The following is a 43,649-nucleotide window of genomic DNA, read 5'->3' as shown; positions in this document are numbered from 1 at the left end:
CGGATGTGAACGGCAAGTGTGGCACTGGAAACATCGATGCCGACAGAGGAAGACATGGCCAAACCCTCTTAAACTCAAGGAGTGAGAGCGCTTTGGCTTGGCCCACGCTTGTGATTCGAGATTACGGCCCTCATCCAACTGTTCGGGCTCTCGCCAAAGTGGAACGGTGAATGGCAGCTTTTGCTCCCACACGTGCTCAAGGCACCTCGGGCTATCAGCTTGCCATTCACCGCTCTCACTTCAGATTCTATCCCCTCGCCAAGACACAAGCGGGTTTACCCGCGAAGAGGCTGGGACAGGCCGCAACGATCGCAGTACTGTTAACGCTTGAACCGGCCATTCCACGGAAGGAAACCCGCTGATGAAACTTCTCGACCGCTGCCTGCTCACCTGCGGCCTGCTCACCCCATTCTGGCTGTTGTTGGGCGTCTGGCTCACCGCCCGCGCCTACCCCGGCTACGACCACCTGCAGCAGGCCATGAGCCAGCTTGGCGCGGTCGGTGCGCCCACCCAGCACTGGTCGCCCCTGCTCAATAACTTCCCGCTCGCGGTGCTGTTCGCCTTGTTCGCCTGGGGCCTTGCGCGGCGTTGGCAGGGTTCAAAACTCTCGATAGCGAGTGCGGCATTGATACTGCTGCATGGCGTGGGCAGCCTGGGTACCGGCTGGTTTCCCTGCGACCAAGGCTGCACGCCTGCCCAACCTTCGCTTTCGCAGCAGCTGCATAACCTGTCGGGGCTGCTGATGTTCCTCTCGTTGACACTGGCCAGCGCGCTTTGGGTGTGGCTTGGCAGGCGCCTGGCCGGTTCGCCGGGCTTGGGCTGGTTTTCGCTAGTGTGCCTGGTTGCTGCGGTGGTGACCGTCGTGCTCATGGCCCAAGCCGCACAAAGCGGCCAGCTGTTCGGCCTGTACCAGAGGCTGAATTACGGCGTGTCGGTGGTATGGGTCGCGGGCTTGGCATTCGGTAGCCTGCGCCCCGCACTGGCAAATCGCAGCTGCATCGCCACTACCTGATGGGAAAATGCTGGCCCCCAGGCATCTGAAGCCAAGGCAAACTCCTTTCATCTTCAGATGCTTAGGACAGCAACATGCGAACAATTCTAGCTACGATGGCCGGCTGCCTGCTGGCCACTGTCGCCTTCGGTGCCCAGGCCAAGGCGCTGAACCAGAACGATCGCAACGTCTGTGGCTGGGGTTCGCAAATCGCCGCCGAAGCCCAGCAAGCCAAACTTTCCGGGGTCACCCTGTACGCAACGCGCAAGAAGCTGCAGGTACGCCGCTTCCCCAAGCCATGGATGCGCATGACCGCCTTCGGCATCACCGAACAGACCTATAACAGCCGGTCCAGGTTGCAGCCGGCGGCGATCAAGCAGACGTACTACGAACAGTGCGTACAGCACGCGGTAGCAAAGCGATAACTAACTAAAATCAACAAGTTAGATAATAAAGCTGATCTAACTTGTTTAAGATTTCAGATGAGGTAAACGGGCTCGCAACGCACCTCGGTCTTCACCGAATTGGCGATGAAGCATTCCTCGTGGGCGAGGTGGTGAAGGTGCTCAAGCTGCTGCGCCGTAGGCTGGCGCTCGCCGGAGAATTCGACCCGTGGACGCAGGGTAACCACGGCCATGGCCATGCGCCCTGCCTCATTGCGCGCCATCACCCCCTCTGCGTCGTCGGCATAGTGCTCGACGCAAAAGCGCTGCTTGGCTGCCAGCGACAGGAACCACAGCATGTGGCAGCTGGACAGCGCAGCGATGAAAGCCTCTTCAGGGTCTACCGCGGTGGCATCAGACATCGGCAGTGGCACCACATGTGGCGATGACGACCCAGGCACTTCAATACCACCGTCGAAGCGCCACAAGTGCCGGCGGCTGTATTGGTTGCCGAGAAAGTCCTGGCCTTCTCGAGCCCAGGCCACGTGTGCGGTGTATTGCGCCATGCCAACCTCTTCAGTCAATTGATCGGGTGATTTCAGCTCAGCAGCCGTTGAGCGCCACCGGGCGGCGTTCGCCAGCGAAGAACAGCGGGCGCAGGCGCACACCGATCATGTTGCCGGCGTAAGCCGCGACCAGCCACAGCCAGCCGTGCACGCTACCCGATGCGATACCGCTGAAGTAGGCGCCGATGTTACAGCCATAGGCCAGGCGCGAACCATAGCCCAGCAGCAGGCCACCTATCACCGCGGCAATCAGCGAAGCCAGTGGGATCTTCAGGCTGGGCGCGAAGCGGCCCGCCAGGCCTGCCGCCAAAAGGGCGCCGAGGACGATGCCGATATCCATCACCGTGGTGATGTCCTGCCACAGCGGAGCAGCCAGTGCCTTGGCATTGGCTGGAGCCTGCCAGAACACCCAGCTGCCGACGTCCACACCGAAGCTGGACAGCGTCTTGGCACCCCACAGCGCAAACGCCGAAGTGATACCCCAAGGGCGGCCGGCCAGGGCCAGAGTGGCGTAGTTCAGCAAAGCCAGGGCGACGGCGCCCCACAGCAGGGGCCACGGGCCACGCAGGAAACGGCGCAGGCCTTGGTGCTCGCTGGTGACCGGGGCTTCCAGGGCACCGTGGCGGCGCTTTTCCAGAACCACGGTGGCCCAGGCGATCAACGCGAATAGCGCCACGCTCACTGCCAGCGCCGGCCCAACACCCCACGCCTGCACGATTGAAGTGGCAGGGAACGACGGCAACGCAAACCACCAGTCAGCATGGTGCGTGGCCGTGACCGAGCCGATGATGAAGAACAGCAGGGTCACCAGCATCCGCGCATTACCGCCCCCTACGGTGAACAGCGTGCCCGAGGCACAGCCGCCGCCCAGTTGCATGCCAATGCCGAAGATGAAGGCACCGAACACTACCGACACGCCAGCCGGCGCGACCAGGCCGGTGACCGGGGTGCCGAACAGGCTACCGGCCGACAGTGCCGGGAAGAACAACAGCACGGCCAGGGTCAGCATGACCATCTGCGCGCGCAGGCCGGCGCCACGGCGTTCGTTGATGAATACACGCCAGGCCGAGGTGAACCCGAAAGCGGCGTGATAAAGCGTCAGGCCCAAGGCAGCGCCGACCATCAGCAGCAGCACCTGCTTGAAGCCGGCGTTGAGATTGAGGAACCAGGCGCCGGCCAGCAGTAGGACCAGGGCGATCAAGGGCGCACCGATGCGGCGCGGTTCGGGTGTGGCGGTTGCGGAAAGACCCATTGGAGTACTCGGATTACAGTGAAACGGGGGGCGAGTATACCCTGCGCGTGCTTTGTATTGCCTGCACTGGCGCCTTCGCGGGCAAGGCCGCTCCCTCTGATACTGCATAGACCTTGAAGCCAGAGGTAGTCCTGTGGGAGCGGGTTGCCCGCGAAGAGGCCGTTGCATCTGTTAGGCTGATAATCTTCTATTAAAGCCAGCCGAAGCATTCGCCCCATGGATGAACTGCGCAAGATCGACCTCAACCTGCTGCTGACCCTGCACGCCCTGCTCAGCGAAAAGCACGTGACCCGCGCCGCCCTGCGTCTGCACCGCAGCCAACCCGCGGTCAGCCACGCGCTGGCCCAACTGCGGGCACACTTCGACGACCCGTTGTTGATTCGCCAACACGGCCAGATGGCCCTCACCGCCCGCGCCCAGTCCCTCGCCAAACCCCTGCAGGACGCCCTTGGCAGCCTCAACGGCTTGCTCGCCGCTCCACAATTCGAGCCTGCCCAAGCCCGGCGCCGCTTCCGCCTGTCGCTGTCCGACTACGCCTCGCGCATCATCCTGCCGCCACTGGTCCGCCACCTGCGCCAGGTCGCCCCCGGCGTCGACCTGGCCATCAGCCAGGCCAGCCGCGAAACCATGCTCGCCCAGTTGGTTGACGGCGAACTCGACCTGGCCCTGGGCATCTTCCCGGACCTGCCAGCCGACATCACCGCCCAGACCTTGTTCGAAGACAGTTTCATCAGCGTCGCCGACCGCCAGGTGTTGCCGGCCAAGGGTGGGCTCACTCTGGATGACTGGCTGACGCGGGCGCATGTGCTCATGGCCATGCACCCGGATGCCCACGACGAGATCGAGCGCGCCTTGGCCGCACAAGGCCAACGCCGCCACATCGCCCTGGCGCTGCCGCACTGGAGCGCTGCCGTCGACGTGCTCGCCGGTACCGACCTGATCCTTACCGTGGCCCGGCGTGCAGTAGGCTCGATGCGCCAGCACCCCTCATTGCGCCAGTTCACTCCGCCGCTGCCGATCCCCGCCCTGGCCTATCAGCAGGCCTGGCATGCACGAAAGGACAGCGACCCCGGCCACCGCTGGCTGCGTGAAGCGGTCTGGGCCTGCAGCCAGCCCGGTCACTGATCAGCGCTCGACACAGCCTGGCCTGGCGCCGGGGTCGAGTTCCAGCCGCCCTGGACCAGCAACACGCCGCCAAGGATCAACAGCACGCCGGCAACCCTGGCCAGGTTCACCGGTTTGCTGGCAACCCCCATCAGCCCGAAATGGTCCACGATCACCGAGGTCAGGATCTGCCCTGCCACCACCAGCACCAGGAAGCCCGCCGTGCCCAGCTTGGGGGTCAGCGCTGCAGCGCCGGCCACATAGAGGGCGCCCAGCACGCCACCGATCCACAACCACCAAGGGCCCTGCACCGCCTTGCTCAGGTCTGGCATGGGTACGCGCAGGATCAGCAACGCCGTGATGACCACCACCGAGCTGACTGCCAACGAGGTGAAGGCACCCCACAGCCAGTGCCCCAGCGCACGACCGACGGCGGCGTTGCTGGCGGCTTGGTAGGGCAACACGAAGCCCGCAAGCAGGGCCATCGCCACGGGAAAGCATGCAAGCAGAAGGGTCTTGTAGGACATGGATGCACTCATCTGAAGACAGGATGAGCCCATGATGGTAAATCGACAGTGATTATGGAAATTGAAAAGTTGCACGCAGGGTATTCGTCACATGCATGTTGTTGCGTTGTCTGCACCGGCCTTTTCGCGGCTAAAGCCGCTCCTACAAGGATCGGCGCTTACCTGTAGGAGCGGCTTTAGCCGCTAGGAGGCCAGCCCTGTAGGCTATATCAGCGCCAGGTATCGACTCGTAGCACTTCGGTATAGATCGCATCGACGGTCTGGCCGACCTTGAGGTTCTTCATCCGCTTTTGCAGGTCAGGGTCTTCGACCTTGACCACCTGCAGCTTGCCTTCCGGCGGCAGCAGGCTGACTTCATGCTTTTTCAAGTCGATCTTCTTGATCTGCGAGGTCACCCGGACTTGGCGGAAGGCTTCGCCGCCAGGGTTGGGGTTGTCCTTGGTGGCACGGATTTCCCCGGATTCTTCAGTGGCCTTCGGCGCGCCACCCACGTCGCTGTTGAGCACATAGGCGATGGCCCGGGTGACGTAGATATCAACGTTGTCACCGACCTTCAGATTGGGCAGCGCCTTGGCCTTTTCCGTCAGTTGCAGGGTCACATCCTTGTCGTTCGGCCCCTTCACCGTGACTTGGCGGTTGGCCAGGTCGATGGCAGTGACCTGGGTTTTGACATGGCTTTCAAATGCCTTGCTGCCAATCGGAATCTCGGCAGCCTGCACCGTGAAGGTGGCAGCAGACATCAAGGTGGCGAGGGCAACAGCGCGAGCGAGCGTGCAAATAGGGTTCATAGGCCTGCTTCCATGTGATCAAGACCGGGTTGTGGGTGACATGTTCATGCGCAGACAAGCATAGCCATAACCCGCCACTCTGCTGGGCAGCGCCCCGCCCGCGATGCCTTTCAACCCATTTGCGTCAAGGCCGGGCTTGTTTTGGCAAACATGAACCTGACGGTAAGGTGCTCTGCTTCGGCGCACGGTGCGTTGGCCCTGATCACCTTGGAACGCTTGCACGTTACCGCTGTAGGAGCGGCCTTGCCGGGGCGCCGGACCGGCAAGGCCGCTCCTACACTCAGTTACGCGTCACACGCCAGACGGTGTTGGCCAGGTCGTCGGCGATGATCAACGCGCCACGCGGGTCGACCGTCACCCCTACTGGCCGGCCTCGGGTCTTGCCATCCTCCCCGCGGAACCCTGTGGCAAAATCGATCGGCTGACCGGCCGGCTTGCCCTCCTTGAACGGCACGAAGATCACCTTGTAACCCACAGGATTCGGGCGATTCCAGCTACCGTGCTCCCCCACGAATACCCCGTCGGCGAAGCGTTCGCCCATGGCCTGGCTGGAGAAATCCACCCCCAGCGCGGCAACGTGCGAACCCAGGCTGTAATCGGGCTTGAGCGCGGCGGCCACCTTGTCCGGGTTCTGCGGCCTGACCCGCTCATCAACGTTCTGCCCCCAGTAACTGTAGGGCCAGCCATAGAAGCCGCCCTCTCGTACCGAGGTGAGGTAGTCCGGCACCAGGTCCGGGCCCAGCTCGTCACGCTCGTTGACCACTGCCCACAGCTGCCCGCTGCCCGGTTGAATGGTCAGCGCCGTCGGGTTGCGCAAGCCGGTGGCGTAAGGCCGGTGCGCGCCGGTCACAGCGTCGATCTGCCAGACCATGGCGCGGTCCATCTCGACTTCCATGCCACGCTCGGTGATGTTGCTGTTCGAGCCGATGCCCACGTACAGGTAGCGGCCATCAGGGCTGATGGTCAGCGCCTTGGTCCAGTGGTGATTGATCTCGGCCGGCAAGTCGGTGACCTTGGTTGGCGGGCCGCCGGCCTTGGTCTGGCCGTCCTGGTAATCGAAACGCACCAGCGCATCCTGGTTGGCGACGTACAGCTTGCCGTCGGCAAACGCCAGGCCGTAAGGCGCGTTGAGGCCCTCGGCGAACACCGTCTGCAGCTCGTACGCGCCATCGCCATCGGCATCGCGCAGCAGGGTCAGGCGGTTGCCGCCCTTGACCTGGGTATTGCCCTTGGCCTTGATCTGGCTGGCGATCACGTCCTTGGGCTTGAGCTTGGCGGCACTGCCACCCCGCCCTTCGGCGACCAGAATATCGCCATTGGGCAGCACCAGGCTCTGACGCGGGATCTTCAGGCCAGTGGCGATGGCAGTGATACTGAAGCCCTCGGGCACGGTGGGTTTGCGCTCACCCCACTGCGCCGGTTGCGCGATTTTCATGCTCGGCAGCAGGCCGCGCTCGGGCGCAGGCAATTTCGGGTCGGGGCCCAGGGCCTGGGTCGGCTCGCCGTCACCGCCACAGGCGGCCAGCAGCAGTGCCACGCTCAACAGCGACCCTCCATACAACGGCTTCATGCCTCACCTCCCGAACGCAGATTGCTCATGCCCAGCCATGCGGCCACACAGGCCAGTACGCTGACGATCAGCGACAGCACCAGGCCCGCCGGCATCACTGCCCAGGCGTCCTTGGCATGTTCGAAGGCATTGATCAGCCCCAGCCCCCAGGTCACCAGCAACAGCAGGAAGTACAGCGTCGGCCGCCCGCCCTTGCGTGGGGCGCGGATCAGGTTGGCCAGGGCAAATAACAACGCCAGGCCACAGAACAACAAGCCACCGGCAATCAGCCACGCGGCGAAGTTGCTCCACTGGATCTGGTAGCTCTTCAAATAGGCAATGTCGCTCAGCAGCGCGCCGAGAAACAGCGGGACCGTGCCGGCCAGCAGGATCGCGTGCAGCGGGCTGGGCGTGCATCGGTAGAGGGTTTGCTCTGTAGCGGTCACGGCGCCTCCTTATCAGTCGGTGACCCGGGGCTGACAGACTGGCGCGGGGCCTGGTCCATCAGGCGTGCGCAGGGTGCGCTTAAGAAAGGATCACCTTGACGTTCGGATAGTTCACCGCTTGGCTTGATAGAAATATCCTGAAAGACTCTGCGCGTCGGAACGAGGGATACCATGAGAACTTGCAGCACACGACCTTATGCGTACTGGACCGCGCACGCCTTTCTGGCCATCAGCCTGGTGCTCAATGCCGGCTGTTCGAGCAAAAACAGCATGGCGCGCCACTACGCCGCCGCGCCGGGCTCCAACTGTTATGCCAAGGCGCTGCCGAGCACAGGCGAAGGCGGCCTGGCTTGGGGCAACACCCTGGGCATTGCCAAGCAGAAGTCACTGAACAACTGCATCCGCTATGCCGGCCGCTCCGGTGGCACGCCAGACACGTGCCAGGTGGTGCTGGCCAAGTGCAAGAACTGACGGCTACGTCGGTTCTATGCTGTCGAGCAGCGCGTCGAGAACGCCTTCGAGTTCTGCCAGCTCGATTTCAGCCAACGCCCCCGCTTGCGCGTAGCGTTGGTCACAGTCGATGACTGCCTGCACGCTCCGGCGTGCCTGGTTTCCCGGGTATTTGCGCAACGTCAGCTCGACCGTCCCTGCGCTGAGCCAGGTGTCGCTGTCCACCGACCAGCGATTGTCATGGAATGCCAACAGGCAGGTCCCCTGCCTTGTATCGATGATCCGCGGCTGGTAGACCCAGTGCGTGTTACCTGCCTCCCAAGGGGTGAGCAACAGACGGTAGCGACCATCTGCCGAGCGCGATTGAATCTCCATCTCGTCAGCGGGCACGCCGTTGGCAGCAACGTAGCGTTCGAACGCCACGACCTGGGCACCGATGCGCCCCGTCCCTCGGTAGTAGTCGACATGCTTTCTGTATCCCGCGAATGCCGCAGACTCCGGGCCGTCGGCATGCAGCGAGACAATGGCGGCACACTGCACCAGCCAGTAGATTTCATCGGACAGTTCGTGGGCCTTGCTACTGCCCAGGTCGATCGCCTTTGACAGCAGCTCCCCGGCCAGTTGCTGGCCGAGCTCACGCAACCCAGCTTCATTCACCGACGGCCGTGTTTTCACAGCCTGAGCGACAAATGCCGCATAGCGCTGTTGCAGTGAATCGCCTGCCAGGCTCAGCACAGGGCATTGCGGCGGTGGCAGGTCGAGTGGTTCGAGCATGCTGTTGCGCGGCAGGTGGGAAAGGCTGATCACCGGTGACTTCCTTGTGAGGTACTGGACACCCGTCATGCTACCTCAAGCACCGCGAAGGGGGCGCAACGCGCCCCCGGGGGGGGCTGTCAGGCAAACTTGGCCCGGGCAGCATGCAGCTTCTTGTAGCTCTCGATCAGGCGCAGATGGCGGTCCAGCCCTTCAAGCTTCATGCTGGTCGGGGTCAACCCATGGAAGCGCACGCTGCCGTCCACCGAGCCCAGCACCGCGTCCATCCGCGGGTTGCCGAACATGCGGCGGAAGTTGGCCTCGTAGTCGGCCATTTCCAGCTCTTCATCCAGCTGCACTTCCAGCACCACGTTCAGCGCCTGGTAGAACAGGCCGCGCTCGACCGTGTTGTCGTTGAACTGCAGGAACGCCTCGACCAGCTCCTTGGCGTCCTCGAAGCGCTTGAGCGCCAGGCAGATCAGCAGTTTCAGCTCAAGAATGGTCAGCTGGCCCCACACCGTGTTCTCGTCGAACTCGACGCCGATCAGGGTGGTGATGGTGGTGTAGTCATCCACCTCGCAGTTGTCCAGGCGCCGGCGCAGGGCGCGCAGGGCGCGGTCGTCGAGGCTGTGCAGGTTGAGGATGTCGGCACGGAAGTCCAGGGCGCGGTTGGTGTTGTCCCAGATCAGGTCCTCGACCGGGTAGATCTCGGAATAACCTGGCACCAGGATGCGGCAGGCGGTGGCGCCGAGATTGTCGTACACAGCCATGTACACCTCTTTGCCGAGGTCTTCGAGGATGCCGAACAGGGTCGCGGCTTCCTGGGTGTTGGAGTCCTCGCCATGCCCGGAGAAGTCCCACTCGACGAATTCAAAATCGGCCTTGGCGCTGAAGAAGCGCCACGACACCACACCGCTGGAGTCGATGAAGTGCTCGACGAAGTTGTTTGGCTCGGTCAGCGCATGGCTCTCGAAGGTCGGCTGCGGCAGGTCGTTGAGGCCCTCGAAGCTGCGCCCTTGCAGCAGCTCGGTGAGGCTGCGCTCCAGCGCCACCTCAAAGCTTGGGTGGGCGCCGAACGAGGCGAACACGCCGCCGGTGCGCGGGTTCATCAAGGTCACGCACATCACCGGGAATTCACCGCCCAGCGAGGCATCCTTGACCAGCACCGGGAAGCCCTGCTCTTCCAGGCCCTGGATGCCAGCGAGGATGGCTGGGTACTTGGCCAGCACCTCCTGCGGGACATCCGGCAGGGCCAGCTCACCTTCGAGGATTTCGCGCTTGACCGCGCGCTCGAAGATTTCCGACAGGCACTGCACCTGGGCTTCGGCCAAGGTGTTGCCGGCGCTCATGCCGTTGCTTAGGAACAGGTTTTCGATCAGGTTGGACGGGAAGTACACCACCTGTTCGTCGGACTGGCGCACGAACGGCAGCGAGCAGATGCCGCGCTCGGTGTTGCCCGAGTTGGTGTCGTACAGGTGCGAACCGCGCAGTTCGCCGTCCGCGTTGTAGATTTCCAGGCAGTTTTCGTCGAGGATTTCCGCCGGCAGCGCGTCTTTCGGGCCTGGCTTGAACCACTGCTCGTTCGGGTAATGCACGAACGGCGCATTGGCGATGTCCTCGCCCCAGAACTGGTCGTTGTAGAAGAAGTTGCAGTTCAAGCGCTCGATGAACTCGCCCAGTGCCGAGGCCAGTGCGGCCTCCTTGGTCGAACCCTTGCCGTTGGTGAAGCACATCGGCGACTGCGCGTCGCGCACATGCAGCGACCAGACGTTGGGCACGATGTTGCGCCACGAGGCGATTTCGATCTTCATGCCCAGCCCGGCGAGGATGCCGGACATGTTGGCGATTGTCTGCTCCAGTGGCAGGTCCTTGCCGGGGATGTAGGTGGTGGTGTCGGCCACCGGCATCAGCAGGCCCTGGGCATCGGCGTCGAGGTTGTCGACTTCTTCGATGATGAACTCGGGGCCGGTCTGCACCACCTTTTTCACGGTGCAACGGTCGATGGAGCGCAGGATGCCCTGGCGGTCCTTCTCGGAAATATCCTCGGGCAGCTCGACCTGGATCTTGAAGATCTGGTTGTAGCGGTTCTCCGGGTCGACGATGTTGTTCTGCGACAGGCGGATATTTTCGGTGGGGATATCGCGCGTCTGGCAGTACAGCTTGACGAAATACGCCGCGCACAGGGCCGACGAGGCGAGGAAATAGTCGAACGGGCCCGGGGCCGAGCCATCACCTTTGTAGCGGATCGGCTGGTCGGCGATCACCGTGAAGTCGTCGAACTTGGCTTCAAGACGAAGGTTGTCGAGAAAATTGACCTTGATTTCCATGCGGGGATTACCGTGATTTAAGCGTGCAAAACGAAATTGGCCGGCATTATCCGGGTTTTCGCCCCGGAAGTCCTCTGCGTATCTCTGTGGGAGCGGGTTTACCCGCGAACACGGGCAAGGCCCGTGCCATCCACCGCGGCGCTTGCTTCGCAGGTGAACCCGCTCCCACAGAGACTGGGTCAGCAACGCTTGCGCATTTCAACGAATTGCTTGCCTGATCCTCTGAACCTGCACCCGCCACCAGACCAGTGGTCGTACCACTGTGCTAGCGTTTCTGGATTGGGGAACAACGTATTCCTCAGCAGACAGCAAACGCCATCAACCGATGATCAGCAGGTGAACCATGGAACTTCTTATCAACCAGAAGACCTATCAGGTCGATGCCGATGCCGACACACCCCTGCTGTGGGTGCTGCGTGACGACCTGGGCATGACCGGCACCAAATACGGTTGCGGCCTGGCCCAGTGCGGCGCCTGCTCGGTGCTGGTGGACGGCAACGTCGTGCGTGCCTGTGTCACCCCCGTGGCCGGCGTGGTCGGGCGCGAGGTGACCACCATCGAAGCCGTCGAGGCCGACGCAGTAGGCAAGCGCGTGGTGGCGGCCTGGGTCGAGCACCAGGTGGCACAGTGCGGCTACTGCCAGTCCGGCCAGGTGATGGCGGCCACGGCGCTGCTCAAGCATACCCCCAAACCCAGCGATGAGCAGATCAGCGCGGCGATGGTAAACCTCTGCCGCTGCGGCACCTACAACGCCATTCATGCCGCCGTGCATGCACTCGCCCAAGGGGAGCAGGCCTGATGAATACGCCCGTCGATACCCCCGCAGAACTGCTCAGGCTGCAGCTGGGCGAAACCGTCAACCTGTCGCGTCGGCGCTTCCTGGCCAGCACTGCAGTGGGTGCCCTGGTGCTGGGTTTCGGCCTGCCAATGGGCTCGGCCCGGGTGCAGGCAGCGGCGGCAGCCACGCCCGAGCGCGGCACCCAGGTGCCGGCGTTTCTGGAGATCCGCCCGGACGGCAAGGTGCGCCTGCTCAGCCCGTTCATGGAAGGCGGCCAAGGCCCGTTCACCGCCATGGCGCAGATCGTCGGTGAAGAACTGGACGTCGACCCGGCCAACTTCCTGGTCGACAGCGCACCGCCCGGTGAAGCCTATGTGGTGATGGAGAACGGCATGCGCATTACCGGCGGCAGCATGTCGGTGCGCATGAGCTACCCGACCATGCGCCGCCTCGGTGCACTGGCCCGGGCCATGCTGCTGCAGGCTGCTGCCGAGCAATGGAAGGTACCGGTCAGCGAGCTGACCACCGAGCCTGGCAAGGTCATTCACACTGCCTCTGGCCGTTCCCTGGCCTACGGCGAACTGGCCAGCCGTGCCATGGACCTGCCCGTGCCGGACCCCGCCAGCGTCAAGCTGCGCGACCCCAGCCAGTTCCGCTGGATCGGCAAACCGGTGCGGCGCCTGGACGCCTACGACAAATCCACGGGCAGGGCCCAGTACTGCATCGACATCCAGGTCGACGGCATGCTCCATGCCGCCGTGCAACACGCGCCACGCCTGGGCATGACCGTGGGCAGCCTGCGCAACGAGGAGCAGGTCAAAGCCATGAAGGGCGTGCATTCGGTGCACCCATTGCCGGGCGCAGTGGCGGTGGTCGCGGAACGCTGGTGGCACGCCAAGCGCGCGGTCGAGGCCATTCAGGTGGACTGGCAAGAGCCGGGCGCCGACAGCAAGGTGCGGCCGATGCCAGCGGACTTTTCCAGCGACGGCTGGCGCGAGCACCTGGCCACCGTTGAAGGGCCGGCACGTGACGAGGAAAACGAAGGCGACATTGCCAGCGCCCTGGCCAATGCCAAGACCAAGGTCGAGGCCAGCTACCACAACCAGTACCTCAACCATGCCCAGCTTGAGCCGCCGTCCGCCCTCGCCCGCTTCAACCCCGACGGTACCTTGGACGTCTGGCTGCCCAACCAGGCACCCGACATGTTCCGCGACGACATCGCCAAGCGCACTGGCCTGGACGCAGCGCAGATCACCTTGCACTCGCCGCTGCTGGGTGGGTTCTTCGGCCGCCACTTCCTGTATGACTCGGCCAACCCATACCCGCAAGCCATCGCCCTGGCCAAGGCGGTCGGCCGCCCGGTCAAGCTGATCTGGAGCCGCGAGGAAGAGTTCCTGCGCGACGTATTGCGCCCGGTCGCAGTGGTCAAGTTCCGCGCCGGGCTGGATGCCGACGGGCTGCCGGTAGCCATCGAGGCGGTCAGCGCCACCGAAGGCCCGACCGAAGCCCTCGCCGGCAAGCAAGGCGACAAGATCGACCCCACGGCCCTCGAAGGGCTGTCGGGCAAGTCCTACGCCATCGCCAACAAACGCATCGCCCAGATCTACGTCAAAGGCCCGGCGATGCTCGGCTACTGGCGCTCGGTGGGCAATTCGCTGAACGACTTCTTCTACGAGTCGTTCCTCGACGAACTGGCCGACAAGGGCGGCAAGGACCCTTACGAACTGCGCCTGCACCTGCTGCGCGACAATCAGCGCCTGACCAACCTGCTGCACGCGGTAGCCGAGTTGTCCGGCGGCTGGAAACGCGGCCCGTTCACGGCAGAAGACGGCAGCAAGCGCGCCCGTGGTATCGCCATGGCTTCACCGTTTGGCTCCGAGGCAGCGGCAATCGCCGAAGTGTCGATCGAGAACGGCCAGGTCAAGGTGCATGACATCTGGCAGGCGATCGACCCCGGCAGCATCGTCAACCCGGCGATCATCGAGCACCAGGTCAACGGTGCGGTGGCCCTGGGGTTGTCGCAGACGCTGGTGGAGGAAGCGGTGTTCATCGACGGCAAGCCCCGTGCGCGCAATTACGACCTGTACCCGATCCTGCCGCCCTCGCGCATGGCCCGGGTGCATGTGCGCATTGTCGAGAGCGGCGCGAAGATGGGCGGTATCGGCGAGCCGCCGCTGCCAGCGGTGGCGCCTGCCGTGGCCAACGCCGTGGCGCAACTGACCGGCCAGCGGGTGCGTAGCCTGCCGCTGAGCCGCCATACCTTCAGCTGACCGGACAAGGACTGCCCCATGACCCACAGTCGTTTTGCCAGAACCGCTGGCTGGCTGGCAGTGCCGTGCCTGGTCGCGGCCGGCCTGCTGGCCTGGTATGTGACGCGCGAGCCCGCATCCCCCTTCACCGCAGCAAAGCCCGCAAGCTTCGACCCCGCACTGGTCAGCCGCGGCGAGTATGTCGCCCGGCTGAGCGACTGCGTGGCCTGCCACAGCCTGCCTGACGGCAAGCCATTTGCCGGTGGCCTTGAAATGGCCACGCCACTGGGTGCGATACACGCCACCAACGTCACGCCTGACCGCCAGACCGGCATCGGCAATTACAGCCTGGCCGATTTCGATCGCGCCGTGCGCCATGGCGTGGCGCCGGGTGGCCGGCGGTTGTACCCGGCCATGCCCTACCCGTCTTACGCCAAACTCAGCGATGACGACGTGCAGGCGCTGTACGCTTTCTTCATGAAAGGCGTACAGCCGGCGCAGCAGGCGAACGTCCCCAGCGATATCCCCTGGCCGTTGAACCTGCGTTGGCCCATTGCCCTGTGGAACGGCCTGTTCGCCGCCGATGCGCCTTATGCCAGCAAAACTGGCCAGGACGCACTGTGGAACCGCGGCGCCTACATCGTCCAGGGGCCCGGCCACTGCGGCAGCTGCCATACGCCACGGGGGCTGGCGTTCAACGAGAAGGCCCTGGATGAAGCCGGTGCGCCGTTCCTCGCTGGCGCCCTGCTCGATGGCTGGTACGCACCCAGCCTGCGCAGCGACCACAACACCGGGCTCGGCCGTTGGAGCGAGGCCGAGATCGTGCAGTTCCTCAAGACCGGGCGCAATCAGCATGCCGTGGTATACGGGTCGATGACCGAGGCGTTCAACAACTCCACGCAGTTCATGAGCGATGACGACCTGGGCGCCATCGCCCGCTACCTCAAGTCGCTGCCCGGTGACCCGCAGCGTGACGGTGCGCCCTGGCAATACCAGGCGGTTTCCGCGGCCACGCGCCTGGACAGCCCTGGCGCTCACACCTACGTCACACGCTGCGCCAGCTGCCATGGCCTGGACGGCAAGGGCCAGGCCGAGTGGATGCCACCGCTGGCCGGTGCGACCTCGGCACTGGCGCGGGAAAACGCCTCGGCAATCAACATCACCCTCAACGGCTCGCAGCGTATCGTCGCCGCCGGCATGCCGGATGCCTACCGCATGCCGGCGTTCCGCGAGCAGCTGTCGGACCAGGAGATCGCCGCAGTGCTGAGCTTCGTGCGCAGCACCTGGGGCAACTCTGGTGGAGCGGTGGATGCACAGGCAGTGGGCAAGCTGCGCGGGCACACCGACCCGGCCAGCAGCAGCCCGATCATCCTGCACATGCGCTGAGGAGGTACGGCCCATGGAAAGCATCGACCTGCTGGTCTTGCGCACCGCCCGTGACTGGCTGCTGGCCGGCGAACACGTATTGCTGGCCACCGTCGCCCGCACCTGGGGGTCATCGCCACGGCCAGTGGGTTCGATGATGGCCTTGCGCGGCGATGGCCGGGTGGTCGGCAGCGTCTCCGGCGGCTGCATCGAGGACGACCTCATCCACCGCTACACCACCGCCTACCAGGGCGACGGCATGCCGGCGGGCCGGCCGCAGGTGGTGCAATACGGCGTCAGCGCCGAAGAAGCGCAACGCTTCGGCCTGCCGTGCGGCGGCACCCTCGAACTGGTCCTAGAGTTTGGCCCGGCACTGGCGAGCCTGGAGCAACTCCTGCCGTTGCTGGACAGCGGCAACCTGGTACGCCGCGAACTGGATCTGCAAAGCGGCCAGGTTCAACTGACCACCAGCCGCGCGCCAGAGCAGTTCAGCTTCGATGGCCGACGCATGCTCAACACCCTGGGCCCTGGTTATCGCATGTTGCTGATCGGTGCCGGAGTGCTGGCCGAGTACCTGGCGACCATGGCGTTGTTCAACGGCTTCAAGGTGGCGGTCTGCGATCCGCGCCCCGAGTACATGGGCGGGTGGAATGTGGCTGGCGTGGAAAAGATCGTCGGTATGCCGGATGACGTAGTGCGCACGTTCGCCCCGGACCTGCGCAGCTGCATCGTCGGCCTCAGCCACGACCCCAAGCTGGACGACCTGGCCCTGCTCGAAGCCTTGCACAGCCCGGCGTTCTACATTGGCGTGATCGGTTCGCGGCGTAATAATCAGATGCGCCGTGAGCGCCTGATCGAGCATTTCGGTGAAAGCGAAGCTTCGTTGCAGCGCCTGCACGGGCCAATTGGCATCTATATCGGCAGCAAGACCCCGGCGGAGATCGCCGTCAGCGTCATGGCCGAGATCCTGGCGATCAAGAACGGCGTCGCCTTGCCCGGCGAGGCCAATGTCAGTGCAGCCAAGCGGGCGCTGGAGGTCGGTGCGTAGGCTGGCGGGTGTTCGCCTTGAGGTTTTTGTCGTCTGGGAGATCGAGCGCCGCCCACGCGGCGCATCGCGGATGAATCCGCTCCTACATTTGTTGCAACGTGGCCATGCCTGTGAGGCCATGGTTGCCAGCCTTGTTTGCAAGGCTCAAGACATGCGCCAAGGCTGGCGGCCATGGCGTAACAGGTTCGGCACGTTGCAACAAATGTAGGAGCGGATTCATCCGCGATGCGCCGCGCGGGCGGCGCTCGATCCGACCGGCGCTAAAAATCTCAAGACAAACACCTTCCAACCTACTCTCCCACCTGCTGTTTCCAAAGCTCCAGATTTTTTTCCACCAGTTGCTCCGGCACCGGCCCGGCAACCATCTCTTTCATTTTCTGCGCTAGCCTCTGGCGCAGTTCGGCTCGATTGCACTTCGACTGATGCGACAGCGCCAGGTACAACCCCTCGCTGGACACCGGCGGATCGAGCACTTTCAATTGCCCCTCCCAACCCTGCATCCGCACCAAGGCCATGCCCGGATACTGCTCATAGATCACATAGTCGTTGCGCTTGAGCAACAGCTTCTCGAACGCCTGCCTGGCGCCGGGCACCGCTTCGAGTTGCAAGTTGTCCCTGGCATAGTCGTCGAACTGCTGGCCGTGGCTGTTGCTGACCAGCGTTCCACCTGTGTGGCCCTTGAGGTCCGCCCATTCGCGATAAGCAAAAGCGTCGCCCTGGCGGACCCAGACCACGCTGCGGGTACGCAGGAACGGCGGGCTGATGAAATCCATCTGCTGCTGGCGCTCCTGAGTCATGAAGTACCCCGCCATCAGGTCGATGCGCCCGGTGCGTACCTCCTCCTGTGCCCTTGACCATGGCCCGCCGTACACCACCTTTACCTCCAGCCCAAGCGCCTTGCCCACAGCCTTGAGCAGGTCGGCATTGGCCCCGATCAACTGCTCAGGGTTGTGAAGGTCACGCCAGAGGTAAGGCGGGTATTCCGGATTACCGGTGGCGGTCAGCTGGCCACACAACGCCTCTGCCAGCGCATGCACGGGCAGCAGCATGAAGAGCGACAGCAGCAAACACCGGCAACGACAACGCTCGAACATCTACACCCCTCGCAAGCGGTGGCATTCAGCGCCCAGGCCTGGTCGCAGAGGCTGCCACATCCCGTGGGCGACAGCGGCATCGATGGCCGCGCGCTGCCAACAGTCTGGCCCAGGATTGGCCATGCGCCAGCCTCCCAGGGCTGATCACTGGCCCTGCTGATACACGCATACCCGCCCGCGTTGGCGCTTGGCCTGGTACATCGCCTGATCGGCTGCCTTTACCAGCGCGTCCACCTCACTGGCATGAGCAGGCGCAAGGGCCAGGCCGATGCTTGGCGTGACGAAGTCGATGGTCACCCCGCTGACGCTGACCGGCTCGGCCAGCAGCTTGAGCAAGCGCTCGGCCAGCGCACTGGCTGCCTGAAAGCGGGTGGCCGGAACGATCACGGTGAACTCGTCGCCCCCCAGGCGATAGGCCTTGTCCGGTTGGCGCAAGGCATTGCTCAGGCGCTCAGCCATGCACGTCAGCAAGGCATCGCCGACATCGTGGCCGAAGCGGTCATTGACGTCCTTGAACCGGTCAAGGTCTAGAAAGATCAGCGCCAGTGGCATGGCGCCGCTCTGCAGGTGCCGCGCTAGGTCCTCATGGAACGCCTTGCGATTGGCCAGCCCGGTCAGGGCATCCTGATGGGCCAGGTCAAACAGCTGACGCTGATGCAGCACATGGTCACTGACGTCATGCAGGATGCCGCGAAAACCGATCAGCCGGCCCCCGGCGTTGTGCCGCCTGGAAATCTGCGTCTCAAAATAGCCGATACTGCCGTCGGCACGCCGCAACCGGGCCGAAAGTGGCGCACCGGGCTCGGTTTCGGCAATCACTGGCTCTGCCGTCGTGGGGGCCTCTTGTTCTTCCTGCAGCGAGGCAAAGGTGCGCCCGAGCACCTGCCCCGCCGGGAAGCCGAGCAGCCTGCAGAAAGCCGGGTTGACCGACTCGATCCTGGCCAGCTCGTCCAGTTCGAAGTAGCCGTCCTCCATGGCGTCGAGAATCGCCCGGTCGCGGGCTTCGCTCTGCTCCAGGCGGTCCAGTGCACGGTTCGCTTCGCGCGCCAGCTTGCCCAGCTCATCGCCCCCGTCATCGGTCAGCCGGCGCCCTGCCGCAGCCGGGCCAATGGCCAGAAGCTCACGGTGCAACCGCGCAATGCGCCGTAGCAAGGTGACGTCCAGGGCGAGGTAGATCAGCAGCCAGGCCAGGCCGATGAGTCCTCCCGTCACGCCGAGGAAAATATTGAGCTGTTGCTCACCTTCGAGGTACAGATGGCGCTCGCGGGTCAGTTGCAGGCGCAGCTGTGGCTCGCCCAGGCTGTCCTGAAACAGCAGGTCGATACTCTGATGGCGGGCATCGACCACCTGGCGGTTGCCGATGCTCATCAATTCCGCCTGCAGCGCCGGCCGCTCATGCTCGCCGACCGACGGCAACCAGGTGAGCTCACCGCCCAACTGTTGTTGCAGCATGGCGATGCGCTTGCTGTCCAGAAACGTCCCCGCCAGCAATACCCCGCTGGCACTTTCGCCGCTGCGGGCGGTATCCACTGCCACCAGAATCAGCGGCACACCGAGCACTGCCAGCAGTTGCGCAGGCGGTGCCACATCCTGTGCCTGCAGCAAGTGCGCCAACTGTTGCGCGACGCCCTCATGCAGCGCCTGCAGGCTCAGAGGTTGAGCACCGGCCGGGCGCTCCAGCTTCGCCAGGTCAAGTGGGCGCCAACTCACACGCTGTTCACCTTTGGCGAAATAAAGAATGAAGTCGAAGCCACTGCGGCCCAGCGTGGCGGCATCGAGCGGGAAAGCCGCCGGCACCGAACCTGGAATCGCCTGCGCCCATTGCCGCAGGCGGTTGGCATCACGCTCGATGCTGTTGCCCAGCAAAGCTCGCAGGCGTTCGGCCTCAGCGACCAGCAGGCGCTCGTCCTGCTTGTCCAGCCGCGCCAGCAGCATGCCCTGGGCCGCGAAGTACACCAGCAGCAACACCAGCAACAGCGGTGGTACGAACAGCCAGAGCAATCTCGTGCGTAACTTCATGCGGGCTCCCCGTACCCTTGTTCGGCCGCCTCAGGTGGTTGGGCAAGGCCTGCCTGGCGCCGCTGTTGCCCGCACGGCCTCGGCCAGCTTGCGCAGGTTGGCCTGGTGCGCGTTGACCAGATTGTTGATGCTGTTGTCGGCAGCGGTCTGTACTGACGTGCGGCAGGTGAGTTCAGGCTCGCCCGGGCGCTTCAGGCGCCACAGCGTATCGAGCGAGGCGTACTGGCCGGGCACGCTGTCAAAGCGCTGCACATAGACCCTCAACACACTGCCGGCGCCCGCCACCGGGCCGCCGAGCATGTCCTGCAGGGCACTGCGAAACTCATCCACCAGGTTGGCACCCCACCACTCCGTTTCCAGAATGGCCAGGCCACTGCTGCCTTGGCGCACCACCAGTTGCGGGCGATCCACCTGGGGCGGCAGGCTGACCCGGGTCACCTGCACGTGCTGGCTACCACCTTGCACCGGCTGGGCCGGGACCAGGGTGTGGTAATTGTTCGGGGTACTGCTGCAGCCGCTCAGCCAGATCAGCAGGCTGGCCCCACACAGGTTGCGCACTCGATGCATCAGCTGACACTCCTTTGGCCTTTCACTTTCAAGGTCTCAAGTCTTTCGCCCCGGCCGCTTTCGGCCGGCCTTGAATCAGCGACTCAGGGTGGCGCCCCAGGTAGTCTGTCAGGTCGCGCAACGAGCGCGACATGCGCTCCAGCTCGTCCAGTGTTTCACCCAGCCGTTCACGCTCTGGCGAATCGTCGGCGATGGTCGCATTGGCCGTCTTCAAGGTCTTCTGCAGGTCGTCGAGGGTAGCTTTCACCCCAGGCAATGTCTGGCTGTTGATCTGCTTGAGGTTGGCACGCAGGTCACGCAGGGTGCCATCGAGGTTGCTGGCAATGCTTTCCAGCGGCAACTTGCTGATGCGCTCGACAAAATGCTGCAGCTGTTCCTGCAGCATCTCCAGGCTACCGGGCACGGTAGGAATGACGATCGGCTCTGCAGCCCTGTCGAACACGACCTTGGGCGCTTCCGGGTGGAAGTCCAGGGAGATGAACATCTGCCCGGTGATCAGGTTGCCACTGCGCGCCTGAGCCCGCAGGCCATGCTCGACGAAGGTGCCGATCAACTCCCGTGCACCGTTCAGGTCGCCTTCTGTGTGCTTGAACACCGCCAGCATCTTGCGGTGCACCGGGCCAAGGCGCTGCGGGTAGATCACCGCATCCACCACCACCGGGAAGATCTGCTTCACCGGGTCGTAATCCAGGTAGACCGAGGTGACCTTGCCGAACTCCACCCCCTTGAACTCCACCGGGGCCCCCACCGACAGGCCACGCATGGACTGGTCGAAGCGCAGTTGCAGGTACTGCCCCTGGCCGTGGGGCGGAGCCAGCGCGCTTTCCCGGTCGGCGAACAGCTGGAACTGCGCCTGGTCATCGGCTGCCTGGGCGTCCGGGGCAAAATCGGGGGAGCCAAAAGCCAGCCCGCCGACCAGGATGGACGACAGCGACTCGGTATCGACCTTCAAGCCATTGGCGCCAATCTGCATGTCGACACCGCTGGCGTTCCAGAACCGGGTATCACGGGTGACAAAGGCGTCATAGGGCGACTGCACGAAAATGCCAATGTCCACGCCCTTGCCATTGTCCTGCAAGGCATAGGACACCACTTCACCCACCGGGATCTTGCGGTAGTAGATTGATGCGCCGATATCCAGCGAGCCAAGGTCGCTGGCGTTCAGCACGAATCGCTTGCCCTTTTCGCCATAGGTGATCGCCGGCGGCAGCTCCAGGCCGGTGAAGTTCTTTTCGGCGCTTTTCGATTCACCTGCATCGGCGCCAATGAAGCTGCCAGAGAGCAAGGTATCAACGCCAGACACCCCGCCCGCCCCGATGCGCGGGCGCACCACCCAGAAGCGCGCCCCTTGGGTAGCGAACGAGCGTGCATCATTGGCCAGCTGCACTTTGACGATGACGCTGTCGTGGTCCTCGGCAAGGTCCACGGTGGTCACTTCGCCAATCACCACGCTCCGGTACTTGACCTGGGTCTTGTGTGCCACCAGCCCTTCGCCAGAACGAAAGGAAATCGAAATCACCGGCCCCTGCTGCATCCAGTTGCGTACCACCAGCGAGGCCCCCACCAGAATCGCCAGGATCGGCACGATCCACACCAATGAAACATTCCAGCGCCGGGTGCGTACCTCCGCCTGCCCGGCTCCTTTTCGCGCGTCACTCGCTTGCGCCATCAGTGCGGCCTCCATCGTTGCCAGGGTGATCCCAGATCAAGCGTGGGTCGAAGCTCATTGCCGAAAACATGGTCAGCACCACGACCAGGCCGAAAAACAGAATGCCCGCGCGCGGCTCGATGGTGCCAAGGCCGCGCAACTGCACCAACGCGGCCACCAGCGCCACGACGATCACATCGAGCATCGACCAGTAACCGACCAGCTCGACGCCGCGATACAGTTGCGAGCGCTGCCGGCATGCCCAGCTTGACCGACGCTGGGCGGTGAACAGCAGCAAGCACAGGGAAAAGAACTTGATCGCCGGCACGCCCATGCTGGCGATGAAGATGATCAAGGCGATGTCCCAGGCACCGGCCTCCCAGAACTCCACCACGCCGCCACCGATGGTGCTGTCGCTGCCACTGCCGAGCATTTCGGTGTGCATCACCGGCAGCAGGTTGGCCGGTATGTAGAACACCAGCGCGGCGACCAGAAACGCCCAGCCTCGGGCGATGGCGTTGGTCTTGCGCCGGTGCAGGGGCGCGCCGCAACGATCGCACACATGCACATGGCGGCCCACTTCGCAGGCATGGCCACAGCCGTGGCACAGGCACAGGCCCAGCTCGTCGGCCAGCGCCGGCGTACTCATACCTGCTCCCACAGGTCGCGGATATCGCGCCCGGCAATGTAGATGATCAGCATGCTCAGTGCCGCCAGGGCGACCAGGCCGATGCCGGGGATCACCTCAAGCAGCCCCGCCAGCTTGATCACCGCCACCAATGCGCCCAGCAGGCCGACTTCCAACATGCTCCAGGGCCGCAGGCCTTCCAGGCAGCGCATGCTGGTGGCAAACCCCGGCGCCCGGCGCCCGGCCACGGCAAAGCTGAGGACCCAGCAGAGCAAGGCAATCTGCAGCACCGGGGCAACGATGATGGCCAGGGCCATGACCAGGGCAATGAAGGTAATGCTGCCACTGCTCAGGATCAGTACCGAATCCCATAACGTCGCGGAGTTGCTCAAACCCTGCATGCCAATGGTCATGACCGGGTAAGCATTGGCAAAAATCAGCAATACCGCGCCCGTGACACTCAGTGCCAGGCGTTGCTGGATGGTCAGGCTTTTATGGCGGTACAACACCCCGCCACACCGAACGCATCGTGCCTGTTGATGTTTGTGCACCGGCCGACGCTGATACACCGCGTCGCAATACTCACAGATGATCAGTACCTGGCTCTGGCTCATGGTCTCCCCCAACGGGCTGCGTCACTCCATGGCGTTACTCAAAGCCAATACTCAATGCGCTCGATTCATGAAGAGTTGGCATCAGCGCCTGTCAGTAAAGTCGAGAAACGGCTAATGCGCTCGTCGTTGCGGGGCTGGGCAGGAAAGATTCGAATGGTCAGATTGAAATGTCGGGCAGATAGGCAAAGGGGCGGTTATCACCGCAGGCTCTACATGCCACCGCTGGCACAGGCGTTCGGGAATGGGCAGGTTGCCGCTGCCCATTGCGGGCAGCGGCAGGGTCAATACGTTGTACTTAACGGCACATGCGCGTGATCGCACGTTCGGCCGCGGCCTGGAACACCCGGCGCAGCGCTTCCAGATGCTCCTGCGAGAGTGCCTTGGCGCAGGTCAGCCCCTGCAAGAAGCCGATGCCCCAGCCTTTGGTCTCAGCCAGTTCCTGACGGTTCTCGGCGTCGGCGATGTCACCCAGGTGCAGGGCTGCAGGGTGTTCGTAACGGTCTTCCAGCGCCAGCTTGCGCAGCTCCTCCAGGGCCACCTTGAATTCGGCAGCGGCAACATCGTCCAGGCCCAGGTGCTCGTACTGCAGCAGGCTCAGACGGTCGGTGGCGGTCATCTTCGAATCTCCGTTTCACAGTAAAGGAAGCAGGTGCAAGGAAATCACCAGTCAGCCGCGACGCATCCAAATGCCAGCGAAGGTGATGTGGGTTACCGCGTTGTATACCACAACCAAGGCCTCTCCCCCTAGTGGCGTGCGCCATCCGGTGCAACGCAGCGACACCTTCCGTCGCCGGGCGGCGGTACGCCTTAAATTTAAATTGAATTTAATTTAAAAGTGAATCAGGCTGCCTCTCATCGCACCGATTCGAGCGCCCCATCATGGCCACCACACAGCGCGAACCGCGCAAGGATGGCGAAGCCACCCGCACCCGCATCCTCCAGGCCGCTGGCGAACTGTTCGCCGCCGTGGGCTATGCCGAGGCCAGCAACAAGGCCGTCGCTGCCAAGGCCGAGGTCGACCTGGCCTCGATCAACTACCACTTCGGCAGCCGTAATGGCCTGTACCTGGCCGTGCTCGACGAAGCACGGCGGCGCTTTCTGGACATCAGCGACCTGCAGCGGATCATCCTCGGCGAGCAACCGGCGGCGGAAAAATTGCGGGCGCTGGTCGAACTGGTCGTGCGCAAGGCCACGCAGCGTCGCGACAACTGGCACCTGCGCGTGCTGGCCGCAGAAATCCTCGCGCCCAGCCCGCACGGCCAGGCTCACATGCAGGCCGAAGCACCGTTGAAGCTGTCGCTGCTCAAGGCCCTGTTCAGCGAGATCACCGCCATCCCGCGGGACGACCCGGCACTGACCCGCTGCATCCTCTGTGTCACCGCACCTTGGGCGATGCTGTTGATCGGCCCGCGCGGGTCCACCGGGACCCTGCACGAAATCCTCGGCATGCCGGCCGAAGACGTGTCTGCCCAGCTGTTCAGCTTTGCCCTCGCCGGCCTGCAGGAAGCCGGCCGCCAGCAGGCCCAAGGCATAGGCCGCTGACCGCACATGGACGCTCAATCGCACTCACAGGCTCAAGGCAACCGTATGCAACCGACTTGCGCTGATGCGCCCTCCTCCGTACAGACCGAACCGGGTACCCAGGCCTCCATCCCGCTGCTGCTCGGCGCGTTGATGCTGGTGATGTTCCTCGCGGCACTGGACCAGACCATCGTCTCCACCGCACTGCCGACCATCGTCAGCGACCTCGGCGGGCTGCGCTGGCTGTCCTGGGTAGTCACCGCCTACCTGCTGGCCTCGACCGTGGTCGTGCCGCTGTACGGCAAGTTCGGCGACCTTTACGGGCGCAAGCGCGTCCTGCAGATTGCCATCGCCTTGTTCCTGCTCGGCTCGGCGCTGTGCGGGCTGGCCCAGGACATGACCCAGCTGATCCTGTTCCGCACGCTGCAGGGCCTGGGCGGTGGCGGCCTGATGGTGGTCGCCATGGCGGCCGTCGGCGACGTCATACCGCCTGCCGAACGCGGCCGCTACCAGGGCCTGTTCGGTGGCGTGTTCGGCCTGGCCACTGTGGTTGGCCCGCTGATCGGCGGGTTTCTGGTCGAGCACCTGTCATGGCACTGGATCTTCTTCATCAACCTGCCGCTGGGCCTGCTGGCAGTCGTGGTGATCGGCAGTGTGTTCCGCCCGCACGTGGCCCCGGTCAAGCATGTGGTCGACTACATCGGCGCGTTCTTCCTGACCATCACCCTGGGGGCGCTGGTGCTGATCACCAGCCTGGGCGGCAGCCTGCTACCTTGGGCTTCGCTGGATATCCTGTGCCTGGCACTGTTCGCCGTCATCGGCCTGGTCGGCTTCGTGTTCGAACAACGCCGCGCGGCCGAGCCGATCATGCCGCTGCACCTGTTTCGTCACCGTACCTTCGTGCTCGCCGGGCTGATCGGGCTGATCGTCGGCGTGTCGCTGTTCGGCTCGGTGACATTCCTGCCGCTGTACATGCAGGTGGTGAAGGGCGCGTCGCCCACCAGCGCCGGCCTGCAGATGCTGCCGCTGATGGGGGGATTGCTGGTGGTGTCGGCGATTACCGGGCGACTGATCAGCCGCTGGGGGCGCTACCGGATATTCCCGATTGTCGGCACGCTGCTGCAGGTGGTCGCCCTGGGGCTGCTCAGCCGCCTGGAACTGGATACACCGATGTGGCGCATGAATTTGTACATGGGGCTGCTTGGCGCAGGCCTGGGCATGGTGATGCAGGTGCTGATCCTGGCCGTGCAGAACAGCGTCGAGCGGCGGCACCTGGGTGTGGCGACTTCCGGGGCCACGCTGTTCCGTTCGATTGGCGGCTCGGTGGGGGTGTCGGTGTTCGGGGCGTTGTTTTCCCATGCGCTGCTCGCTGGCCTGCCGAGTGATTTCGCGGCCAGCAGCGGCGGCGCGGCGAGCCTGTCGCCTACGGCGGTGCATGCCTTGGCACCCGCGCAACAACAGGCGTATCTGCAGGCATTTTCCGGCGCCATGCATGGGGTGTTTCTGGTGGCGGCGGTGATTACCTGCGTGGCTTTTGCCTTGTCTTGGTTGTTGCGGGAAGTGCCGTTGCGAACGGCCCATTGAGCCCTGTATTGCCTGTACTGGCCCATTCGCGGGTAAACCCGCTCCCACAGGAACCATGCAGCCTTGAGGACTGTGATTATTCGTGTGGGCGCGGGTTTACCCGCGAATGGGCCGGTACAGGTAAAACATTACTTGATGAAGCGCACCTGGCTGTTGATCTTCTCGATCACCGCCCCCTTGCGCTCGTTGAAGCGGGCCTTGTTCTGCTCGAACAGGTTGTTGCCCTTGGTGTCGATGGAGATGATCAGTGGCCCGAACTCACGCACGCGGTTGACCCACAAGGTCTCCGGCATGCCCAGGTCCTGCCATTCGGCGCGCTCGATTTCCTCGACCTGGGTGGCCGCCAGTACCGCGCAGCCGCCAGGGAACACCGCATGCACCGCTTTGTTCTCCAGGCAGCCGGTGGTGGTCTCCGGCCCCATGCCGCCCTTGCCGACGATCAGCTTCACACCGGTCTGCTCGATGAACTGCTTCTCGAACTTTTCCATGCGCATGCTGGTGGTCGGGCCGATGGAGACCATTTCGAAGCTGCCATCATCTTTCTTCCTGACGATGGGGCCGGCATGGAAGATCGCGCCTCCACGCAGATCCACCGGCAGCTCGCGCCCCAGCTCGATGAGCCGGCGGTGGGCCACATCACGGCAGGTCACCAGCTGGCCGCTGAGGTAGACGACATCGCCGACGTTGAGGCTGGCCAGGTCTTCGTCGCTGATGGGGGTGCTGATGATCTTTTTCACAGGGCTGTTCACAGGGTCACACCTTCGTGGGAGAGGATGTCGTAAGAGAGGTCGGCATTGATGCGGATCTTGCCGCGCCGGTGCGCCCAGCAGCCGGTCGACACGGCGACACCGATGGTCGACGGGTGGCGCGCCGAGGACTCGATGTTTACCCCCATCACGCTGCTGTTGCCGGTCAGGCCCTGGGGGCCGATGCCGATCTCATTGAGGCCGTCTTCCAGCAGTTTCTCCATCATCGCCGCGCTTGCGTTGGGGTGGCTGGAATCCACCTCCCGCAGGATGGCCTTTTTCGACAGGCGTGCAGCAGTCTCCACCGAGGTCGATACCCCCACACCCACCAGCAACGGCGGGCAGGCGTTGACCCCGCGCGAGGTGATCACATCGAAGACGAACTCGGTCACCCCTTCGTAACCCTGCCCGGGCATCAGCACCTTGGCCGACCCCGGCAAGGTGCAGCCGCCACCGGCCATGTACACATCGACGATGGCGTAGTCGGCATCGGGGATGATTTCCCAGTCCAGCCACGGGATCTTCGAGCCGGTGTTGGTGCCGGTGTTCTTCTCGATGAAGGTTTCCACCGCATTGTGGCGCAATGGCCCGTGGACAGTGGCTTCCTTGGTGGCGTTTTCGAGGATGCCTTCCATCTCGCCCAGCAACGGGAAGCGCGCGCCAGCTGAAATGAAGTACTGGATCACCCCGGTGTCCTGGCAGCTGGGGCGGTTCAGTTTGTCGGCATAGTCCTGGTTGTCGGCCATCGAATCGTAGACGGCGATGGCCAGCGGGTTGGTCTCCGCCGCGCGCAGTTTGGCGGTCTTTGCCTTGACGTCCTTGGGCAGGCGCTTGCCGATGTAGGCGGTGAACTTGGCCAAGGTGTCGGTCAGCGATGAGACGGCATTGTCTTTTTCTACGGTATCCACGGTTATCTCCTCAGTGCATCACAAGGCTTTTCTTGTCTGTATGCGGGGTGGCTGGCTCTGCGGCTGGGCTGGCGCTGGCTGGCGCTTCGGGCTGGGTAACGGCCTGGCCGTCGAGCACCTGGTTCATCCGTACGCTGTCCAGGGCGCCGACCCACTTGGCGATGGCCATGGTGCCGACGGCATTGCCAATGGTGTTGGTGATGGCGCGGGCTTCGGACATGAAGCGATCGACGCCGAGCAGCAGGACCATGCCGGCCACCGGGATGTTGTCCATGGTCGCCAGGGTCGCGGCCAGGGTGATGAAGCCCGAGCCGGTCACGCCTGCAGACCCTTTGGAGGTGAGCAGCAGCACGCCGAGCACGATCAGCTGGTCCATCAGGGTCAGCGGTGTATTAGTGGCCTGGGCGATGAAGATCGCCGCCATGGTGTAGTAGATGCACTGGCCATCGGGGTTGAAGGTCAGCCCCGACGGGATTACCAGGCCGACTACCGGCTTGGACACGCCAACCTTCTCGAGCTTGTTCATCAGTTGCGGAACCACCGACTCGGAGGAGCTGGTGCCAAGCACGGTGAACAGCTCTTCGCGCAGGTACTTGAGGAACTTCCAAAGGCTGAGGCCCGACATCCGCGCGATGCTGCCCAGGACCAGGACCACGAACAGGAAGCAGGTCAGGTACATGGTCGCCATCAGCTTGCCCAGCGGCACGATCGAACCCAGGCCGTACTTGCCGACCGTGAATGCCATGGCGCCACAAGCCGCCAGCGGCGCAACCCGCATCACCAGGCCGACGATGTAGAACATGCCGTGGGAAAACGCTTCGAGCACATCGACCATCGGCTTGCCGCGTTCGCCGAGGTTGGCCAGGGCAATGCCCAGCAAGGTCGAGAACAACAGGATCTGCAGGATTTCGTTCCTGACGAAGGCTTCGGCCACGCTGCCGGGGATCACATGCAGGAGGAAGTCGGTGAAACCACCCGAACCACTGGCGGCCGCCGCGGTGTAGGTGGAAATGGCCTGGGTATCGAGGGTGGCAGGGTCTACATTCATGCCCTGCCCCGGCTGCACCAGGTTGACCACCACCAGGCCGAGCACCAGGGCGAAGGTCGACAGCACCTCGAAGTAGATCAGCGCCCGGGCGCCGACCCGGCCCAGTTCTTTCATGTTTTCCATCTTGGCGATGCCCAGCACCACCGTGGCGAAGATGATCGGTGCGAAGACCATCTTGATCAGCTTGATGAAGGCGTCACCCAGCGGCTTCATGTCGCTGCCGACTTCAGGCCAGAACACCCCCAGCACGATGCCCAGGGACACGCCTATCAACACTTGTACGTACAGCTTGCCTAACAATCGCTTGGCCATTGCCGTCTCCGAATTATTGTTGTGAGTCGGATGAATGTGGCGGCTGGGCCAGCTGATGCGTACAGGCAGAACGCGCTTTGGCCCAGATTGCGTGTGGTTATCACGTGGGCTAACGGTAAAGGCTTTTCCAAATTGCAGTAATACAATGAAATTCAACTCATTGTTTACCTTAAGTTACCAATAACCCTTTGTTCGCCGGGCGAAATTCTTCACAGGAAACTGTCCGACCCCATGAAGTGCACGCGCGCAGCGGACGCGGCTGCAGGCAGCTATGCTGTGAGATGCAATCCCCCTTCCAGTGGAGGTGTGCGATGCGTGCGTTCACATGGAGTTACCTGCTGATGCTGCTGTGTGCGGCGTCGGCAGCCCAGGCCCAGTCGGTGGTGCCACTCAAGGGCCAGAGCAGTCAGCAGATGCAGTTGGACATCAACGACTGCAACACCGTGGCGACAAACGCCGCGAACAGCGCCGGCAACAGTACTTCTGGCAGCCATGTCGGCGGCAGGGTCAAGGGCGCGGCGGCCGGTGCCGCAGCGGGTGCGGTAGGCGCCCAGGTGCGGGGTAATCAGCATGACGCGGTGTACGACCGCGCCAGCGACAATGCCAAGCAGGAATACCGGCAGAACCGCGCAGGCCAGGGGGCCGCTGCCGGTGCTGCGGTAGGTGCCTCGCGGCAACGCCAGGAGCGCCGCGAAGACCGGCGCAACCAGGGCCAGGCGCAAAGCTCGGCGCATGCCAGTGCCTATAGCGGTTGCCTGCAGGGGCGTGGATACCAGGTCAACCCTTGAGTGGCCTGGCACTGTCTGCGCAGCAACAGCCGATCAGCAGAAAGTGCCTGCACGCACAGCCCGGCGGCCAGGCACATGACCTGTGGGAGCAGGTTTACCCGCGAATGTGGCAGCGAATTTACAGACGCATTCGCGCGCAAACCCGCTCCCACAGGGTTTGCACCGCTTCGCCGGGCAAGTAGCTGGCCAAATGGCATGCCCCCTGCAATCGAATGAACACACTTCATTCGACTGGATCCTGCAATGCGCCTGCTGCCCCTGAAAACCCTCACCGCCGCCTTGGCCGCCCTCCTCCTCAACCCCGCCGCTCACGCTGAGACCGCGCCAAAGGAAGTGCGCCTGGACTACGCCTATTACTCGCCGGTGAGCTTGGTGCTCAAGCACTTCGGCTGGCTGGAACAAGCCCTGCCCGACTCCAAGGTCAGCTGGGTGTTCAGCCAGGGCAGCAACCGCTCGCTCGAATACCTCAACAGCGGCGGTGCCGACTTCGGCTCCTCTGCCAGCCTCTCCGCGGTGCTGGCCCGCGCCAACGGCAGCCCGATCAAGTCGGTGTATGTGTACAGCCGTGCCGAATGGACCGCGCTGGTGGTGGCCAAGGGCTCGCCGCTGAACAGCATCGCCGACCTCAAGGGCAAGAAGATTGCCGCCACCAAGGGCACCGACCCCTATCTGTTCACCTTGCGCGCCCTGGAAAAAGCCGGCCTGAACAAGGACGACGTCGAACTGCTGCACCTGCAGCACCCAGACGGCCGTACCGCCCTGGAAAAAGGCGATGTCGACGCCTGGGCAGGCCTCGACCCTCACATGGCCGCCAGCGAGCTGCAAGCGGGTTCGCGCCTGCTGTACCGCAACAAGGACTTCAACAGCTACGGCGTGATCAGCGTCACCGAGGGCTTTGCCAAGCAGCACCCGCAGACCATCGCCACAGTCATCAAGGCTTATGAAAAGGCCCGCCACTGGGCGATCGCGCACCCGGACGAATTCGCCCAGCTGCTGGCTGACGCGTCCAAGCTGCCGCTTGATGTGGCCAAGCGGCAGCTGTCGCGCACAGACCTCTCCGCTCCACAGCTGACGGCCGAGGATGCGACCGCCTCCAAGGCCGCAGCACCGATCCTGGTTTCCGAAGAGCTGGTCAAGCGGGGGGCGAACGTCGACCAGGTGATTGACCACCTGATCGATCCGACCTTCGGCAAGGCCAACATCGAATGACCACCAACACCCTGCCCGTGCCTGCACCGCGGCAATGGCCACGCCGACTGAAGGGCCTGGCATTGCCGCTGGCACTGATCGTTCTGCTGGAGGCAGTGGTGCGCCTGGGCTGGATCGCGTCTTACCAGATGCCAGCCCCCAGCGAGGTTGCCCTGACCCTGCTGCAACTGGCAGACGGTGCGTTATGGAAGCACATTGGCGCCAGCCTGGGTCGGGTGCTGGCCGGGTTCGCCATCGGTTCCTTGCTCGGCCTGCTGTTCGCCGCCTGGGTCGGGCTCAGCCGTGAAGCCGAAGCCTGGCTCGAGCCGACCTTCGCCAGCCTGCGCGCGATCCCCAGCCTGGCCTGGGTACCGCTGTTGCTGCTGTGGCTGGGCATCGGCGAAACCTCCAAGGTCACGCTGATCGCCATCGGTGCGTTCTTCCCGGTGTACCTCAACGGCGTGGCGGCAATCCGCAACATCGACCGCAAGCTGGTCGAGGTTGCCCGCATGTACGGCTTCGGCCCGCTGCGCCTGGCCCGGCGGGTGCTGCTGCCTGCCGCAATCCCGGGGGTTTTCACCGGGTTGCGCAGCGCACTGAGCCTGAGCTGGATGTTCCTCGTCGCTGCCGAGCTGATCGCCGCCACCCGCGGCCTGGGCTACCTGCTCAGCGATGGCCGGGATACCTCGCGGCCAGACCTGGTGCTGGCGGCGATTATCGTCCTGGCCTTGCTCGGCAAACTCAGCGATGGGTTGCTGGCCGGGCTGGAAAAGCGCTGGCTGGCCTGGCGCGACACGTTCGATGGCACCGACACAAAGGCTTGAACCGATGAATCAACCCTTACGCACGCAACCCATTGCGCCTCTGCTCGACCTGCAGGTCGAAGCCAAGTCCTTCGGCAGCACCCCTGTACTGGGGCAAATCGACTTGCAGCTGCAACCCGGCGAGATCGTCAGCCTGCTGGGCCCCAGCGGCTGCGGCAAGAGCACCTTGCTGCGGCTGGTGGCACAGCTCGACCCACACTTCAGCGGCCTCCTGCACCGGCGCCCCGAGCACGTTGGCTTGGTGTTCCAGGAGCCCAGGCTGATGCCTTGGCTGAGCGTGGCCGACAATATCGGCTTCAGTGAAGACAACCGCTACGACCGCGTCAGGGTGGCTGCGCTGATCGAAGAGGTCGGGCTCACAGGCTTCGCCGATGCCTTGCCCAAGGCATTGTCCGGCGGTATGGCCCAGCGTGTGGCCATCGCCCGCGGCCTGTATGGCCAGCCACACTTGTTGCTGCTCGACGAGCCGTTCAGTGCAGTGGATGCATTTACCCGTTTCAAGCTGCAGGACTTGCTGCTGCAGCTGGCCCGCCGGCACGGGATTGCCTTGCTGGTGGTGACCCATGATGTGGACGAGGCGCTGTACCTGAGTGATCGAGTGCTGGTGATCGGCAACCGACCCGGGACGGTCCGCCGGGAACTGCGGGTCGGGCTGGGGTATCCGCGGGAGCGGACGGACGAGCGCCTGGCGCGGCTGCGCGGGGAGGCGCTGGAGGCGTTGCACAACGCCCGGGTAATCTGATCGTTGGGGCCGCGCTGCAGCCCCTGATTCAACTCCGGCTCAACCAGGATCGGGTCGCTTCATAGGCGGCCTTCAGCCGCAGATCAGGCGCAAGCAGCGCCGAGGGTGTTTCCACGCTGACCTGCACATCGGCGGGCAACGCATTCAACAGTGCCGCCAGCGGCAACTGCCCGCTCCCTGGCAACAATCGCCCTTCCCGTGCCTCCTGAATGATCAACGCCTCGGCCGGCGCCTGCAGCGGTGCATCGCACAACTGCACAGCCCGCAAAAACCGCGAGTCCAGCTGGGCAAGCGCCTGCTCATCCCCACCCGAACGATACAGGTGCAGCGCATCCACCAGCACCCCGGCATTCCTCTGCCCGGTCGCGGCCACCGCGGCCACGGCTTGCTGCACGTTCGCCACTGCCCGCCAGCGCATGAATTCCAGATCCACACGCAGGCCGTAGCCGCTGGCCAGTTCGCACAAGGCCGCGAGGTTGTGCACGAGGCGTGCGTTATCCAGATCGTCACCCGAAACCGTGAGGCTGCTTGCGCCGAGCTCCGCGCCAGCGGCAAGCAAGCCTTCATGGTCGGCAAGCTGGAATGCAGGCGTCAGCGAAACGAACTCGATATCACTGACCTGCACGCCCTCGCCCGCTATCGCTGCCTTCAGCTCACGTGCAGCCGCGCTGCCCGCCTCCAGAGGGTAGCCTGTGGCACCCGGCTGCACCGGATGCAGCCTGAGCCCCACTGCACTGAAGCCGACCTGCGCTGCCTTGCGCAGCAACTCGACCGGCGCCAAGTCCAGCGCCGTCAGGTGGGCAACCGCCAGCGGCCTCAATAGGTCGCCCTCCCGCCACTGAGGTCGAACACGAAGCCGGTGGTGAAGCTGCATTCCGGCCCGGCGATCCAGGTCACCATGTTGGCAATCTCTTCGACCTTGAGGAAGCGCCCCATGGGGATCTTGGCCTTGCTGGCGGCGATGTGTTCCGGGGTCATTTCGGCCATCAGTGGCGTCTCGACCATGGCCGGGGCGATACAGTTGAGCAGCACGCCGTCCTGGGCCAGCTCCTTGGCCGCCGCTTTGGTGAACGCGATGACGCCGGCCTTGGCCGCCGAGTACGCCGAGATGTACTGCACGCCATCCTTGCCAGCCATCGAGGCGACATTGACGATGCGCCCGTAGCCCCGCTCGCGCATGTGCGGGATGGCAGTGCGGCAGCAATAGAACACGCCGTTGAGGTCGATGGCGATGACCTTGTCCCACGCTTCAGGCGGGTATTCCCACGAAGCCACCACCGGGCCGTTGATACCGGCGTTATTGACCAGGATCTCGATTGGCCCGACCTGGGCCAGCGCCGCAGCGAACGCAGCCTCCACCGATGCCAGCGAAGCCACATCCACCGCTTGGCGCAATACTGGCTCGAAACCGTTTTCAGCACTGTTCCAGCCATCGACCGCAAGGTCCCAGATCACCACCTGGGCGCCGGCCTGGTGCAGGCGCTGGGCGATTGCCAGGCCAATGCCGCGCATGCCGCCGGTGACGATTGCAGTTTGCCCGTGCAGGAGTTGGCTCATTGTCTTGCTCCATTTTCAACAGAAGGAATATCCGGCAGGCGACGCAGGTCGCGCACCATGAACAGGTAACACAGCGCACCGAGCGCGGTGATCGACGACACGAAGACCAGCGCCCATACAAACGAACCAGTGGCGGTGACGATCAGGCCGATGGTCAGCGGGGTGACGATGCCGGCGGCGTTGGCGAACAGGTTGAACAAGCCGCCGCTCAGGCCCAGCAGGCCCTTTGGCGCAATATCGGAAACGATCATCCAGGCCAGGGCCGACATGCCTTGGGCGAAATAGGCGACACACAGGATGGTGATCACCAGCGCGTCGGACTCGACATAGTTGGCCAGCACGATGATCGATGCCGTCAGCAGCCCGGCAATCACCGGCAGCTTGCGCGCCAGGTTCAGCGAATAGCCACGGCGCAGCAGCGCATCGGAAATCCAGCCACCCACCAGCGTGCCCAGCGACGCGGCAATGAACGGCAGCACCGCCACCCAACCTACCTTCAGCCAAGGCATGTGCCGCTCGGTGACCAGGTAAGTGGGGAACCAGGTGAGGAAGAACACATTGGTCGAGTTGCAGGCGAACTGCCCCAGGCAGATGCCAAGCATGTTGCGGTGCTTGAGCAACGCCGGGATCTGCGACCAGCTGAACTTCGTGGCCTTCTGCCCGCCGTCCACCACCCCGCCGCCAGCGGCGATATGGTCGAGCTCTGCCTGGTTGGCGGAGGTCGACTGGTGCGGCTCGTGGTATTTACGCCACCACACCAGGCCATAGACGATGCCCAGCAGGCCCACCGCCATCAGCAGGAAGCGCCAGCCATAAGCATGCAGTACCCAGAACAGCAACGGTGTCAGGAACGCCAGCCCGGTGTACTCGGCAAAGGTGTAGATCCCGGTTGCCCGGGCTCGCTCGCTCTGTGGGAACCAGGTCGCCACCACACGGCTGTTGGTGGGGAAGCACGGCGCCTCGGTCACGCCGACCAGAAAACGCATGCCAAGCAGCGACAAAAAGCCCTGGGCCAGGCCCTGCAGGCCAGTGAACAGCGACCATAGGGTCAGCGCCAGCCAGTAGGTGAGCTTGGTGCCGAGGCGGTCGATGAGGATGCCGCCGGGAATCTGCGCGGCCGCGTAGGTCCAGGAAAATGCCGAGAAGATCACCCCCATCATCGCCGCGTTCAGGCCCAGGTCGGCACTGATGCTCGGGGCGGCGATACCCATCACGCTGCGGTCCAGGTAGTTGATCATGGTGCCACCGGAAATCAGCGCCAGGATCATGAAACGGGTACGGGTGCGTTGTTGCGCGCGCGCGGGGGTGTCGAGGGTATCGAACACCCCGGCGCCGATTGGCTGCTCAGTGCTCATGGCGATTGCTCTCTTGTTATTGGAATGGCAAGTGCAAGGAATCAGGCGAAGCCGAACAACCGCCTCGGGGTGTCCCACATGACCTTGCGGCGCAGGCGGGCGTCGGGCATCAGGCGCTCGGCCAGTTTCAGCAGCGGGCCGTAGTCGACCCGCGCATGCTGGCGGATGAACGGCCAGTCCGAGCCCCACACGCAGGCATCCGGCCCGAACGATTCGAGCAGTACGCGTACGTAGTCGTGGCTTTGCTCATACAGGCCATCGGCCTCGGCGAACTTCTGCATGCCTGACAATTTCACCCAGGCCCGCCCGCTGCGGGCCAGCCGCAGCAGGGCCTGGAAGCCGGCTTGCTGCAGGCCGCCAGCGGCATCCGGGCGGCCGCAGTGGTCGATCAACAGGCGCGCCGAGGCGTTTTCGATCAGCCACTGCAGGTCCAGCAACTGGTCTTCGCAGACCTGCACCTGGGCGAACATGCCCAGTTCCGCCAGCTTGCCGAACAGCGGCTCGGCATCGCGCATGCTCACCACGCCGTACAGCGCCGGGTTGAAGGCCACACCGACCACGCCCTGCTCGCGCAGCGCGGCCAGTGCGTCCAGGCTGATCTGCCGTTCGACCACCGCGATCCCCTTGAAGCGCCCCTGGCCGGCAGCCAGTGCGTGCAACAGCAGGGCATTGTCGGTGTGGTAGCCACTGTTCGGCCCCACCAGCAAGGCGTGGCGCACGCCATAGGCATCCATCACCTGGTTGAACTGGGCCAGGGTGGCGACCTCCTGGCCGGACGGCGCGTAGGGAGCGTCGGGGTGGTAAGCGAAGCGTGCAGGGTCAAACAAATGGTTATGGCAGTCGATCTTGGGTTCGTCGTAGATGTTCAAGCGCGGTTCCTTCAAGCGCCAATGCGCTTGCCTGCAGATCTTGTTATTGTTCGCCGCCAGGGCGATTTGCCTGGGCTCACGATACTGCGGGCGGTTGCACAGCGCTCATACACAGATGGCGAAGACCATAACCGAAGGTAATAGGCATGACCCCCGCTCAGGAAAACCCGGACGGCACGACGATGGTCTTCAAGCTGCGGCACATGGAAGTGTTCCGCGCGGTGATGCTGACTGGCTCGATCAGCGCGGCAGCGAAGATGCTCTACGTGTCCCAGCCGGCCGTGAGCAAGTTGATCGGCTATATCGAGGGGCGCCTGAACTACCGGCTGTTCGAGCGCATCAACAACCGCCTGGTGCCCACGGCCGAGGCGCAGGTGCTGTACCGCGAGGTCGAGCGGGTGTACCAGGCGGCCTTGCAGGTGAACGAGTGCGCCCACTCCCTGGCCGCCGGTACTCACCGCACGCTGCGTATCGCCTGCAGTGCTTCGCTGTCTACCGTGGTGATCCCCGCCGCGCTGGCCCAGCTCAAGCGCGAAGCGCCGTCGCTGCAGATCGAGTGGCAGACCTCGCTGATGCACGCCATGCCCAATCAGATCCTGTCCAAGACCGTCGACCTGTCGATCGCCGCGTTGCCGGTGATCCACGACCATCTGTACTCCCAGGCCTTCATGCGCGGGCGCATGGTGGTGGTGATGCCGGCCGGGCATGCCTTGGCACAGCAACCGTCCTTGGCCCTGCAACAGCTGCAGGGCCATGCGCTGCTGCTGTTCCGCCCGGACATGCCGTTCGGCCAACTGTTGGCCGGCCATATCCAGCGGCGCGGCCTGCAGCTGGATTCGCTGCTGTCATTCACCAATGCCAACGAAGCCGTGGCACTGGTCAAGCAGGGCATGGGCATCAGTGTGATCGACGAGTTCGTCGCGCAGGACAGCGGCCTGCATGTGGTGCCCTTGGCCGACGAGATCCATTTCGATATCAGCTTCGTGTATTCGCGCTTCGAGCCACCCTCGCAGTCGGCGCTGCACCTGATGCGCGTGCTGCATGGCCAGGCGCTCAAGCTCGGGCGGGGGATTGACGGGTTTACGCTGGCACTGGCGTAAATGGAGTGATGGCTTGCGGCGATTGGATCCACACCTGAAATAGCGCTACCCTTGCACGCTGCGCGAGCCACAGCGCTGGCGTGCCTCAACCACATATGGAGTTTCATCGACATGAACGTCTCATTCCGCCCCCATTGGCTGCTTGCCCTCGCCCTGCCGTTGGCCCTCGCCGCCTGTGGCGACAATGAACCCAAGCAGCGGGCCGCCTTCAGCGAATTTCTGCAAACCCGTATCGTCGACAAGCCTGGCGTTCACGTGCCCAAGCTGAGCTCCGATGAATCCAAGGCGTTTGGCCCCTATACCGACCATTACGCGGTGATCACCGACTTCAACGGCGCCATGGATACCGCCGTGAAACCACTGGGCAGCCTGCTGCAGAAAGGCGCGGTGCGTTCGCTGAACGATATCACCCGCCGCCGTGACGACATCAAGGCGGTACAGGCCGGCCTGAATGACATGGGCATCCAGCTGAAGGAGCAGAAAGCCAAGGCCGACAGCGCGCATGCCCAGCTCAAGCAGCCTGATGACCTCAAAGTGGTCTACGACAAGGCCTACGACCGCACCGTCAGCGTCCCGGCCGATACCTTCCTGCAGGTGCTACCGCAGATCAACGGCACCCTCGACAGCAGCCTGAAAGTCGCCGACTACGTGGACGCGCACAAGGCGCAGATCGAGATCAACGGGCCGATCGTCAAGGTCAACGACCCGAAAGTACAGGCTGAACTGAATGGCTTGCTGCAAGACCTGACGACCCAGGCGAAGACCGTGCAGCAGGCTCAGGCGCAGCTGCAGACCGTGATGCTAGGCCGCTGATTGACCGTTGTGGGAGCGGCCTTGTGCCGCGAAAGGGCCGCGCAGCGGCCTCGGCATTATCGCGGCGAAGCAAAAAACCTGGGGCTGCTGCGCAGCCCTTTCGCGACACAAGGCTGCTCCCACAGGCTGTGGCGGGGTCGCCACTTCAACCCAGGCGTGGCAACAGGATTGCCACGCTCAAGCCACCCGCCTCGCTCGCCTTCGCGCTGATACTGCCCTGGTGCAGCCCAATGGCGCGGCGGGCGATCGCCAGCCCCAGGCCGAAGCCATCGGCGCCGATGGGGCCGCTGAGTTTCAGCCTGGCCGCGCCGCTGAAGAAGCCGGACAACGCCGAGACGCAGATCTTCCTGTTCTCCCTGGGGCAGACCTTCTGATTCAACGCCTTTGCGCTTATGTGGGAGCGGCCTTGCGTCGCGAATGGGCTGCGTAGCGGCCCCAGGATCCACGCGCCAACTGGCCGATTGCCGGTGCCGCCCTGTGGCCTTTTCGCGGCACAAGGCCGCTCCCACAAATTACCGGTTTTTACCCTCGCTTAACCCAGGTTCACAGTCGCCTTGGCTAAGCTGAGATCAATATGAGCAAGCCTTTCAGGTCACCCCATGCCCCCCTTCGCCCCCACCGCGCTGGCCACGGCACTGCACGATGACATTCACACCTCGCTGCTCGACCTGGTGCAAAGGCGCCTGGCCGCAACACTCGGCCCGCACTACACCGTCATTCTCGCCGCCAGTGCTGACGCGCCCAGCCATTACCACCTGGCCATCCAGCACAGCCAGAGCGGCGTGTCGCTGGAAGACAGCGGCAGCATCGACCCAGGCTTCGCCGAACGGCTGCTGGCGCTGGGCGCCCAAGCGAAAGCCATGCTCGAGTCGGACACCTTCGCCCGCATGGGCAGCGATGACCCGACACGCCCGCTGGTATGGCTGCGCGAGCGCACGTCTTGACCGCGAAATAACCACCCACCGACCTTGCGAAAATCACTAAACCGCTGAATGGTCAGAACTTTTCCCCATTTACTTGTCTATTGGGACATGCACACGCGTGCACCGGCCGCAGGCCGAAGGTGCCGCGCCGGTGCATGTCCCTATGTCAACCTGGGGTTGTCCTGGCACATGAACATCAAACTCCCGAGACTGCTGCTTACCAGCCTGTTCGCACTGGCCGCCATCGGCTCGGCGCAGGCGAATACGATGCACACCTCGAACCCTGCCCTGGCCCACGAAACGGCTGCCCAGGCACCTGCACGCGCAGCCGAAAGCCCTTGGCCCAGCCTGGCCAGCGTGGCCAATGCGCAACCTGCCACGATGCTGGCCCATGACGACCGCTACTGGCGCGATGGGCGCTGGCACTACCGCAGCGAAGACCGCCGCCGTGAAGAGTGGCGCCGGGCCCAGTGGCGCCGCGAGCAAGCCCGCCGCGAAGCCGAGCGCCGCCGTGACTGGGAGCGTCACCATGATCGCGGCCACCATTACGACCACCGCGACTACCGCCGTTGAGGCCTTGGGCCTCATAACCGATCACACATGACCAACATGCCTGGCGCGCCATGGGCGCGCCGGCAGCGCTTCTCTAGGATGGCCTGGCCATTCGAAAACAAGGAGAAGCGAAATGCCCGATACCGCCCCAGCCTGCCAGAGCGTGACCTGGAACCTGATCACCCAGACCCGTTCCTTCAGCGCCCACGACCGTGAAATCCTCACCCACCACTGGCACCCCGTGGCCGTCAGCGCCGATGTGGCAGACAAACCCTAGGCCGTCACCCGGCTCGATGAGCCCATCGTGCTGTACCGCGCCGGCGGCAAGCTCAACGCTGCCCGCGATATCTGCAGCCACCGTGGCGCCGCACCGCTGAGCCGCGGCTGGGTGCAAGGCGAGAACATCATCTGCCCGTACCACGGGCTGCACTTCGGCACCGACGGCCGCTGCAGGGTTTTGTGCTGATGGGCGCGGCTACTGGCGAGCAAGCCGAACTGCTCAACGCTCTGCCGGACTGGAGGTAGCTGCACGAAACCAAGCATCGATATGGTATTTAGTATATAGCGACAAAATGACCAGAACTGGCCCGGAGCATTGCGCGGATGCCCCGGGCCTGAGCGAGGGCGCCGTGGCCAAAGCCATGCCGAGCCGTTCCCGGTCACCGCGCAACCTTTGCGCTATTACCAGCTGTGGCATGCGCGCAAGCACCGGGCGCAGTCTTCCAAGTGGCTGCGTGGGTTGGTGCTGACGGCAGCCAAGGCGATCACCTGACCGCCAGGGCAATATTCCTGCGCACAATCGCTGTATATTTTTGTATATTGCGATTCTCATTTGTTCAGCGCCCAGGTAACCGCACCGGCGCAGCCAGGAAACGTTGCCGTGTACATCATGCCGTTCGAACTGCCGCGAGGAACCGAGGACACCCTGAGCGCGCCGGTGCGCCGAGTCATTCTCGACGCCGCCGGCGAGGCGTTCGCCCAGCAGGGCTATGCCGCCACCAAGCTATCGGCGATTGCCTCGCTGGCCAGCCTGCCCCGCTCCAACGTGCTCTACTACTTCAAGTCCAAGGCCAACATCTACAGCAAGGTGCTGGAGGATATCGCCCCCTGCTACCTGCAGGCCTGCGCGCCGTTCACTGGCGAAGACGAACCGCTGCAGGCGCTGGGCCGCACGGTCACAGCGCTGATCAGCCTGTTCGAGCACCGGCCGTTCGCCTCGAAAGTGCTGCTGCAGGAGCTCAAGGAGGGAGGCCAGCGTATTCCTGGCAACTTTCTCGAGCACTGGGCTCAGCAGGCACGGGAAAACACCGGGCATGTGCGCCAGTGGATCAGCAGCGGCAAGCTGGCGCCGGTGAACCCGGAGCATGTGTTGCCGTCGGTGTGGGCCATCGCCCAGTCCTGCCTTGGCCTGGGCTGGCACGCCCCCAGCCAGGCCGGGCAACGTATCGACTACCAGGCCGCAGCCGACGCTTCGCTGCGCCTGCTGCTCAATGGCCTGGCGCCGGCCTAGCCCCAGCGGCTACCGAGCACGACGCCCTGGGCTTTCAGGCTGAGCAGCAGTGCAAGGCCTGGCGCCTGGATGGCGGCGGGGGCGACGCCGACAGCCTCGGCCAGCGCTGCCAGGTGTTCACGCCCGCTCAGTGGCTGAGCTTGCAACGACGCCATCAGTGCATGGGCCAACGGCGCAAGGCGCGAGAAGGTCACCTTGTGGTCTGCACCTCGGTGGGCAAGCAACAGTGTCGGCTCGGCGGATGCCGCAGCCGGCAGATGCTGCGGCCCGATGTGGCTGACCGGCCAGGCATAGGCCAGCGGCATAGCGAGACTGGACAACACCGGTACACCCTCAAGCAGATTGCCTTCAGGATCATGCTCAGGTTCAGCGGCATCGCTCAGCAACAACGCCGTCTCGACCCACTCGTAATGAGCAAGTTCGGCGACCCAGCCGGGCTGATCGGTACGCCCTTGCAGGTAGCCGACCCACTCGCCGCCCACTTCGGTGAACAGCGGCGTCTGGCAGCGATGGTTGGCATAGAAGTCTTCGCACAAGGCTTGCCAGTGCGTGGCAGCGAGGCTGGCATGCAGCACCGGAAAGCTACCGGCCAGTAGCGACTGCAGGTTGCCAAAGAACAGTTGCCGGTACACCGCCAGGCGCCGCGCTTCGATACCGGGCGGCGGCGGGTTGGCCTGCGGGTCGCGGATATGGCCGGCCATGCGCAGTTGCTGTTCGCGCAACGCGTCAGCCATGGCGCACCGCCAGGGCCTGCGCCATGGGTTGCAGGCTGCGAATATACTGTACTTCGGCCAGCAGTTCGGCCAGCGGTGGCAGGTTGAAGTCGCGCTCGAGCAAGGTCGGTATCGGCCCAAGGTGCTGGTAGGCACTGGCCAGCAGGCTCCAGACATCCGCCTTGACGCTGGCACCATGGGTATCGATCTTAAGGTCAGGCGCTTCATCGTAGTGCCCGGCCACATGCAGGCAGACCACCCGCTCGGCCGGCACCTGGGCGAGGAACTGGGCGGCGTCGTAGCGATGATTGCAGGCATTGACCACGATATTGTTGATGTCCAGCAGCAGGTCGCAGTCAGCCTCGCTCAACACCGCCTGCAGAAACTCGATCTCGCTCATCGCCTGGTACGGCGCGGCGTAATACGAGATGTTCTCCACGGCAATGCGCCGGCCAAGGGCATCCTGGACTTCAGCAATCCGCTGGGCGGTATGGCGCACTGCTTCGTCAGTGAACGGCATCGGAATGAGATCGTAGAGATGACCGTCATCGGCGCAGTAACTCAAATGTTCACTGAATAGCGGTACCTGATGACGGTCGAGAAATGCGCGGATCTGGCGCAGGAAGCCATGGTCCAGCGGTGCCGGCCCGCCCAGCGATAGCGACAGGCCATGGCAGGCCAGCGGATAGCGCTCGGCCAGTTGCGCCAGGCCTTCGCCGAAGGCACCGCCGACACCGATCCAGTTGTCCGGGGCACATTCGAGAAAATCCACCGCACCGGCGTCCATGTTCAGCAGTTCGGGCAACAGCGCGCGGCGCAAGCCCAGGCCCGCACCCTGCAGGGTAGATGAAGGGTTCATCGGCATGCTCCTTGAGGTACAGCGCCCTCCCCGACCTGCGCCTGGGGAGGATGCTGTCGAGGGTCAGTTCTTCGCCTGGCTCAGCTTGCTGTACAGGTCGGTCGGGAAGGGATTGCCGTTGGCGTCGAACTGGTGCTTGCGGAACTGGTAGACCTCGGCCTCGGAAAGGTAGCCGTCGTGGTTGGCGTCGATCGCATCGAACTCAGCGCCGGCACCCGGGGCGACCGCCAGCAGTTCGGCACGGGAAACGCGGCCGTCATGGTCAGCGTCGGTGCGGGCAAACGAAGCATCGCCACACTTGCCTTCACCGCATTTGCCTTCAGCCTGAGTAACCTTGGCCTTGCCGCTGGCACCACACTTGCCCTCACCGCACTTGCCTTCGGCCTGGGTGGCTTTGGCCTTGGCGCCGCTGGCGCCGCACTTGCCTTCCCCACACTTGCCCTCCCCGGTCTTTTCCGCAGCCGCCAGTTGATAGCCTTGTGGCAATGCCTCGACGGCAAAGGCCGAGGACGCCAGGTTGATACCCCCTACCAGGGCGATGCCGAGCAGGCCGAGACGGGTCTTGTTGGGGAACTGGATACGGGTCATGGT

General features: G+C 64.0%; 46 protein-coding genes and 3 pseudogenes. 23 read left to right on the top strand and 26 right to left on the bottom strand.

Going from position 1 to position 43,649, the window contains the following annotated elements; translation table 11 throughout:
- Positions 1–361 precede the first annotated feature (361 nt).
- A complete protein-coding gene (locus H040_RS23805) occupies positions 362–1,012 on the top strand; it encodes a DUF998 domain-containing protein (protein WP_027918912.1) in 651 nt (216 codons plus the stop codon).
- 74 nt (positions 1,013–1,086) lie between these two features.
- Positions 1,087–1,416 (top strand): hypothetical protein, encoded by a 330-nt coding sequence (locus H040_RS23800; RefSeq protein ID WP_027918911.1) that lies wholly within the window; start codon positions 1,087–1,089, stop codon positions 1,414–1,416.
- 53 nt (positions 1,417–1,469) lie between these two features.
- Here the strand turns inward: H040_RS23800 and H040_RS23795 are convergent, their stop codons facing one another.
- On the bottom strand, positions 1,470–1,940 hold the full coding sequence (locus H040_RS23795; RefSeq protein ID WP_027918910.1) for an OsmC family protein: 471 nt from the start codon (positions 1,938–1,940) through the stop codon (positions 1,470–1,472).
- Between the two features lie 37 nt (positions 1,941–1,977).
- A complete protein-coding gene (locus H040_RS23790; protein WP_027918909.1) occupies positions 1,978–3,192 on the bottom strand; it encodes a YeeE/YedE family protein in 1,215 nt (404 codons plus the stop codon).
- 216 nt (positions 3,193–3,408) lie between these two features.
- On the opposite strand from H040_RS23790, the gene H040_RS23785 reads away from it, so the two are divergent.
- Complete coding sequence (locus H040_RS23785) at positions 3,409–4,317, top strand: LysR family transcriptional regulator (RefSeq protein ID WP_027918908.1); 909 nt, start codon at positions 3,409–3,411, stop codon at positions 4,315–4,317.
- On the opposite strand, the gene H040_RS23780 is transcribed toward H040_RS23785, so the two are convergent.
- From H040_RS23780 to H040_RS23765, 4 genes are all read right to left on the bottom strand, one after another.
- Positions 4,311–4,823: a DMT family transporter gene (locus tag H040_RS23780; protein ID WP_027918907.1), complete on the bottom strand. Its 513-nt coding sequence runs from the start codon at positions 4,821–4,823 to the stop codon at positions 4,311–4,313. The genes H040_RS23785 and H040_RS23780 overlap by 7 nt on opposite strands.
- Positions 4,824–5,032: 209 nt before the next feature.
- The gene (locus H040_RS23775; RefSeq protein ID WP_027918906.1) at positions 5,033–5,611 is read right to left on the bottom strand and encodes a hypothetical protein; all 579 of its coding nucleotides are present in this window, start codon (positions 5,609–5,611) and stop codon (positions 5,033–5,035) included.
- Between the two features lie 280 nt (positions 5,612–5,891).
- Positions 5,892–7,181, bottom strand: coding sequence for a PQQ-dependent sugar dehydrogenase (locus tag H040_RS23770; protein ID WP_027918905.1), 1,290 nt, complete (start codon positions 7,179–7,181; stop codon positions 5,892–5,894).
- Entirely contained in the window at positions 7,178–7,606 is a 429-nt protein-coding gene (locus H040_RS23765) for a DUF2231 domain-containing protein (protein ID WP_027918904.1), read from the bottom strand. Before H040_RS23765 ends, H040_RS23770 begins: the two co-directional genes overlap by 4 nt.
- Positions 7,607–7,777: 171 nt before the next feature.
- On the opposite strand from H040_RS23765, the gene H040_RS23760 reads away from it, so the two are divergent.
- The gene (locus H040_RS23760) at positions 7,778–8,077 is read left to right on the top strand and encodes a hypothetical protein (protein ID WP_027918903.1); all 300 of its coding nucleotides are present in this window, start codon (positions 7,778–7,780) and stop codon (positions 8,075–8,077) included.
- 3 nt (positions 8,078–8,080) lie between these two features.
- On the opposite strand, the gene H040_RS23755 is transcribed toward H040_RS23760, so the two are convergent.
- Positions 8,081–8,863, bottom strand: a complete 783-nt coding sequence (locus tag H040_RS23755; protein WP_050437218.1) for a hypothetical protein — start codon at positions 8,861–8,863, stop codon at positions 8,081–8,083.
- Between the two features lie 86 nt (positions 8,864–8,949).
- On the bottom strand, positions 8,950–11,136 hold the full coding sequence (locus H040_RS23750; RefSeq protein WP_027918902.1) for an OsmC domain/YcaO domain-containing protein: 2,187 nt from the start codon (positions 11,134–11,136) through the stop codon (positions 8,950–8,952).
- 343 nt (positions 11,137–11,479) lie between these two features.
- Between H040_RS23750 and H040_RS23745 the strand changes: the two genes are divergently transcribed.
- The 4 genes from H040_RS23745 to H040_RS23730 are packed head-to-tail and all read left to right on the top strand — an operon-like array spanning position 11,480 to position 16,576.
- A complete protein-coding gene (locus H040_RS23745) occupies positions 11,480–11,935 on the top strand; it encodes a (2Fe-2S)-binding protein (protein ID WP_027918901.1) in 456 nt (151 codons plus the stop codon).
- Complete coding sequence (locus H040_RS23740; RefSeq protein ID WP_027918900.1) at positions 11,935–14,184, top strand: xanthine dehydrogenase family protein molybdopterin-binding subunit; 2,250 nt, start codon at positions 11,935–11,937, stop codon at positions 14,182–14,184. Before H040_RS23745 ends, H040_RS23740 begins: the two co-directional genes overlap by 1 nt.
- A gap of 18 nt (positions 14,185–14,202) precedes the next feature.
- Positions 14,203–15,549, top strand: a complete 1,347-nt coding sequence (locus H040_RS23735; protein WP_027918899.1) for a c-type cytochrome — start codon at positions 14,203–14,205, stop codon at positions 15,547–15,549.
- Between the two features lie 13 nt (positions 15,550–15,562).
- On the top strand, positions 15,563–16,576 hold the full coding sequence (locus H040_RS23730; RefSeq protein WP_027918898.1) for an XdhC family protein: 1,014 nt from the start codon (positions 15,563–15,565) through the stop codon (positions 16,574–16,576).
- A gap of 290 nt (positions 16,577–16,866) precedes the next feature.
- Here the strand turns inward: H040_RS23730 and H040_RS23725 are convergent, their stop codons facing one another.
- The 7 genes from H040_RS23725 to H040_RS23695 form a co-directional block, all read right to left on the bottom strand.
- A complete protein-coding gene (locus H040_RS23725) occupies positions 16,867–17,670 on the bottom strand; it encodes a substrate-binding periplasmic protein (protein WP_027918897.1) in 804 nt (267 codons plus the stop codon).
- Between the two features lie 144 nt (positions 17,671–17,814).
- Positions 17,815–19,689, bottom strand: coding sequence for a diguanylate cyclase domain-containing protein (locus tag H040_RS23720; RefSeq protein WP_027918896.1), 1,875 nt, complete (start codon positions 19,687–19,689; stop codon positions 17,815–17,817).
- 30 nt (positions 19,690–19,719) lie between these two features.
- A complete protein-coding gene (locus H040_RS23715; protein WP_027918895.1) occupies positions 19,720–20,256 on the bottom strand; it encodes a PqiC family protein in 537 nt (178 codons plus the stop codon).
- 28 nt (positions 20,257–20,284) lie between these two features.
- Positions 20,285–21,925 (bottom strand): PqiB family protein, encoded by a 1,641-nt coding sequence (locus tag H040_RS23710; protein ID WP_027918894.1) that lies wholly within the window; start codon positions 21,923–21,925, stop codon positions 20,285–20,287.
- Positions 21,909–22,553, bottom strand: a complete 645-nt coding sequence (locus tag H040_RS23705; protein WP_027918893.1) for a paraquat-inducible protein A — start codon at positions 22,551–22,553, stop codon at positions 21,909–21,911. The genes H040_RS23710 and H040_RS23705 overlap by 17 nt, the downstream gene beginning before the upstream one ends.
- Positions 22,550–23,146, bottom strand: a complete 597-nt coding sequence (locus H040_RS23700; protein ID WP_027918892.1) for a paraquat-inducible protein A — start codon at positions 23,144–23,146, stop codon at positions 22,550–22,552. The genes H040_RS23705 and H040_RS23700 overlap by 4 nt, the downstream gene beginning before the upstream one ends.
- Before the next feature lie 295 nt (positions 23,147–23,441).
- The gene (locus tag H040_RS23695; protein ID WP_027918891.1) at positions 23,442–23,762 is read right to left on the bottom strand and encodes a hypothetical protein; all 321 of its coding nucleotides are present in this window, start codon (positions 23,760–23,762) and stop codon (positions 23,442–23,444) included.
- Between the two features lie 263 nt (positions 23,763–24,025).
- On the opposite strand from H040_RS23695, the gene H040_RS23690 reads away from it, so the two are divergent.
- Both H040_RS23690 and H040_RS23685 read left to right on the top strand, forming a co-directional pair.
- On the top strand, positions 24,026–24,688 hold the full coding sequence (locus H040_RS23690; RefSeq protein WP_027918890.1) for a TetR/AcrR family transcriptional regulator: 663 nt from the start codon (positions 24,026–24,028) through the stop codon (positions 24,686–24,688).
- Between the two features lie 45 nt (positions 24,689–24,733).
- On the top strand, positions 24,734–26,251 hold the full coding sequence (locus H040_RS23685) for an MDR family MFS transporter (protein WP_033696185.1): 1,518 nt from the start codon (positions 24,734–24,736) through the stop codon (positions 26,249–26,251).
- 128 nt (positions 26,252–26,379) lie between these two features.
- Here H040_RS23685 and ttdB read toward each other — a convergent pair whose 3' ends face one another.
- The 3 genes from ttdB to H040_RS23670 are packed head-to-tail and all read right to left on the bottom strand — an operon-like array spanning position 26,380 to position 29,265.
- Positions 26,380–26,988, bottom strand: coding sequence for a L(+)-tartrate dehydratase subunit beta (gene ttdB, locus H040_RS23680; protein WP_027918888.1), 609 nt, complete (start codon positions 26,986–26,988; stop codon positions 26,380–26,382).
- Between the two features lie 8 nt (positions 26,989–26,996).
- Complete coding sequence (gene ttdA, locus H040_RS23675; RefSeq protein WP_027918887.1) at positions 26,997–27,905, bottom strand: L(+)-tartrate dehydratase subunit alpha; 909 nt, start codon at positions 27,903–27,905, stop codon at positions 26,997–26,999.
- A gap of 10 nt (positions 27,906–27,915) precedes the next feature.
- Positions 27,916–29,265, bottom strand: a complete 1,350-nt coding sequence (locus tag H040_RS23670; RefSeq protein ID WP_027918886.1) for a dicarboxylate/amino acid:cation symporter — start codon at positions 29,263–29,265, stop codon at positions 27,916–27,918.
- A gap of 311 nt (positions 29,266–29,576) precedes the next feature.
- Here H040_RS23670 and H040_RS23665 point away from each other — a divergent pair, with 311 nt between their 5' ends.
- From H040_RS23665 to H040_RS23645, 4 genes are all read left to right on the top strand, one after another.
- Positions 29,577–30,053 carry a YMGG-like glycine zipper-containing protein gene (locus H040_RS23665; protein WP_027918885.1) on the top strand — a complete coding sequence of 159 codons (477 nt, stop codon included), beginning with the start codon at positions 29,577–29,579 and terminating at the stop codon, positions 30,051–30,053.
- A gap of 243 nt (positions 30,054–30,296) precedes the next feature.
- Positions 30,297–31,262, top strand: coding sequence for an aliphatic sulfonate ABC transporter substrate-binding protein (locus H040_RS23655; RefSeq protein WP_027918884.1), 966 nt, complete (start codon positions 30,297–30,299; stop codon positions 31,260–31,262).
- Positions 31,259–32,065 carry an ABC transporter permease gene (locus H040_RS23650; protein ID WP_027918883.1) on the top strand — a complete coding sequence of 269 codons (807 nt, stop codon included), beginning with the start codon at positions 31,259–31,261 and terminating at the stop codon, positions 32,063–32,065. The genes H040_RS23655 and H040_RS23650 overlap by 4 nt, the downstream gene beginning before the upstream one ends.
- Positions 32,066–32,069: 4 nt before the next feature.
- Positions 32,070–32,807: an ABC transporter ATP-binding protein gene (locus tag H040_RS23645; RefSeq protein ID WP_050437216.1), complete on the top strand. Its 738-nt coding sequence runs from the start codon at positions 32,070–32,072 to the stop codon at positions 32,805–32,807.
- A gap of 28 nt (positions 32,808–32,835) precedes the next feature.
- On the opposite strand, the gene H040_RS23640 is transcribed toward H040_RS23645, so the two are convergent.
- From H040_RS23640 to H040_RS23625, 4 genes are read right to left on the bottom strand one after another with little or no spacing between them, the layout of a single operon-like run.
- Entirely contained in the window at positions 32,836–33,627 is a 792-nt protein-coding gene (locus H040_RS23640; RefSeq protein WP_027918881.1) for a sugar phosphate isomerase/epimerase family protein, read from the bottom strand.
- Complete coding sequence (locus H040_RS23635) at positions 33,624–34,364, bottom strand: SDR family NAD(P)-dependent oxidoreductase (RefSeq protein ID WP_027918880.1); 741 nt, start codon at positions 34,362–34,364, stop codon at positions 33,624–33,626. Before H040_RS23635 ends, H040_RS23640 begins: the two co-directional genes overlap by 4 nt.
- The gene (locus H040_RS23630; RefSeq protein ID WP_027918879.1) at positions 34,361–35,719 is read right to left on the bottom strand and encodes an MFS transporter; all 1,359 of its coding nucleotides are present in this window, start codon (positions 35,717–35,719) and stop codon (positions 34,361–34,363) included. Before H040_RS23630 ends, H040_RS23635 begins: the two co-directional genes overlap by 4 nt.
- Positions 35,720–35,760: 41 nt before the next feature.
- Positions 35,761–36,588: an amidohydrolase family protein gene (locus H040_RS23625; RefSeq protein WP_027918878.1), complete on the bottom strand. Its 828-nt coding sequence runs from the start codon at positions 36,586–36,588 to the stop codon at positions 35,761–35,763.
- Between the two features lie 146 nt (positions 36,589–36,734).
- Between H040_RS23625 and H040_RS23620 the strand changes: the two genes are divergently transcribed.
- Entirely contained in the window at positions 36,735–37,688 is a 954-nt protein-coding gene (locus tag H040_RS23620) for a LysR family transcriptional regulator (RefSeq protein ID WP_027918877.1), read from the top strand.
- 111 nt (positions 37,689–37,799) lie between these two features.
- A complete protein-coding gene (locus H040_RS23615; RefSeq protein ID WP_027918876.1) occupies positions 37,800–38,501 on the top strand; it encodes a DUF3053 domain-containing protein in 702 nt (233 codons plus the stop codon).
- 145 nt (positions 38,502–38,646) lie between these two features.
- Here the strand turns inward: H040_RS23615 and H040_RS28225 are convergent.
- Positions 38,647–38,787, bottom strand: a pseudogene (locus H040_RS28225) (two-component sensor histidine kinase); the annotation flags it as partial.
- On the opposite strand from H040_RS28225, the pseudogene H040_RS23610 reads away from it, so the two are divergent.
- From H040_RS23610 to H040_RS23590, 7 genes and pseudogenes are all read left to right on the top strand, one after another.
- Positions 38,780–38,875, top strand: a pseudogene (locus H040_RS23610) (BamA/TamA family outer membrane protein); the annotation flags it as partial. The pseudogenes H040_RS28225 and H040_RS23610 overlap by 8 nt on opposite strands.
- A 225-nt stretch (positions 38,876–39,100) precedes the next feature.
- A complete protein-coding gene (locus tag H040_RS23605) occupies positions 39,101–39,445 on the top strand; it encodes a hypothetical protein (protein ID WP_027918874.1) in 345 nt (114 codons plus the stop codon).
- 168 nt (positions 39,446–39,613) lie between these two features.
- Complete coding sequence (locus H040_RS23600) at positions 39,614–39,997, top strand: hypothetical protein (RefSeq protein WP_027918873.1); 384 nt, start codon at positions 39,614–39,616, stop codon at positions 39,995–39,997.
- Between the two features lie 112 nt (positions 39,998–40,109).
- Complete coding sequence (locus tag H040_RS27400) at positions 40,110–40,253, top strand: hypothetical protein (RefSeq protein ID WP_155954353.1); 144 nt, start codon at positions 40,110–40,112, stop codon at positions 40,251–40,253.
- A 15-nt stretch (positions 40,254–40,268) separates the two neighbouring features.
- Positions 40,269–40,442 (top strand): annotated as a pseudogene (locus H040_RS23595) (Rieske 2Fe-2S domain-containing protein); the annotation flags it as partial.
- A 129-nt stretch (positions 40,443–40,571) separates the two neighbouring features.
- Positions 40,572–40,748, top strand: coding sequence for a hypothetical protein (locus H040_RS27395; RefSeq protein ID WP_155954352.1), 177 nt, complete (start codon positions 40,572–40,574; stop codon positions 40,746–40,748).
- A gap of 117 nt (positions 40,749–40,865) precedes the next feature.
- The gene (locus H040_RS23590) at positions 40,866–41,486 is read left to right on the top strand and encodes a TetR family transcriptional regulator C-terminal domain-containing protein (RefSeq protein WP_033696191.1); all 621 of its coding nucleotides are present in this window, start codon (positions 40,866–40,868) and stop codon (positions 41,484–41,486) included.
- Here H040_RS23590 and H040_RS23585 read toward each other — a convergent pair.
- The 3 genes from H040_RS23585 to H040_RS23575 all read right to left on the bottom strand — a co-directional run bounded on the left by H040_RS23585 (position 41,483) and on the right by H040_RS23575 (position 43,646).
- On the bottom strand, positions 41,483–42,220 hold the full coding sequence (locus tag H040_RS23585; protein ID WP_027918872.1) for an HvfC family RiPP maturation protein: 738 nt from the start codon (positions 42,218–42,220) through the stop codon (positions 41,483–41,485). The two genes, H040_RS23590 and H040_RS23585, sit on opposite strands and share 4 nt — an antisense overlap.
- Positions 42,213–43,058: an HvfB family MNIO-type RiPP peptide maturase gene (locus H040_RS23580; RefSeq protein WP_027918871.1), complete on the bottom strand. Its 846-nt coding sequence runs from the start codon at positions 43,056–43,058 to the stop codon at positions 42,213–42,215. The genes H040_RS23585 and H040_RS23580 overlap by 8 nt, the downstream gene beginning before the upstream one ends.
- A gap of 63 nt (positions 43,059–43,121) precedes the next feature.
- Positions 43,122–43,646, bottom strand: a complete 525-nt coding sequence (locus H040_RS23575; RefSeq protein ID WP_027918870.1) for an HvfA family oxazolone/thioamide-modified RiPP metallophore — start codon at positions 43,644–43,646, stop codon at positions 43,122–43,124.
- Positions 43,647–43,649 lie beyond the last annotated feature (3 nt).

It is taken from the genome of Pseudomonas sp. URMO17WK12:I7 (assembly GCF_003269045.1).
GTDB classification, from domain to species: domain Bacteria; phylum Pseudomonadota; class Gammaproteobacteria; order Pseudomonadales; family Pseudomonadaceae; genus Aquipseudomonas; species Aquipseudomonas putida_J.
Note: the sequence above shows the minus strand (reverse complement) of the source record. Positions and strands in the feature narration are given on the sequence as shown.

Excerpts from the sequence above, each read along its gene's own strand:
- H040_RS23805 (WP_027918912.1), top strand. The coding sequence starts at position 362 with ATGAAACTTCTCGACCGCTGCCTGCTCACCTGCGGCCTGCTCACCCCA.
- H040_RS23800 (WP_027918911.1), top strand. The coding sequence starts at position 1,087 with ATGCGAACAATTCTAGCTACGATGGCCGGCTGCCTGCTGGCCACTGTC.
- H040_RS23795 (WP_027918910.1), bottom strand. The coding sequence starts at position 1,940 with ATGGCGCAATACACCGCACACGTGGCCTGGGCTCGAGAAGGCCAGGAC.
- H040_RS23790 (WP_027918909.1), bottom strand. The coding sequence starts at position 3,192 with ATGGGTCTTTCCGCAACCGCCACACCCGAACCGCGCCGCATCGGTGCG.
- H040_RS23785 (WP_027918908.1), top strand. The coding sequence starts at position 3,409 with ATGGATGAACTGCGCAAGATCGACCTCAACCTGCTGCTGACCCTGCAC.
- H040_RS23780 (WP_027918907.1), bottom strand. The coding sequence starts at position 4,823 with ATGTCCTACAAGACCCTTCTGCTTGCATGCTTTCCCGTGGCGATGGCC.
- H040_RS23775 (WP_027918906.1), bottom strand. The coding sequence starts at position 5,611 with ATGAACCCTATTTGCACGCTCGCTCGCGCTGTTGCCCTCGCCACCTTG.
- H040_RS23770 (WP_027918905.1), bottom strand. The coding sequence starts at position 7,181 with ATGAAGCCGTTGTATGGAGGGTCGCTGTTGAGCGTGGCACTGCTGCTG.
- H040_RS23760 (WP_027918903.1), top strand. The coding sequence starts at position 7,778 with ATGAGAACTTGCAGCACACGACCTTATGCGTACTGGACCGCGCACGCC.
- H040_RS23750 (WP_027918902.1), bottom strand. The coding sequence starts at position 11,136 with ATGGAAATCAAGGTCAATTTTCTCGACAACCTTCGTCTTGAAGCCAAG.
- H040_RS23745 (WP_027918901.1), top strand. The coding sequence starts at position 11,480 with ATGGAACTTCTTATCAACCAGAAGACCTATCAGGTCGATGCCGATGCC.
- H040_RS23740 (WP_027918900.1), top strand. The coding sequence starts at position 11,935 with ATGAATACGCCCGTCGATACCCCCGCAGAACTGCTCAGGCTGCAGCTG.
- H040_RS23735 (WP_027918899.1), top strand. The coding sequence starts at position 14,203 with ATGACCCACAGTCGTTTTGCCAGAACCGCTGGCTGGCTGGCAGTGCCG.
- H040_RS23730 (WP_027918898.1), top strand. The coding sequence starts at position 15,563 with ATGGAAAGCATCGACCTGCTGGTCTTGCGCACCGCCCGTGACTGGCTG.
- H040_RS23725 (WP_027918897.1), bottom strand. The coding sequence starts at position 17,670 with ATGTTCGAGCGTTGTCGTTGCCGGTGTTTGCTGCTGTCGCTCTTCATG.
- H040_RS23720 (WP_027918896.1), bottom strand. The coding sequence starts at position 19,689 with ATGAAGTTACGCACGAGATTGCTCTGGCTGTTCGTACCACCGCTGTTG.
- H040_RS23715 (WP_027918895.1), bottom strand. The coding sequence starts at position 20,256 with ATGCATCGAGTGCGCAACCTGTGTGGGGCCAGCCTGCTGATCTGGCTG.
- H040_RS23710 (WP_027918894.1), bottom strand. The coding sequence starts at position 21,925 with ATGGCGCAAGCGAGTGACGCGCGAAAAGGAGCCGGGCAGGCGGAGGTA.
- H040_RS23705 (WP_027918893.1), bottom strand. The coding sequence starts at position 22,553 with ATGAGTACGCCGGCGCTGGCCGACGAGCTGGGCCTGTGCCTGTGCCAC.
- H040_RS23700 (WP_027918892.1), bottom strand. The coding sequence starts at position 23,146 with ATGAGCCAGAGCCAGGTACTGATCATCTGTGAGTATTGCGACGCGGTG.
- H040_RS23695 (WP_027918891.1), bottom strand. The coding sequence starts at position 23,762 with ATGACCGCCACCGACCGTCTGAGCCTGCTGCAGTACGAGCACCTGGGC.
- H040_RS23690 (WP_027918890.1), top strand. The coding sequence starts at position 24,026 with ATGGCCACCACACAGCGCGAACCGCGCAAGGATGGCGAAGCCACCCGC.
- H040_RS23685 (WP_033696185.1), top strand. The coding sequence starts at position 24,734 with ATGCAACCGACTTGCGCTGATGCGCCCTCCTCCGTACAGACCGAACCG.
- H040_RS23670 (WP_027918886.1), bottom strand. The coding sequence starts at position 29,265 with ATGGCCAAGCGATTGTTAGGCAAGCTGTACGTACAAGTGTTGATAGGC.
- H040_RS23665 (WP_027918885.1), top strand. The coding sequence starts at position 29,577 with ATGCGTGCGTTCACATGGAGTTACCTGCTGATGCTGCTGTGTGCGGCG.
- H040_RS23655 (WP_027918884.1), top strand. The coding sequence starts at position 30,297 with ATGCGCCTGCTGCCCCTGAAAACCCTCACCGCCGCCTTGGCCGCCCTC.
- H040_RS23650 (WP_027918883.1), top strand. The coding sequence starts at position 31,259 with ATGACCACCAACACCCTGCCCGTGCCTGCACCGCGGCAATGGCCACGC.
- H040_RS23645 (WP_050437216.1), top strand. The coding sequence starts at position 32,070 with ATGAATCAACCCTTACGCACGCAACCCATTGCGCCTCTGCTCGACCTG.
- H040_RS23635 (WP_027918880.1), bottom strand. The coding sequence starts at position 34,364 with ATGAGCCAACTCCTGCACGGGCAAACTGCAATCGTCACCGGCGGCATG.
- H040_RS23630 (WP_027918879.1), bottom strand. The coding sequence starts at position 35,719 with ATGAGCACTGAGCAGCCAATCGGCGCCGGGGTGTTCGATACCCTCGAC.
- H040_RS23620 (WP_027918877.1), top strand. The coding sequence starts at position 36,735 with ATGACCCCCGCTCAGGAAAACCCGGACGGCACGACGATGGTCTTCAAG.
- H040_RS23615 (WP_027918876.1), top strand. The coding sequence starts at position 37,800 with ATGAACGTCTCATTCCGCCCCCATTGGCTGCTTGCCCTCGCCCTGCCG.
- H040_RS23605 (WP_027918874.1), top strand. The coding sequence starts at position 39,101 with ATGCCCCCCTTCGCCCCCACCGCGCTGGCCACGGCACTGCACGATGAC.
- H040_RS23600 (WP_027918873.1), top strand. The coding sequence starts at position 39,614 with ATGAACATCAAACTCCCGAGACTGCTGCTTACCAGCCTGTTCGCACTG.
- H040_RS27400 (WP_155954353.1), top strand. The coding sequence starts at position 40,110 with ATGCCCGATACCGCCCCAGCCTGCCAGAGCGTGACCTGGAACCTGATC.
- H040_RS23590 (WP_033696191.1), top strand. The coding sequence starts at position 40,866 with ATGCCGTTCGAACTGCCGCGAGGAACCGAGGACACCCTGAGCGCGCCG.
- H040_RS23585 (WP_027918872.1), bottom strand. The coding sequence starts at position 42,220 with ATGGCTGACGCGTTGCGCGAACAGCAACTGCGCATGGCCGGCCATATC.
- H040_RS23580 (WP_027918871.1), bottom strand. The coding sequence starts at position 43,058 with ATGAACCCTTCATCTACCCTGCAGGGTGCGGGCCTGGGCTTGCGCCGC.
- H040_RS23575 (WP_027918870.1), bottom strand. The coding sequence starts at position 43,646 with ATGACCCGTATCCAGTTCCCCAACAAGACCCGTCTCGGCCTGCTCGGC.